The following is a 57,671-nucleotide window of genomic DNA, read 5'->3' on the forward strand; positions in this document are numbered from 1 at the left end:
CTTATCCCGGACCATCCCGTGGACGTGCGGGCGTATTCGGCTCTTTTCGCATCGGCAGGTGGAATGTATATCCCCTTATCTATAGATGGTGATAGGATCGGGAGATTTGTCATTCCGCTCGAAAACCCGACCTCCGAAGAAATGGTTAAAATGCTTGCGTTGCATGAGGGTATTCCAGGACATCACTTTCAAATTTCGATTCAATATGATCAACCAACCATTCCATTAATTCGCAAAATAATGATGACGTCTGGATACGTAGAGGGATGGGCGGTCTATATGGAAAGCTTATGCGCGGAGAAGGGCTTACTTGATCGGAACACGGTACTAAACCGTTTGCTGGGCAATTCTATAGGTACCGTGATAGATACGGGTATCCATGGGCTGAAGTGGACAAGAGAACAAGCTAATGAGTATATGGTGAGTGCCATCGGAACCGGGAACGATGCTTGGATTGACAGTGTCATTGCCTATCCAGGACTAAACGAAAGCTATGCGATCGGATCGGAGCAATTCCAATCCCTTCGAGAGAAGGCGGAAAGCGAACTCGGGGATCGCTTCGATATCAAGGCATTTCATTCCGTTCTTCTTCGAAGTGGTAATATGCCATTTCCGATATTGGAGCAGCAAGTGAATCAATACATCAAGTCCGTCAACTAAAAGAAGAGCAGAACCCGGTATGATTAAACACACTAGTACGAATGACGATATGGAACAGATGGAATAATCAATTAATGATCAATGAAAGATCAGTAATAAATTGGTTATCTAGGAGCAGAAGTGAGGAGAGGGGAGCCGCTATTTATTTCACACTGCATAAATCAATTTGGGAATTTATTAATAAATGATGGCGAAGAATTCCCAGCAATATGCCCATATGCATACGCTTATCTAAACTGGAGAAAAACAATTCTAAAATCAGAACCTTTTCACAGCAATATTAGATGAAGAGAAGAGCAATTTCAAGAATGAAGCCATTTACTCCATTACATGTTGCAATAAATCCCAATTGACATAAGAAACTATGTCAAGCCATACGTGAAAAATACGATTTTTAAATAAAAGAAAAAGAATCATTCTTTGATGATACTGTAGAAAGTTTATTCCGAAATCTTATAATTAGCCGCGTATGGGTAAACCATTGATCTAGAATTTCAGATCAATGGTTTTTTTATTGTCAAGGAAGAGAGCTGTCGTTACGGTAATCGGTACATGTTCTTGTCCTCTGGTGGTTAGCATACACCATCTACTGAAGAATCTAACATGAGCTATTAAACTACTTTAATTGAAGAAAAACATTGTAGGCTATTAGTGCCTGATGCGAAATTTCATGAGTTCATTTTCAATAGATTATGTAAAGGAGGCACCTCCGTTGTTTCCCTCATGAAATTAACTGCCTGCACAGCCCCATCCTTAAGGTAATACAGGGTCTCGCAAATATTTTGAATATCTTGGCTGTGTGTGATTATTATAATGATTTTGTTATGCTTTATCGTATCCAAATATTCCATAAATTTAATAGAGCTCTCTATATCAAGAGCAGATGTAGGTTCATCAAAAATCATAACCTCAGGGTTTTTATTCAATACGCGCAATATGGACATTTTTTGTTTTTCTCCACCAGATAGGTTAGTGTTGTTCTCATGTATAATCGTATCTAATCCTTCAGGTTGCCCATTTATATAGTCGCTTAAATTCAATATATCAATATATTTATGAAGTAGATCCTCGTCAGGTATAGGAGAACCCAAACAAAGATTATATCTTAATGTATCATTGATTAGTATCGGCTCTTGCTCGGATATCCCGATATGTTTCTGTCTCAGTTCATTTGTATTGATCTCACGGATATCTACATCATTATACGTAATCAATCCATTTCTTTCTTCTGAGTAAAGTCCCGCCAATAAATCAACCAATGTGCTCTTGCCTGAACCATTGGCTCCAATTATTCCATATATTCTACCTTTCTCAAAATGCACTGAAACATCTTCAAGAACCTTATCTCCTCCATAACCAAAACAAAGGCCTGCTGTATGTATGGAGTGGACTTGAGCAAGTGTGCCGTTGCTTTGTTTTTCATCCGGCTGATCTAGAATCTTCATTAAACGGTGATAAGATACAAGGTTTTCCTGGTACGTTTTGCCCAAATTAAAAAAGTATCTCGCGGATCCAAGCATCATATTAAAGTAAGCTGAGAAGATGGTGAACATACCAATAGTGAAGTTCCCTTTCATAATTAGAAAACTTCCGATTAAAAAGAGAAGGATTTGTGCGATCATGGACACGATTCCATCAGCACTAGAGAAGAAATACGATATTCTTTGGTTCTTAATTGCAGCAGAGAATAAGTTCTCAAAGCTGGAAGCTAATCTGTGTCGGAATTCTTTGTGAAAGGAGTGGAGTTTGATAAACCGGGTATATTGAAGCTGCTCTTGTAAACTGGAAAAAAAGGAGCCTTGAGTTTCTTTGAACAACATACTTACTGTAAAAAGGCTTTTCTTTGAGTACGAATAAATTAGTATATATAACATCATAAAGCTTATAAACATTAGAGAAATAACACTGTTCATTCTAAAGGAAATATAAAAAGTGGCTATGAGTGTTAATGCATTGGTCAAAACATTCTGTAAAAAAGTAATGCAGAAAATAACCACAGCATTGGCATCATTGTTGATGGTTTGGTTGAGATATGCAGTATTATTTCTATTTATAAATGAGAGCGACATATCCTGAACGTGAAACAAAACATTTTTATTTAATTCGTAACCTATTCTAACTTGCATCTTTACATACATCATAGAACTCACATAGCCAAGAATTAGCTTCGCCATCGTTATCGCCGCGAAAAACATGCAGTAACGATAGACGGATTCCATTGCTTCTTCAGATACAAGAGCATCTATAAAATTCCCAATCAAGTAAGGACTCAAAATGGAGATGCCGCCAATGATCAAAGTTATTATTATATAGGCAATTAAATACACTTTATATCTTTGAAGATATGGATTGCATAATTTGAAAATTTTAATGGGACTCACCACTTTACGTTAATATAACGCGTTAAAAGAACCGCAAAAGCAGTTTGAAGAATTCATCTCAAACTGCTTTTGGTTAATGCTATGTTAAACCCCTGCATATATTTTTCAGATTAAAACTGTGAGGCTATAAGTAAACTAATTCAAGTTTAAGTCTGACCGTACCCAACTTGCCCAGGACGACATATCATTAGAGTTAAGCAGTTGGATGAACATGGGTTTAAGGGAGAGCATAAGCTACTACCATAATAACAAGTACAACTAGACACTGTTAAAGGTGATAATTCACTACCGGTATTAATTCCTTCAATTAAGTACTCCATTTTTAAGCCTCCTTATTAATAAGTACAAATTGGTAATCTATATGCAAGGGTTCACATACAAAGTTTAAACTGCGGAAGGTTGATGCTGTGGACGAACTGGACTATTTTTAAGTCTTTTAGTAATCACGGTTAAATAATTCTCTAACATGAACTTGTAGATAGAGCACTTATCGTTATTATTCGCCAATCTTCGAAATGGACATCCCCCCATACACACAGGGAGAAGTTTGCATTTGGAGCAACTACCCGAATTCGTCGGATCATACATCATGTAATCCAATAGCGCTTTATTGGCAACACCCTGATTATCATTTATATTGCCGAAGCTCCGTTCCTCATCGCCAATATCGCACCAGCATTTATATAATGTGCCTTCTGCCCCAATAATAAAACTGCTCATACTATCCGCTCCGCAAAAGCATGATGCCAGAGAGGGATAACTATTCAGAATATCAACCTCATTTTGCAGGGATAAATGATGATTAAAATCCTCTTTTGAGAATTCATACATGGTAAGGCACTCTGAGCTCGTATAGCAATTATTATCATTTGATATTTTTCCTAGATAGGGCACTACTCTGTGCTCCATTTTGTGTTCCTTAAGATAGTCAAGGATGTTTTTTCCAGATTCCAAATTATTCTTATCAACGTTTATACGAAGAGAAACATGTGGAAGAATATCAATGTTTTCTTTTAAGTTATTCATAATGACGTTAAAGGTTGGTTCACCATTGGCTAACGGGCGCCGACGATCATGCATTTCGGCCATGCCATCCAAAGTTACTTGAAGCATAGAAATTTTGAATTCTTCGAACTTCTCGACTTTATCTCTTGTTAAAAAATAACCGTTAGTTACCATATTGGCGGAATATTCAATTTTATTCTCTTCGCAAATGGCAATGAAGGCCTTCGAAAGTCGCTCAATCGTATGGAATCCCATCAGCGGCTCACCGCCGTACCATGTTGTATTAAATGCGCTAATAGAGCTAGCTTTACTTTTAAGTAAATCGATAATTTTATCCTCTGTTTCAATGCTCATGTATTTAGGTTTAATTACATCTTTCTCATAACAATACGAGCATCGAAAGTTACAATCCGAGGTCGTAGCAATCGTAAAGGAAAGCGAAGTAGTGGAATATCGACTATTCAGCATGTTAAAGCGGATCAAATCAAGTTCATTCACATCGTCATCAAGTAAAAAGAGTCCTTTCCTGAGTGAAGCAATTAATTGGTCGTCCTCGATGTCTACTCCATTCTCGCAAAATTCCACGAGCATGTTATGTTTGTCTTTTTCAATAAGACCTAAAGCATTTGAACGTGAATTATAGGCAATCAATTTGCTGGTGTCTTCTTCATAGGGGAAAAAGAAATTGTAATTTGATGCTTTCATATTAATCTCTCCCGGATATATATTTTGCACTATATAAGCTGGTTTGAAGTTTGCTTTAAGATAGGATTTGAGAGTGGTTTATGAGAATAATAGCTGCTTGTTATAATCACCTCCGTGATGTTTTTATACGAGCTTTTTTTAGTGAAAGATATTGTGATTATAATCACAAATATAAATGAAGTGTTATCTGTTACCAATAATTATAGCAATAATGGATTAAAAATGTTAAATTATATGCGAAAAACATAAAAAGATATTCAAACATCTATATATTACTATTTTAAGATAAAAAAGGAGGAATATTATATTGTTCCATCTGGCTATTTGTAGTGAAGAAACGGAGATTCATTCACTGTTTACAGCATATCTTGATCAACTTTCATACAACACTTCATTTACATTCAAGATAACCAGTTTTCTTGGAGGAGAGGAGTTAATACAGACCTATAAAGAGCGTCAGGAATATTTATTTGATATCCTCATTATTGATATAGAGATGAAGGATGTGTCCGGAATCGATGTTGCTAACATCATTCGTAGAATACCGGATCGGAACGTACATATCATATTTCTGGCAGATCATGAAGGTTATATGAGAGAAAGTTTAGAGGTTTTAGCCTGTCAATATTTTTTGAAACCCGTCACCTATGCTTTATTTGAAACTAAGATGATCAAACTTTGCAAATATATCCTCTTGTGTATTCATCCAGCTTTAATGCTTAAAACTGAAAGTAAACAAATCGTACTGCGAAATTCTGATATTATTGCAATTCTTAAAATAAAGCACTCGCTTGTTCAAAATAAACTTAACGTAATTACAGAACAGGAAACTCATTTAATTTCAGGAACCCTTTTGGAGTATGCCAATCAATTAACATTCCCGTTTATTCCTATTCATCGTTCCATTATTGTAAATATGGAGCATATTCGACAGTTCAATTCAAATTTCGTACTAATGTCGAATGGAGAGTCTTATACTGTTGGACGAACTCACACTAAAGATTTCAAGAGAGCTTATAATACTTACTTTAATTATCCACATTAAAAATGTGATGGAGATTGTTCGCGAACCGCATATTTCTCACCCCACCAAGCCATGCTACAACTGACAGGTGTAGCATTACGATTTTTTCAGGAAAGGGTGGCGGGATGAAGCGACAATGGCTTCAAGTGCTGGCTGCTGTGTTTGGTTTGACAGCTGTGCTGGCAGGCTGCAGCGGGCATCAGATCCGCAAGGAAGCGGACAAGTACAGCATGAAAGCTTATGAGGACGGGGTGCAGCGCGCACAGTCACAGGGAAAAGGGCTTAACGGGCGTTTTCTGGGTGAAATGCGCCGCTCATTTGCTGGAGAAGGGATTAATTTGACGCACGAGATGTTTGCTGAAGATAGCAGGGGAAATGTCAGCTACCAGTATCTGATCGCCGGACAGCCCTCTCAGAATATTACGCTGCATGTATTCTCAGACTTGAATGAGCGGAAGCAGCGAATTCCGGCTTGGTATGGGAGCAATGATATTGCTGAAACACCAACGACAAAGACAGAGATTTATAGCAAATACAATGCCTCACTTGTCTATACATCGATGGGTAAGGAGAAGGCTAAATATTCTGAAAAAATTAAGGCTTTGTTTACCGGACTGTTGGAACGTTTGAATCTGTCGAAGGAAGAGCCGCCACAGCATCTTAAAAAGCTGCAAAATGGCAATCAGATCTACTACGGACCCACACCAACATCACGAAGCTGATGGGAAATGTGGTTTTAGGCAGGCGTGTCATTCACTAAGGATGATGCGTCTGCTTTTTGGTATGAATCTTGGCTGGGTGAGCAAGAGTTTCTACTGTGGCGTGCTATTATATGCTTGCGGCCTATAATTCTTTCAGTCATCTTGACAGAAAACAGGCGAAGCTCGTAGTTTAATAGCCATTGCTGTCCTATCTAACCCGAATATTATAGCTATGTACAATTAATATATTTTCTGGGGTGATAGGTGGCATGGCAAATGAATACAACCAGAATGAGACTGAGCAATACTCTACAGTAGAGGGAATCGATACAACTTCCAGTGGCATTGCATCGCATGTGGAAGGCTACCAGACCAATGCCACGTTTAACGCAGCTCATGCCGAAGGTAGCAGTACGACCTCAAGCGGGAGCGCCTCTCATGCAGAGGGATACCAGACGTTGGCCAGTGCAGATACAGCGCATGCCGAAGGAAATACAACCACAGCTAGCGGCAGTGCTTCCCATGCGGAAGGTTTTCAGAGTCAGGCTACTGCAGACACGGCTCATGCGGAGGGATCATCGACCATTGCCAGCGGCGTGGCCTCACATGCCGAAGGAACACTAACGACGGCTTCCGGATTATTTTCACACGCTGAAGGGGAAGGGAATACGGCCAGCGGCAGGGCTGCCCATGTGGAAGGCGGAGGCCTAGATCCGCAGTATACGCCCTCTCCGAATCTGGCGAGCGGAGCTAGCAGTCATGCCGAGGGTGTGGGGAGCATCGCCCTTGGGTTCGCTGCTCATGCGGAGGGAGGCACAATTAGTATAACTGGTTCGCCGGGTCCCCGAGCGATCGGAGATTTTTCCCACGCTGAGGGACAAAGCACGGTAGCGATTGGCTCACCGTCCCATGCGGAAGGGCTGAACAGCATCGCCAGCGGCCATGTGGGATCGCACGCTGAGGGGCAGAACACCATTGCCAGTGGAACTGCTTCTCATGCCGAAGGCTTCCATACCCAAGCTAGCGGGTCTTCTGCTCACGCTGAAGGTGCATATACATTGGCCGACGGTCTATTTTCACACGCCGAAGGTATTGGTAACCTAGCCGACGGGCCCTACGCCCATGCGGAAGGTGAGGACAATATCTCCAGTGGTGAAGCCTCCCACGCCGAAGGCCAGGGGAACATTGCTACGTTTGCTGCGTCTCATATTATGGGGCGCTTTGGTGACGCGGATGAAGCGTACTCCTGGTTTATCGGTAACGGTACCTCCAGTACGATTAGAGGATTGGGGGCCAAATGGAGCGGCTCCACCTTCGATATGTTCATTGACGGTATGTATTTGAGTCCGGGTGCTGACTATGCCGAAATGTTCGAGACCGCCGATGGCCTGCCATTAGATGTTGGTTACTTTGTCACCGTTCAGGAAGAGGACCGGATCCGTAGGGCTACATCTGCTGATAATTTTATTATTGGGATTACAAGTGCTACTCCCAGCTTTGTGAGCAACAGTGCAGGACTGCGCTGGCAGAACAAATATGTGACCGATGAGTGGGGGCGCAAACAGTACCATGAAGTGACTCTGCCAGCTAATCAGGACAATGATGGACAAGTGCTGATTCCTGAGCGCAAGGAAATGCAGCCACTCCTGAACCCTGCTTGGGACGCCAATAAGGAATATTTTCCCCGCCTAAAACGGCCGGAATGGGTAGCAGTAGGATTAGTTGGACAAATTCGAGTTCGGGATGATGGAACCTGTGTTACACATGGATATTGCCGACCGAATGACGAAGGGATCGCGACTGCCGCTGAGCACGGATTTTTTGTCCTGAAGCGGACAGGAGCCAATCAGATCGTGGTCCTCTTGAACACCGTTTCGGGGCAAGCGGGACGATGAGAACGACTTTTAACCGGAAGATACATCATTAAAGACCACGGAGAAGTTCATGCAACTGTCCCCATTTCGCCTAGGCACGTATGCTTTCTTCCTGAGACGTTTAATCGGATTGGGTAAGAATGAGGAGTAGCGGAGACTGTTCTTACAGGATTTTTGATAGTAGAATAGATTAGTACAGCGTGTATTGAAAAATAGAGTCCCATCCTATTGCGAAGTAAAAGCTATTATGACCAGTAGCTCGAAGCCGGGGATTATATGATTATAATTCGGAAGATACGAGAATGCTGGAAAGTAATTTCGTATCACTCATTGTACCAAGGAGGATAAAAGTGATAGCTTCCATTGAAAAAACAGAGGTAGGGTATACCGCTCGTTTTGACAGGCATTGGCCTTTTTCCGCAGAGGAAGTATGGTCTTGGTTGACAGAGAATGACAAGCTGCCCCAATGGTTCCCTGAACTGCGAGTGAAAGACCTTCGTAAGGGTGGGAGTCTCATGTTCGACATGCAGAACGGCTCATGTATATCGATGGAGATCACCGATTTTACACGATATGCAGTGTTGGAATTCACCTGGGGCGCTGATCTTGTGCGCTTTGAGCTGTCCCCTGAGACGGGCGGCTGCCATCTGGTATTGATTGAGAAGCTAGGCAAAGTTACAGGTCATACCCCCAAAGACCTTGCGGGATGGCATGTGTGCCTGGAGGTCATTGTATCCTTGCTGGAGGAGAATCCATTACAGTCTCGCGATGAGGAATGGAAGAAGTGGTATGGAGAATATGAGCGGTTGCTACATCCGTATGTAACTGCTGACTGAACTGGGAAAGGAGGACCCGGCCATATTCATGGCTTTAAGGGGACCTCCTTTTTTTGCGCGGCGGTGAACTCAGCCTTCAGGGCTGACCAAAGGCTGGTCAGCGCCTGGAACGTATCGGATTATCTTTTTTTGCGGCTACGAACGCTGGATACTGTGCACATTACATCTTTAACGGAATAAGAGTAGCAGTGTTTTGGAATCGGCACACAGTGATGACGTCTGATGACTTCTACGGGATGAATGACATTGACCACCTGTGGGTGATAGTAATCTTCATACACGAAAGACGGCGGGTCAGTTACAGTTTGTTCTGGACAGTTGGGGCAAAAAGTCATTTCAATTCAGCTCCTCTTCATTGGACTTATCGTATTATACGCACATAACAAAAGCCTGCTTGGTCTATTGTCTTGTAGGCTGTAAATTAGGTGAATGTCACCCCAATACCGAAGCTTTCTGAGCGGTTATCTTGGTTGAAAAGGGTTTTGCCTAAACTTTCGCTAAGCGTGAACAGCATCGGACTGGCTTGCATGGATATGACTTGTTGTAGTACACTCGCTACCATAACGAATTTTTCAGGGAGAGATGAAACATGGAACAGGCCATACCTGTGTATATATTGTCAGGCTTTTTGGGGAGCGGTAAAACAACGTTATTGCAGCGTCTCTTGGATCACTGGAAAGGCCAGGGCTTACGCCCGGCCGTTGTGATGAATGAACTGGGAGAGGTGAATCTGGATGGTCTCCTGGTGGAACAGTCCGTGCCCATGGCTGAATTACTTGGCGGCTGTATCTGCTGCTCAATCCGTGGCGATCTTAGCACTGAACTGGCGACGCTGATCAAGAAGGAATCGCCAGATGTTGTCGTGATTGAAGCAACCGGGGCGGCCAATCCGCTGGAGATCGTTGACGGGGTGACTGAAACCTCGTTGTATCTGAAGGTAGAGCTGAAGAGCCTGATCACCGTTGTGGATGCCGGACATCTTCTGGAGCTGCACCGCGCCCAGCAAGGGGCAACCTATCGTCTTATGCAGGAGCAGATTCGCTGTGCTTCGATACTTATTTTGAACAAGACGGATCGGGTGACGGAAGAAGAGAAGGAGGAAGTTCTGACTGTTCTGCGAAAATGGAATGCATACGCGGCAATAATGCCGGCGGTTCGCTGTGAGCTGGAGTCTGAGGAAGTGCTCAGTCAGGCCGGAGGCATTCGTCTTGAAGCCGAGGATTTAACAGAGGTATCCGAAGAGGATGACACCTTACACGAAGGTGATACAGAGAGCGATCATACTGCATCGGGGTCCACCCATGCGCTGCATGATCATGTCATGGCTTACACCCATTATTTCAAAAATCCGGTGAACAGTGAAGAATTCGAGCAATTTATCAAAGATTTACCGCGGGATGTCTATCGGGCTAAGGGAATTGTGGAGTTCAATGATACCTCTAGCCGATACCTGTTCCAATATGCCTACAGAGAAGCAGATTACATGAAAATCACGCCGCAAGGAGATGTCTCTAACGTGGCGGTATTTATTGGTGAACATTTCTCGTCAGGTGAGCTGCGCAATCAGCTGCTGCGACTGGAGAAACGCCTGCTCGTACGGCCAAATGCAATTAGACGGAGCTTGTAACTGTCTGTGAAGGGCCACAAGGTCTGGTTCGTTGCTTTTCTTGCAGGTTAATAGATAGGCATACCGAATCAATTTCATAATGCGGATTTCAATCCGAATAGGTACGATATCACTTATGGATTTATGAAATTGATTCATCCCCTATAAACAATCGCAGGAGGTTAAGGCTATGACCCGAATTCAGTATCAGGAGTGCATTGATGCTTGTATCAGAACCATGAACGCCTGTAATTACAGCTATGTCTCAAGCCTGAAAGAGTACCGCCTGGAGGAGCTTCGTGAGAGTATTCGGCTAGATCGGGAATGTGCGGATATTTGCTCCTTTGCCATCCAGGCCATGACGCGTCAAAGTCCATTTGTGGTTCAGATTCTGCGCCTGTGCGCAGAAATTTGCGAAGCCTGTGCCAATGAGAGCAGCAAGCATCTACATAGGCATTGCCGGAGTTGCATCCAGGCTTGCCGGGAATGTGCAGAAGCCTGCCGTATAATTAGCGAAACCGTTGAGGTGTATGCTTAAGAAGCTGCCCTGAATCTTTTACAATATTAAAACCAGACCTTAGGTTAGTGATAACTTGGGTCTGGTTTTATTTCGTTTTCTCTCCAAAAATTAGATTCATTAAGAGGAAAAAGGAATCCGTCCGGCGAATTACAAGGAGGGAGTAAGGGAGTGTGGGCCATGAATGATTCTATAGGAATTAGAACAGGAAACGGTATCGCTGAAAGTCCAGCCGAGGCCACCTGTACCGAACTTGAAGCTGTGAGCAAAAGTTATGCCGGACGCCTGGTGCTCCAAGAAGTGTCGATGAATATACGTCCTGGGACGATTACTGCCCTGATCGGCCGAAATGGTTCTGGTAAAAGTACGCTGTTGTCCATTCTCGCAGGTCTGGTTCAGGTTACATCGGGAGTCATCCACAGGAAAACTGACCTGCTGATCGGTTATGCGCCCGAGGCGTTTCCAGGGCTTAAGTTTACACCGGAGCAGTATTTACGCAGTATGGGGAAAATACGCGGGTTATCTGCCGGTGAGATTGAAGTACGCATGGCAGAATTACTGGAGCTGTTTCAGCTGGTACCTTTTCAGGGGCAGCCGATGATTAACTTTTCTAAAGGGATGTTGCAGAAAATAAATCTGATTCAAAGCTTGCTTGTAGAGCCAGAGTTGCTGCTTCTGGATGAACCAATGTCCGGTCTGGACCTTTCGGCGCAGAATACGCTTGTTCAGCTGTTGCGTGAGCGGAAGAAGAAGGGGACGGCTGTGATCTTCTCTGTTCATGAGCCGCAATGGGTGGAGGCTCTTGCTGACCAACTGCATATTCTGCAGGCTGGACGTACTGTACGAACATGGCAGGGAATGGACGAGTTGTCCGCACGTCCCTCAACATACATTGTATTCAAGCATTTACAGGAAGAAGAGCTTCTTGATTGGCGGGAACAGCCGGGGTTTCTTTCCATGCAAGCCGTGACTGAATTACCTGACCAGCCCTGTCTGGGACTGTGTGTTGATGCTGCAGTATCCGATAACTTTTTGCGACTTGTGCTGGAGCGGGGAGGATCTATTGTATCTGTGGAACTACGCGATGGCTGGGCAGATTTAGTGCAGTGGATGAATCCTAAAACCCCAGAAGGGGGCGAACGGTCATGACCTCGCTTGTTGTGTACATGCTGCGCAGTTATACTCTTTCCCAGCGTTATTTTGCCCCTTTTGCAAGCATCATTATTGCGGTTCTGGTGTTGTATTCCTATACACCCAATCCAGTTATGAACAGCTACGCGGCTACGGCCGTGATCCTGTTTACCGGCTGTGCCTGGCTGGGTCTGAGCTTTCTGAACCACGAACATCCGGTACAGAGACAACTGACGACCGTTCATTTACGCAGTATTAGAAAATACAACATGGGATCTCTCCTCACACTTGGGGTACTGATTTTGCTGCTGGACCTGCTAATCGTTGTATATCCGCTGGTGACAGGACGCTTTGATGAAAAAGCAGGACTATACCGGATCATGCTTGCTTTAGTCGGTCATGCGCTGCTTGGCATGTTGGGGATTGCGATCTCACTATTCCTGCAGTCGTCCATGATCAAGAAAGCCAGCCATGCTACCGGAATATTACTTGGTGTAATTATAGTATCCATTGGAGGTACGAAGATTACGGAGTTATTGCCAGGTTCTTTGACCTACCTGCGGCTGCTACTCCCACCAGTGTCTTCCGTCATGGATGCAATGATGAATGCTGACCAGATTCCTGGGGTGGATATGCTGATCCCTTTCCTTCACATATTCATCTATACAGCATTATTGATCGGATTCTATAGCTACATAGCGGGCAAGAGAGATATGAATAAAAATTAATGGCTCTATCTAATGATCAGAGATGTATTTAAAATCCAAAGATTAATGAACGGGAGGAACGATGAAGGATACCAGAATACCGGAGAGTGAACAATCGAAGGAACTGTTTGCCTATTTCGGCTTGGCAGTCTACTATTGCCAGGCGCTGGAACAGCAGCTCACGAATCTGCTTTTGCTGACCAAGCTTTCGCAAGGAAAGACGCCCACGGAAGCTGATCTTACGGATCTGTACCAGCGCAAACTCAGCAACTCACTCGGCCAACTCATCAAAGAAATCCAGCATCACTTTCCGTTCTCCGAAGAAGAAACGGCACAATTGCAAGAGGTCTGGAAACAGCGCAATCATATCGTCCACGATTATTTCAAGGAGCGCATTCAGGAGACTTTCACCCCGGCGGGAAGATCTCAAATGCTGCGTGAGCTGAAACGTTTCAAGAATAAAGCTAGCAGACTGGAGAAGACCCTGCAGGGGTATTGTACAGAGTTGTACGCGAAGCTGGGTCTGGAAGAGGAGCATTTGTTATGAACGAAATCTTCAAGCACGTCCCGCTATACCGTTATCTTAGCTATTGCAATGAAACAGGACTGGAACGTACGGTGCTAGATTGTGGTGCGGGAGGAGACAGCCCTTCTTTAGGGTTGTTTGCCCAACATGGATACACTACCCGCGGCATTGAATTTGATCCTGTAGCTATAGCACAAGCTCAGGCTTACGAACAGGAAAGAGGGCTTCAACTGAACATTGAGCGTGGGGATATGCGGAACTTACCTTTTGCCGATGAATCCTTCAGCTTCGTGTACTCCTATAATTCCATCTTTCATATGAGAAAAGCAGAGGTTTCGCAGTCCCTGCAAGAAATGATCCGGACCCTGAAGCCGGGAGGAATCATGTTCGTCAACTTCTTAACCGTTAATGATTTTCGTTGCGGGGAAGGCCCTCACCTTGGGGACCATCAGTATGAACAGTTTGATGACGATCAGCCGGTTATTCATTCCTACTACACAGCTTCGGAAGCAGATCCCTTATTCGGTAATATGGAAGTCTTGTTCAAAGAAGATCGTATCTTAGAGAGAATCTTTGAGGGCGAACGTATTCGCCAGGGTTTTGTCGATTACATCGTTAAGAAATAAGTAAGACAGCAGGTTTATAAGATGGATCCGACGGGTCTGTTTTATAAACCTTTTTTTGTGGTTCTTTCTCAAAATTAGTGCTGTTATTTTAATTTGAGGGAATCAAATTCAGAAATCAGATATGAATCGAACCACACCATAAATAAACTAAAGGTTGAAAACCATTTCAGACGCAAAGAACAGAATTTATCAATGGAGTTGGTGATAATTTCTTGGCGTTCAATGTGAATTTCCAGTATAACAAGCAGCGTTTAGATAAAGTGCAAACCAATGTGGAAAACTCGTGAATGAGTATGCCTACGATGTATGAGGAAATATTACCAGTCAAAAGGAGAAGACTTCCAACCCGTTTAAATACACTGGTGAGGTGTATGATGAGGAGAGCGGGCTGTACTCTCTTAGAGCAAGATATTATGATTCGAGTATCGGGCGGTTTTTAAATGAGGATGAGGGGTATACTACATGAAACATGTTCTTAAAGAAATCAAATCAACTTTTATGGCCAAGAAGATTTTTTTCATCGAAGAAGAGCAAGTGGTTAATTCGTAACAAAATACAAGCTACTGCCACATTTTAAGAGCGCTCCGCTGTTTTGTAGAATTGAAAGTAATAGCCTTCCTTCGGTTGTTCCCATGAGTGCATCGACTTCAAGTAATAAGCGATTCGGTTTAATTTGATAAATATTAAGAAGGTGCTATAATAATTTCCAAAGATTAAATTAATAACTCAACTTTCGCACCTAAAAAATCGGCGTAAACCCTTGAGGGTGTAAGGGGATTCAATTTTTTTACTCGTATTGACAAAAAAACACCTCGCTTGTTTGGTGTCATGGAAGTGTCGAATCAACCATGCCAGCCAAACAAAAAAGGTAACTTTATGTTACAATAACATTCCCTGTTTGAACAGTCTACAAACGCCGGATGGAATCCTTTTCCCGAAGTTTTTGAAAGCCTGGCCCCATCGAATGCCAAAGACATCAAAGGCGCTATATCAAGGGTTTGTTTGGCGATTTGAACTGCGAAAGTTAAGTTAATAAGAAAGAAGATTTGCATATGTCTACAAATATTCATCAAATCGAACAACAATTTGCTAACTTGGTTCGGGCCTATCGTAAACAGCATATTGGAAAAGGTCCTGAGAAAATAAAAGTATCATTTAGTGGTACTTGGGCTATTGCTCATATGATTGGAAGCCTCAGTCCAGTAGAAAAGTTTATTGCTCAAACTGAGGAAGGGCACACAATGATATGGCAAGCTAGGACACAGATGATTAAGCAATTATATAAAAAAATACGACCTTCAGGTCTGGAAGAATTAGTTGGTGCAAAATTATTAAAACTATATGCAGATATTAATGTAGAGGAAGATGAAGCTATTTCAATATTTGTATTTGACAAACCAATAGATAAACTGTAGGATTGAATCGTGGATTAGTCAATGGTACATGGTGCTAATTACTAACTGCGTGTCACAACTTGGTAAGTAAATTGCTTCGGATTGTATTCGACGATGATAGTACTTGTTGTCGGCAAAAATTTCAAATTTAGTTTATGGCGGATTGGCCTATGGTACGTATGTGCTAATAACTAACCACCATTTTGTAAGATCACATGATCTTAACAAAATGGTGGTTTTTCTGTATAAAGGGGTGTTATATGGGGAGTTTTGATAAACATGGGTCGTTCCTGTGACGTCGTACTCGTGGAATAGACCCTGAAGAAACAAAAAATATAATGAAAAGAAGTGAGATTAAAATAAAAATTGCGAATTTAATGAATAATACACCAATAAGAGATGAATATATTTTGTAGACAAAAATAAAGTCTCCCATCAAAGTTATCAGACAAATAAAAATAAATAAGTTCATTGGTGTAAATTCAAGTTTCTAATTTTTAAGGAAAGAAGGTTATCTCTACAGTTTTACAGAGGTAATCTTCTTGAAATCCCAATTGATACCTGAAGTTATATAAAGTCTATTTGGATGTGCTGGCAGTGTATCTGTTTGCCGTTAATGTCTTAATATAATGGCGGATTTATGGAGAATGCTTGATTACTACTCTACCATAAGAGAATGTGTCTTATGGTGGAGTTTTTTGTGCCATGAAATTTGAAGGGGTCATACCCTGAGTGAACAGACAGTAAAAATCAAGCTAAATGAAAATTAGTGGAGGTCGAAACCGGTTCAACCATATTGGAGGCCATTTACTGATATGGGATCGTCCATCCTCAAATATGTTAAATCCCATAAGTTGATCCTATTTAGACTTGCGATACTTGCATTGTGGAAGCGGATGGAAAGCTTGTTCGTTCCTGTTCCACAAAAGTTCTGGAGGGGATGCGTGTTCAATTGCCCTCTGATCAACAATCTTATGAGTACAGCAAGGGTTTTATCCGAAATGGACCCTGAGCTTACCAAAAAGCTGCTGGGCAGCGTGTCTTCCGGCATTGATGAAGCAAGCCCCGATCAAGGGGGCACGGTTATTCTCGGCGAAGTTGTTTACTGCCGTAACATCATGTGAACACTGATGACGGACTTACACGTGAAGGAGTTCATGCTATGAGATTAAACACCTTTATCATTAAAGGTTTCCAGATCATTTTGAACGGATCATTGATTATTTTCGGATTTTTGTTAACCATTTTTATGATCCGTCATCTGAGTCGGATCTTTGTATTCGCGATTTATCCTACTTCAAATGTACATGACATTTTACAAGAAATTTTGGATTTTTTCTTTTTCTTTGCTTTTATTTCAATTGTCGTCAAATATTTTAAGGAAAATTATCACTTTCCCATTCGGTATTTATTATATATCGGCATAACCGCAAGCATCCGTTTCATTATCGTTAACCAAGGAAATCCGAAAGACAATTTGTTTTTATCCGTTGTCATTCTTATTCTGTTGGTAAGCTTTTTGCTGGTGAGCAAATTTCATAAACAATCGGATGGGTTCAGACGGGATGTTTGAAATAAACCCGAATGCCTAAAGTAACGTAAAAAATATGGACGTGGGGAATATTGAATCCGGCCGAGTTTATGTGTAAGATTATCCGGTTCCATGATGGTACAAACTATTAAGTTAGGTCAGAAACTACCCTCTCTGTGGATGCCTGAGAGGGTAGTTTCTGTTTAAAAGAACAGTCTACGAATTTATATGTTCCTTTAGTAGTTGGAAATAGACATGTCTGTTAGCTTTAGAGTTAAAGAGATCGTGGGAGCTATCCCCAAAGATAATGCTCTGGTCAAAACTTGCGGTGTACGAGAGCATCATGACTTGATACGATCGACCTCGATAAGAATGAATACGATGAAGGTTGTATTTCATGAGCGAAAAGCAAACAAAGCAAGTAGATGAACTGGTAAAGCGGGACTCTTTGGCGTGAAGGGCAGATTAATAATCCGCTGTGATTCTCTACAACATTTGACGTTCTTCACAACTTCCTCTTTGAACTATCACAGGCTCACAGCGGCTTCATTACTCCACACTTCATCAGTCTGATGGCTACATAGTAATAACTACATTCCCTCTTTTATGTCCCTTTTCAACGTAAACATGAGCCTGAGAAATCTGTTCGAAGGAGTAGCATCGATCGATGACCGCTTTCAATTCTCCGGCTTCTACAAGTTTTGTGAGGAGGACTAAGTCCTCAAGATTTTCTTTGGCCAGACCGCCAGCTACCGAAATGTATTTGCCGTTTGGCGTCAATGCTTGTTTGCTACTCGACTTTGAGCTTTTGCCGACAGCATCAAAGATAAGGTCATAACGACGCTCTTTTTTCGAAAAATCCTCTTGGGTATAGTCAATGACATGATCTGCTCCGAGTAACTTCACCAGTTCAAAATTACGGCTGCTGCATACAGCGGTAACGTTAGCTCCAAAGTGCTTTGCCAACTGAATGGCGGAAGTGCCCACGGCTCCAGAAGCGCCAAAGATCAGCACGTTTTGACCTTTATGAATATTTCCTTTGCGGAGAAAGTGCAGGGCCGTCGTTCCCCCAAAAGCAATAGCTGCACCCTCCTCAAACGTCATGTTTTGCGGTTTTGTCGTGAGTACTGCATTCTCGGAGAGGACGATATATTCTGCATGAGCGCCAACCTTCATCCCGGTATAGGCGATAATGGACTCACCTTTCCTGAATTTGGTCACGTTCTTACCGATAGCCTCGATGGTTCCGGACAACTCACTTCCTAGAATATCTTTTCTTGGTTTCGTGAGACCGAAGAGGAGCCTCATAACCAGCATCTTGCTGTTACGCAAGACACAGTCACCAGAAGTTACAGTCGTTGCCTGTACTTTTATTAATACCTGGTCGTCTTGAACAGATGGTGCTTTGACTTCTTTAATCTGTATAACATCCGGTGTTCCGTATTTCGTACATATCGCAGCCTTCATATACTATATCCCTTCTTTCTCTGGTGATGTTGCTTGGCTACTGTCAGTTCCTTGTGGATGAAAAGAAAAAATCTCTTCCAGCGGCAGCTCAAACACTTGAGCAATCAGAAACGCCAATTCGAGCGAAGGGGAGTACTTCTCCTTTTCAATAGCAACGATGGTTTGCCTTGTCACGCCGACCCGATCGGCCAATTGTTGCTGAGTCATCTCATGATTCATAAATCGTAATTGCCGTATATTATTCTTGACCAAGTTTTTCTTCATTTCAAAATCCTCTCTGATAATAGAAGATGTAGGACAGATTCAAGACAAGTCCGGAAAGGAAGACGTCCACTGCCAGGATATTAAACATAACCGAGAGAGGTTGATGAATCGCTAGTGCGCCCATGGCGGCAAAAAAACCAAAGGAAAACATAAAGCAAAGTTTCTGACCGCTTTCAACTCAATCATTCGATCCCGTTCATCGGCAAAGGAAGGCTCTGCCTCTCGTGTAGTTAATCTGTTCAAAATATTGAAAACAATCAGAATCACCATCTTCGCTAAAACCTCGATTACGATCCATTTCAAAAAGAAGGCTCCCCAAAGCTGTGGCAGAGATTCGACTCCTGCAGAACTCGTCCCCTGGATATCGATAAAAAGATAGAGGAAGACAAGAAGGGAGGTGAGGATGGATACGATTGCTTTTTTGGGGTGATACGTCATGAGTCATCTCCTATGTGTATGTTTTATTTAACATGATGTAAAGAATTATATACATAAAATATAGTTAACTTCACTTCGTGTCAAATATTTTTTACATTGAAGAGTGTAGTGCTCTATTTAATTCCTATATAGGACGCATAAAAAACACAACGTAATCTCTCGCAAGTGGCTCCGATGTTTATACGGTGAATTTCTTGTGCTTATGGTCAAAGTGATCCCTTGGTCCATAAGGATTCCACTCCTTCAGGTGCCAAGTGCTCCCGAAAAACTCAACTTCACGCTATAGGGCGTTGTAATAACTGGAATGGCTTAGACTGTTGAGAAAGTAGTTGTTTTGAGAAAATCCATAATTAAACCTTTGATTTATGTACCTATCTCTAAATCAGTATTTGCTTCTTGCTCCATCTGGTAACGGACCTCAGATACGTTATTTCCTAACAACCGACCGTAGCAGAAAATAACGGACTCCAGAGACGGTATGAGCAGAAATCTTGTGTGAAATCCACTGTTTGGGAGGAAATAGCGGCACCTGAGTCCGTTACATGTTCCAGAAGCTGCTTGATGGGCAAATAACGACGTTAGGGTCCGTTAGCCCATCGTAAGCCCCCATGCATGAGTTTCAACCTTCTGAAGCAGTGGTTTTGGCAAGCGCTAATGATGAAATTGAGCCTGATTAATAGAGCTATTTTGATCAACAATCGTTGAGGATGTTGTCCTAGACTTAGGCGATTATTCCGGTGTAGAGTGGACGTAGAATCGCTGTGTGCTCTCCAAATTCCTATCTGTTAAACCGCTTCTATTCGCTGAACTTAAGAAAAAAAGCCCCCTCCGCCAAAAAGGCAAGGGGGGCATGAAGATTACATTTTCTTGAATGCTGGCAACCCGGCAGCAGAAGCCTGGTGTCCTGCACCTGCTGCAACTGGATTTGCGTTTTCGGCTGCGGCAGCACCAACCTGGAGCTGATACATGCGGAAGTATCTTCCGCCGAGTGCCATTAATTCATCATGATTACCGCGTTCCACGATCTCCCCGCGGTGCAGCACCAGGATCTGGTCTGCGGAGCGGATCGTCGAGAGACGGTGGGCGATGATGAAGGTGGTACGGCCTTTCTTCAGGACTTCCAGCGCTTCCTGGATAATGCTCTCCGTCTCGGTGTCGATGTTGGAGGTCGCTTCATCCAGAATCAGAATGGCCGGATCGAAGGACAGTGCCCGTGCAAAGGAAATCAGCTGACGCTGTCCGGCAGACAACGTACTGCCTTTTTCAACTACCGGTTCGTCGAAGCCTTGCGGAAGATGGGCCAGCAGTTTATCTGCGCCTACCTCACGCAAAGCACGTTCCACACGCTCTCGTGAGATGCGTTCATCTCCGAGACTGACGTTGGAAGCTATGGTGCCAGTGAAGAGATACGGATCTTGCAGAACGATCCCCATATGGTTACGGATCCACTGCTTCGGAAGACTTGTAACTTCCTGGCCATCAATCGTGATGGAACCTTTCTGCGGATCATAGAAACGGAACAGCAGGTTAATGATCGAGCTTTTACCGGAGCCTGTGTGTCCGACGAGGGCGACAGTCTCACCCGGACGAGCCTCGAAGGAAATATCGCGCAGGACAAAGTCTTTTTTGTAGGCAAAGGATACATTCTTGAAGGCCACATCGCCTTTGTAGCGAGGCATGGAGCCGTCGGTCACAGCTTCTCCCGGTTCATCCATCAGCGTGAATACACGACCGGCGGAGACCATGGAGCTGTCGAGGTTTGCCAACTGGTTGACCATACCTGTGATCGGCTGGAACATTCGGCCCAGCACATCGACGAAGGCGTACAGCACACCCAGCGAGACAAATGTCGAGCCATCCAGACTGCCAAAGCCAAAGTACCAGAGGACCAGTACAAAGGACAGACTGCGGATCGAGTTGACCAGATTGTGCGAGGTCAGCGCATTGAGGTTGAGCATTTTGTTCTGATACTTCAAGTAATCGTCGTTCAGCTTCTCGAACTCTTCGCTGCGCTCCTTCTGACGGCGGAAAATTCGGATGATCGACATCCCCTGAATGGATTCGTTGATAATGGCGTTGATCTCGCTCAGACGGGAGCGGATGATCGTGTTGTACTTAGTCGCCACCTTCCGGTAGATAACAATCCAAAGAATCAGTGCTGGAATAATGAAGAGACTGACCAGTCCAAGCCGGACATCCAGCAGGAACAGCGCGATATAGACACCAATAATGTTAATCACACCGGTACTGAAATTGGATAACACGGCGATAAACAGGTCCTTGATAGCTTCCGTATCGTTTGTGACCCGGGAAACGACCTTGCCCGCAGGTAGGTTGTCAAAAAAGTGGACCGGAAGGCGTTGAATATGCGCATAGACATCGGTCCGCAGCTTGCGGATGACCTGGTTGGCTGACGATTGCAGCCAGTAGGTTTTTCCGAATTCCGCCAAGATGGAGATCAAGAGGAACAGGGCATATAGCCCTACCAGCTCATAGATCCCCGGCAGTTCGGGTTTGTAGAAAGCAAACAGCTCATCTACAGAAAGCTTAACTGCCGGATAGGTAACCTCATTCCCGCCGCGTACGATATGAAGCTCGCCGTCACGGAAGGTACGTTCGCCATCGGGCTGCTCTACAGGACTATTGATAAAATAGAAGCTGCGCCCAGCCTGCAACAGACGGATTTCCTGGCCTTTGGCCTCGCCTGGCTGGAAGCGGTCGGCGCGTTTATAATACTCGTTATGATAGACCGCGGCTTCTTCCGAAGAAGTGGTTTTGAAATACGGCTTCTCAATCGCCAGCATATGATTGTCGATCATGCTCTTGGCGATGAAGGGGCCGGCAAGCTCGGCCGCAACGCCGATGGACAGCAGCAGCAAGGCTGCGATAAATGTTTTTTTGGCGGTTAATGCATATTGGAGCAGGCGTTTGCCTGTACTTTGTGTCAACGATGACACCTCCTGTTAGTTGGTCTGTAGCTCAGGCTGATTAATTGGATAGGTTATTTTCGATCTGTTGACGATCATATTGTTCACGGTACCAGCCGTTTAATTCAAGCAGCTCTTGGTGTGTTCCCCGTTCCGTAATATGTCCGTTGTCCAGCACGACAATTTGATCGGCGTGTTCGACGGCGGAGAGACGGTGGGTGGAGATCAGGGTTGTTTTACCGGCACGCTCTTGCCGGATGTTCTCGATAATCTGTGCTTCTGTCCGTGCATCCACAGCGGACAGAGCATCATCCAGAATCAGAATTTCAGGATTAGCGATGAATGCTCGGGACAGCGAGACACGCTGCTTCTGTCCACCGGAGAGGGATACCCCGCGTTCACCGACCAGCGTATCCAGCCCGTCGGACAAGGTGCCGAGGTCATTCTGGAACGCAGCAGCCGTGATGGCGTCCATAATCTTGTCATCGCCAGCATTCTCCAGTCCGAACTGGATGTTCTGGCGTACACTTTTGGAGAACAGGATTTGTTCCTGTGGAACATAGCCCATCCAGCTGTGCAATTGGTCCAGAGTGATCTTCTGAATCGGCACACCGGAGATCAGAATGTCTCCGCTACCGGTTGGATATTCATGCAGAAGCTGCTTCAGCAGTGTGGATTTACCGCTACCGGTCCGCCCTACAACGCCGAGCGTCTGTCCGCGTTCAAGCGACAGGTTGATCCCGACTAGATTATCAATGGTGGATGAAGGATAACGGAAGGTCACATTTTTCAATTCAATGCCGTTAGGTCCGGCTGCAACGTCTACAGGGTTCGGAAGATCAGTTACATCTGGCTTGGTTCCCGTGGTTTCGTCAATACGTTCCAGGGAGGCGCCGCCGCGTTGCATTATGTTGATCAATTCGCCAATGGCGAACATCGGCCAGACAATCATCCCGAGATACATATTGAAGGAGATCAGATCGCCGAGTGTGATCTGGTTGCGGAAGACCAGGTAGATACCGTAGGTGAGTCCAATAATATAACTCAAACCTACGCAGAAACGGATGGTGGGCTCAAAGAAGGCATCGACCCGGGCTACGGCCATATTTTTGCGGTATACATCTTCTGTGATGTCAGCAAAGCGCTTCTCATCTAGGCGTTCCTGAACATAAGCACGAATTACGCGTACACCGGAGACGGATTCCAGAACCTGGTCATTCATATCACCAAAAGCATCCTGGGCCAGACTATACCGGTCATGTATGGCTTTACCGTAGAAGACCATGGCTATTGCAATGAGTGGCAGCGGCAGTACGGCGGCTAGTGTAAGCTTCCAGCTGACCAGAAATCCCATCGCCAGCAAGACAACGGTAAGATATACAGTGGAATCTACAAGGGTCAGCATGCCGAATCCTACAGTGGCAGAGACAGCACGGATGTCATTGGTTGCCCGGGCCATAAGGTCGCCGGTGCGGTTGCGTTCGAAGAACGAGGGGGTCATGGTCATCAGATGATTCATGAACCGGGAACGCAGCAGACGCTCTACAAGGTTGGAGCCACCGAATAGTTTGTGCATCCATATGTACGTGATCCAATAGATAAACAGCAGCAAGGCGACGATCAGACCAATGTACTTGATTAGGGAGCTGGCCGTGACAGAACCGCGGACGATTTCGTCAATGGCATTGCCGAGCAGACGAGGTGGCAGAAGTTCCAGCACACCTACTGCGATAAGCAGGAAAAGGCCGATCATGTAGCGCCTTTTTTCCCGGCGGAAGAACCATCCGAGATTTTTAAGAACAGAGAACAAGGTAAATCCCTTCCTTTCGGGTTTGTAATAAAGTCGGCAATTGGGTACAGCGAATAGTGGAAAATCTCCAACAAAAAAGGTATATCATCCGACAACGGACGATATACCTGTGTAATTAGAGGCTATCATGCGCACGGTGCAAAGCAGCACCTGGCATGGAAAGATTTTCGTTACCTGAAGATATGCGATACACTTAATCCGCAAAGATTCAGGAGGGTTCCACCATTTGGGCTGCTTCGGTATTCGATTGTGTATGGTTGCCGACAATTGTAAAGTAATCGTACTGTACTTTGATAAACACCGCTCTCACCCTTTCGTTCGTTTTTTTTGGTAATAACTTGAAGACAATTCGTTATGTTCAGAGTTTATCACTCGGTTCAAGACGTTGTCAAACAAATTTTTTTATCTTTTTTTTCAAAAGCAGTTTGGAATCTTTGATTATTTTCAGTATGATTAAAGTTACACAAAGGAGTTGAGAGAGATGAGTATGGCAATCAGCCAAGCTGCGGCAGCGTGGTTCAAGAGAGAACTGGCGCTTAACAACGGAGACTCTATTCGTTTATTTCCCCGGTATAGCTCGGGAGGCGGCCTTCACCCTGGATTCTCACTAGGGCTAGCCACCGAAGCCCCTGTAACGCCGGGTGACCGGATTGAGCAGGAGGGCATTGTGTTCTTTATGGAGGAACAGGATTTGTGGTATATGGAGGGGTACGACCTCGCCATTGAATACCATGAGGCTGAGGATGATATCGAATACAACTATAAAGCAAAGAGCGCGTCCACTGAGCCTCAGAAGTAGTGCCAACGTAGACGTTAGAAGAAGACTGCTCTCAAGTAGAAACGGCTTTGCCGTCCTCTAAGGGGCGGTATCCGTTTCAGCGAGAAATATAAGGATGATTTATAGCGTAGAACATATAAATTCTTATATTTTCAAAAAGCCCCTGCCGAGGCAGGGGCTTTTCATATGGAATATGGAGATCAGTCCGAGAAGTTACCCTGGATCAATCAATGGGAGCTGCGGAAGGAATCTTCCTCCATGGCAAAATCAAAATCGTCAATATCGAACACCTGAACCGGGACGCCACCTTCGATAATCCGCTGGATTAGCTCGAACTGGTCTGTCAGAATAGGCACATTCTCCCGCTGAGAGGAGAGAAGCAGCTCCGTCTCAATCGGGTCGAACATCTCGCCGTATGGAGCGGTGTCCACGCTATTGATGATGGTAATCTGCGCTTGTTCGCCCAGAAGAATCCCGGAGCTTTTAGCCCAAGGTACTGCGAGGCACCGATTGATCTTCTTGGCATTGAGTGGTTCTTCAAAATATGCGATCAGCTCGCCGATCTTGCTCTTGACATGTTTGTCGTCATCCGCCCGGTTCATCAGCGGCTCATCGCTGTCCCGCAATTCATATAATTCTATCACTGAGGTGTAGGGAACTATGTATTCCACAGGGCTTCCCGGCACTAGAAGTTGACCGTAAATCGCCATCATGACGGCTTCCGTCACAAATTGTCTAGACATCATTATCCTCCTGAATTTCGGGTGCTGCTTATCCTACGATTGGACATAGCCTTATAAAAACATTGTAGAGAGCAAAAGTCAACATCACCATGCAAACACTAGCTAGAGAGAAAGGACACCCCCAACTGTGAAGTACTGGAAATCTTATTATACCTTTGTACGTCCATATATGAAATGGATCATTCTCACGCTTATCATAGGGATGATCAAATTCAGCATTCCGCTGACACTTCCTATTATTCTAAAATACGTCGTGGATGATCTTTTGATGAATCCGCTGATGACCGTTAACGAAAGAGTGTCACAATTAATGATGATCCTGGGCGGCGCCTTTGTCTTGTTCGTTATCGTCCGCGGTCCGGTGGAATATTACCGTCAGTATTTTGCCCAGTTAATTACCAGTAAAGTGCTGTTCGATATGCGTAACAAGCTGTATGCCCATCTGCAGCGACTGTCACTACGTTACTATCAGAACACCAAAGTAGGCGAGGCCATCTCCAGATTTATCAATGATGTGGAGCAGACGAAGAATCTGGTGGAGGTCGGCATGATGAATGTCTGGCTGGACATGTTCACGCTGATCTTCGCTCTGGCGTTCATGTTCTACTTGAATCCGGTGCTGGCCCTGGTCTCCATTGCGATTCTGCCTCTGTATGGTATTGCTGTGAATACACTATACAAGCGGCTCAAGATCCTGACCAAAGACCGCTCGCAGGCTCTGGCTGGCATTCAAGGCTATCTGCACGAGCGCATTCAGGGGATCTCCGTGATCCGCAGTTTTACGATGGAGCGAGTGGACCAGAAGAAATTCGAAGGCATCAATGCCAATTTTCTGAACAAAGCGCTGGCCCAGACGCGCTGGAACGCGTTCACTTTTGCCATCATCAATACCTTAACCGATATTGCACCATTGCTTGTGATTGGGTACGGAGGCTATCAGGTTATTCAGGGCCATCTAACGCTCGGCACCTTTGTTGCTTTCTTCGGTTATCTGGACCGGATGTATGCACCGCTTCGGCGTCTGATTAATTCCTCCACGGTTCTGACCCAGGCCTCGGCTTCATTAGAGCGGGTGCTGGAGCTGCTTGAGGAGCCTTATGATATCGTCGATGAGCCGGGTGCTAGAGATCTGGCTGAAGGATCGGGTGCGATCGATTTCCGTAATGTCTGGTTCAAGTACAGCCCGGTAGGCGATTGGGTGTTAAAAGATATTGATCTGTCCATTAAGCCAGGGCAGACGGTGGCCTTCGTCGGTATGAGTGGTGGCGGCAAGTCATCGCTGATTAGCTTGATTCCGCGTTTCTATGACGTCACAGAAGGGAGCCTTCGCGTTGACGATCAAGATATTCGGAGCTTGACACAGGAGAGCCTGCGCGGCGCTGTCGGCATGGTTCTTCAAGACAACTTCCTGTTCAGTGGTTCGGTCCGTGAAAATATTCTATTCGGCAATCCGCAGGCATCTGAAGAGAGCATTATCGCGGCAGCGCAGGCAGCCAATGCTCATGATTTCATCATACAGCTGCCACAGGGATATGACACGGAAGTGGGCGAGCGGGGCGTGAAGCTGTCCGGCGGACAGAAGCAGCGGATTGCGATTGCTCGTGTTTTCCTTAAAAATCCCAAGGTGCTCATTCTGGATGAAGCCACATCGGCATTGGATCTGGAGTCGGAACATCTGATTCAGCAATCGCTTCAGTCGCTGGCTTACCAGCGGACGACTTTGATTGTCGCCCACCGGCTGTCTACGATTACCCATGCCGATCAGATTGTTGTGCTGGAGAACGGAGCAATTACGGAAAGAGGCACACATGAGCAGTTGATGGCATTGGACGGAAGTTATGCCCGGCTCTTTAATGTTCAGCGATTGGACGTTTAATTCAGGCAGCAATGATCTGATCAGATTGCGTAGAAGAGAGTGGCGGTGGTCTCGGAAGAGACACCGCTTTTTCTTTTTCAGATAGCATCAGAAAAAGTTTTTTGAGTCCTTGCGTCTTTTTGGGAGGGCTACACGTCTAATTGGTGTACACGTTAAGAAAGGAAGTGAGCAGCATGAACGTTGAAGTACTGGCTGAGCGGGCAATTGCCGGCGATGAAGACAGCTTCACCACCCTGATCGAGGGCATGCAGGAGCGGATTTACAGAATGGCATTTTCTTATGTCAGGAACAAGGATGAGGCGCTGGAGATTGTCCAGGAGACAGTCTATAAAGCCTATATTTCCATTCATAAATTGCAGCAGCCGCAATATTTTGCAACCTGGCTCACCAGGATTGCCGTGAATTGTGCACTCGATCATATCCGTAAATCCCAGAAAATCATCTACATGGAGAAAGAACCCGAAGGCAGCTATGTTCCCGGACAGAAGGAAGAAATCATTGACTTGCACGAAGCGCTAGACGGGCTGGATGAAAAGTCGCGGATGGTGATCGTGATGAGGTATTTTGAGGACTTGCCGCTGAAGGATATTGCGGAAATCCTGGAACAGCCCCTGAGTTCGGTTAAATCGGTCCTCTACAGAGGACTAGAGAAATTAAAAATCAATCTGGAGGAGAGTGAGCATCTTGGATAAGCAACTGGAAGTGATGCAGCAGGCATATAACGATATTGAAATTCCCCAAGAGCTATCGGCCGCTGTCCATAAGGGGATCGAAAGAGGCAAGCAGCAGCGGCGCAAAAGCAGTGTGGTACGGCGGAGCCTGAAGTGGGGCGGTTCAGCAGCGGCGGCGGTGCTGATTTCTTTTACTATAAGTGTGAATACAATGCCAGCCTTTGCAGGAAGTCTGGAGCAAGTGCCTGTGCTTGGCAAGCTGGTGGAGGTGTTGCAGTTTACCCACGGAAGCGCGGGTGGCGGCACGATCCAGGACGGGGTGGATGTGGACTTTATTGCCTTGAAGACACAGGGCGAGCGTGAACAATTGATCATGAATTTTGCCAGCCCGGATGAAGAGCAGACACTGGCGAGTTCGTATAACGTTAAGTTTACAGAATATCCTTACACGATGACCATTTCGGTCAGCGGCGCGAGAAAATTCTCGGCTGCCAAAGACTTGGAGACGCTGAAGAAGAGCCGTTTTGTAGAGGATGCCTATCCGCTCATCACGCTCGATGACTCCGCCATTCGGTTTAATGTAACTTTCAAAGAGCCGGTCGCCTACGAGGTCAAAGAATACAAAGATCCTGCGCAAGTGGTGATTACATTGAAGCAGGGAGTAGCAGAGAAAGAGGCGCCTGTGTATTCGCTGCGGACACCTTCCCAGCCTGTTGGAGAGACGCTTGGGATTGCCGAAGAAATGCTGTTTGGGGTAGAGGGATTGCGGATGCTGAAGGATCAGAAAGGACTGTTCCTGGTGGAAGCAGGGTATTACCCGACGGAGGAAGCTGCGCAGGAAGCCATGAAGCAGATTCAGACAGAGCATGGCTATGCAGAACCGCTGATTGTGGAGAAAAGAATGGCAGGCGAGCTACCGCATTCGATTTCTGCTGATCAGTAAACTGTGTTGCTCAGCTAATCTGGGCAATGCCAGCTTAAGCTGGCAAATGCATTTGCAAATTTACCGAGACACTGCAGAAAGAATCCATATATAGATATAAGTTTCGGAGAGATGCACAAACATATAATTTCACGAGTTTGGAATGAAGATATAACAAGAAGCTGCTAAACACAAAACAAAAGAAATTATACAAAATATGAATTGAAGGTCTACATGAGCCTTTGATTCATATTTTTTTATCTCTATAGACTGAATAAGCATAACTAAACTCAAGTTTAAAGTTATTAAACCCAGGAAATACCTTTCAAATGGATTAATAAAAATACAGACGGTAAATACGATTATTCCCAAAGAAAAAAAGCGCCTTATCAATTTCAAATTTCTTTTTGTCAATAAACTCAACGCACACCCCTCCGTTTAGCCTATTTCGAATCATAGAATAATTGGCTAGAAGTAATAGATTATATATAATGAACTTAAGAATCCAACGTAAAGGCTCGGCGCTACTAGGGTGAAGTTTAGTCATCGAGAGGTTTTCTTTCTTCGTACTGCCGGAAATTCCAGAATGCCCTGCTTTTTGCTGCCAGACTAGGTTCCAATCGTGGTACATAACTTATTTTACGCCATCTTTTTTCCAAGATGTAATTAACGGCATTTTTGTACCTTAAATAGCTTGCAATAAAGGATTTGTGGGAATTAAGTGCAATTTTGTACCTTAATTCCTCCCATAAAGGGCTTTTCAGCTTACTTTTTCGAAAATAAGGTACGATAATGCTCTTATTTTACTTATTTACCCTTAATTGATGAAAATAAGGTGCAATAATGCACTTATTTTCCTTGTATACCTCTGCTCTACGAAAATAAGGTATAATAACCACTCATTTTCCCTGTATATCTCTACTCAACCAATATAAGGTGCAAAATGCTATAAGCAGAGGAAGGAGAGTCATTTTCATGGCTAAGAGTGGTACAGGGGATGGGGAATTGGCTACTTAAAGCCCTAACTTCATCTCCCTCTGTATTAAGTTTTTTCTTGCAAATGCTCGCACATCCGCAGGATATTTCTCGGCTGAATAGCGACCGATCCCTCGGTATGGTCTTCAGTATGGTCTTCAGTATGGTCTTCAGTATGGTCTTCAGTATGGTCTCAGTATAGTCGTCGGTATAGTGTTCAGTATGGTCTTTTTCATGGCCTCTGTACAGTTCTCTATTTGATCCTCTGCATGCTCTTCTGTTTGAATCTTAATATCACTTAATCATACAGATCATTTCTAACCAACCGATAAAAGTCCGCTCTCTATAAAGCTTTTGCCAATAAACGCAAAAAACTGCTTCAACTACTGAAGCAGTTTTTTTGTGCGTTCATGAAAAGCAGATGAAATAAACGAATTTAAAAGCCGTCTAATGGACGAATTCCCGCTCGTTCCGTGTAAACTACATTTTGCCGATCAGCAGCGACAGAATTCCCGCAGCGATCAGTGGGCCGACCGGTACGCCTTTGAAGACTGCCACTCCGATGACCGTCCCGATCAGGAGACCGGCGACAACGGTAGGCTGGTTACCCATCAAGGTGGCGCCGCGTCCGCCAAGGTAGGCCACAAGGATGCCGATACCGATGGCAGCGAGCGACTTCCAATGCAGGAAGGACTGGCCGACTGTCTGCAGAGAGATTTTTCCACTGGCCAGTGGTGTCATGACGCCGATTGTTAGGATGATAATCCCGATGGTGAGTCCGTTTTTCTCCAGCCAGGGGAAGGCCTGATGCAGCCCAAGTACCCTTATTAGCAGTAAAACGACCATCGCAATGGTGACAGGCGAATTATTGCTGACAATACCCAGTGCAGCCAGTCCCAGCAGCAGCAAAGAGGTCATGTCCATCGAAGCTTCAACTCCTTGTCTGATTACCTTGACTTTGAAAGGATATGATCTACGATCAGCTTGCCATGTCCTCGTCCAGTCTCAATGAAGACTTCATTGGCATTGCGCCCGGAGGCAATCACTCCTGCTACGTAGATTCCAGGCACCGTGGATTCCATAGTATCAGGGTTGTATACAGGTTTATCCAGATCGTCATTCATAGCTGCACCTGCCGAAGAGAGCAGGGCCCGGCTTGGTTTAAAACCGGTTAGCGCCAGGACAAAATCATTGTCGATGACATTAGTCTCGCCATTATGACCTGTAATCAATACTGAATCTGGCTTGATTTCTGTAACACGGGACTGAAGATGCAGCCGAATCTTTCCTTTTTGCACCATACCTTCGAAGATCGGCCGAACCCATGACTTAATATTGTCCGAAATGCTGTCTCCGCGATAGACCATATCTACGGAGGCGCCCACACGCATCAGCTCAAGGGCCGCATCTACAGCCGAGTTACTGCCACCTATGACGGTAACCTTCATCCCGGTGTAAGGATGTGCTTCTCCGAAGTAGTGAGTAACCTTGGGCAGCTCCTCGCCAGGAATACCAATCATATTGGGTTGGTCAAAATAGCCGGTCGCAATGACAACATGCGCTGCTTTATGACTGTGCTGCTCGCCGCGCATATTGGAAGTATGTACGACAAACGTTCCATCTTGAAGTGTTTCAATCGACAGCGCTTCTTCATAAGCGGCGATTTCCACGCCATACTGCTCAGCGGCCCGGCGATAGTAGACAAGCGCCTCATGGCGATAAGGCTTATCGTTCGGCGAGGTGAACGGTACATCACCAATTTCCAGAAGCTCTGCCGTACTGAAAAATTGCATATTGGTGGGATACAAATAAATAGAATGGACAATGAAGTTCTTTTCAATAATGAGGCTGGACAGACCCTGACGCTGGCATTCAATAGCTGTCGAAAGCCCGCAGGGACCGGCCCCGATGATGATAACATCTTTCATGTAGCTGGTAACCTCCCGTGAAATCCTATCTTTTTATACTGCATAACGAACCTGGCAAAAAGCCGGACCTCTAAATCCTACTCCAAATTCAAGTTTTTTTCCATAAGGACAAAAAGTAAGCGCTTTTATGTTGCTTGTATATTATAGAATGGTGTATAATTAGATATATATCTAAAGTAATTTCAATCTTGCCACCAGGATCTAAATGTCATAAGGAGTGTATCTCGTGCAGCTGGACAAAATCGTTAATTATCATAAGGCTTTGGCCGACCCTACCCGCCTTCGCATGTTGCTCTTGTTATCACAAGGAGAAATGCACGGACATGCGCTGGCTGAGAAGCTGAATCTATCCCAGCCGACGGTTACCCATCATGCCGCCAAATTGCGTGAAGCTGCGCTGATCAAAGAGCGGCGCGACAAGAATACAGTATTTTTCAAGCTGAATCCTGAGTTTATCAGGGAGAATGCGGAAGCTTCTTTGGAGTTTATTTTTGCAAAAGGAGCAAGAGCTATGGAAGAGCAGTCACCTGAGAACAGCCTCAAAGAGTCGGTTATCCGCAATTTTTTCGCCAAAGACGGCCGCTTGCGGCAAATTCCGGCCCAGTACAAGAAGAAGCTGATTGCGTTGCAGTATATTGTGGAGAAGCTGGAGCCTGGTGTGGTGTACACCGAGAAAGAGATCAATGAGTTCATCAAGACATTTCATGATGATTTTGCTACCATCCGCCGAGAGTTCATCATGCATCAGTTTATGTACCGGGAGAATGATAAGTACGAGCTGAATCCGCCGGAGATGTGGACACATTGGGAATATGTCAAATAAATGTCTCCAAATGATAAGATTATGTGAAACTTGGACATAAAACGATTTAAAGGCTTGGGAATTGCATAAAATGGAATTGTAAGCGTTATCTATTACATGCATTGAAAGGAGACTTTCGGTATGATATTTAAACGCGCCAAAAAAGCATCCCCGACCATCGTTGTAACTCTGCCGCAGATCAAGCAGGCTGTGCGGCAGTTTGAAGCCGATATGCCGGACCCGATCAATCGCACTGTTCTGATCAATGATGACAAAAGCATTGACACGAGCCGGCTCAAACGCTATTTGGGCGGTGTTCCGGAGCAGCAGTTCTTTATGTCTCGTGAAACCTTTGAGATTTTTGAGGAAAAAGACAAGCTAATTCCTTATTATTTGGACATGGTTCAATCCGCAGTGGACAATTATATTAGCGATACCGGCAAGTTGCCACTACTTGAAGATGCCTGGCTGCCTGAGGTCCACTACCGGCTGCTGTCAACGGAAAGGTATCTTAAGGAAACCCCACCTTTTCCACTGTATATCACGGAAGAGGAAATGATGCTTACCCACAGAGCGGAGCATTTCAAGTAAGGGGGGGTGAAGGGGTGAGCAGGGGGTTAGAAAATGAAGACTGTCTTGGATGAAGGGAAACTAACACCCTTTTCCAAGACAGTCTTTTTGTGCGAAGATATGGATCTGTTGATAAGGGCAGGTTACGCCGCTTTGCAGATCAAATAAAGAAGGGAAGCAGGAACAGGTCGCTGACACCGAAAAAAGGAATCCGCCGTGAAATAAAGCGTCTTCTTGGGAAGAATCCAGGACGGAAGCCGAATTGTCTGTAATTAGAGCCTTGTGCAGGCATTCCGTTGGCCTGATTCATGATTTCGCCCGTCGGTATTGCCAGTGTAATATAATCCTGATCAACGTGAGCAATAAATCCGTCATGGGATTGACCGTCTGTCGTCACGATCCCAACATATTTATTCACACAGTTCCAGCTGATTTGTTGAATGTTTTGCGTTTCCATAATAATTACCCTCCCTAAGAAATACCCATCTGGATTTGAACTCCTGACATTAGTCTATGGACTGTAACCCAGAACGACCACGGTATTCGCCTATAGGATAATAATTATTAACGATGCTGTGTATATTGATTGGCCTTGCTAACCGTCCGCAGTGCATTCAGTGTCTCCTCAGAGAGCTGTGGGCTTCCGGCGGCCGATACATTCTGCAATAACTGTTCCTGACTACTCGCCCCTGGAATGATCGTTGCTACAGAAGGGTGGGCCAAAGGATAACGCAGTGCCGTTTGAGTCAAAAGGGAGCCATCACCGCTCTGCTGTGTCAGCTTGTCATGAAGTGCGAGTAATGTCTCCCGGTCATAGTCCAAATAGTTCTTGTCTGCTTTGGCCCGGCCTCTCGCAGTCAGAATTCCCCCGGCCAGCGGCCCTCGGGCGATTAGACTTATATTATGCTGGGCTAGCAGTGGAAGAATCTCCTCCTCCGGGCGCCGGTCCAAGATGCTGTATTGACTCATAACACTGACAATATTGGAGCGTTTTACATATTCTCTGATCACATTGGGACGGATAGAGGAGATGCCATAGTAACGGATTAAGCCCTCCTGCTTCAGCTCCTCGAATGCCTCTATCGTTTCATCGATAGGGTCCTCGATTGTTCCGCCGTGCAGCTGATACAGATCGATGTAGTCTGTCTGCAATCTCCGCAGACTGTCTTTAACTGCTGATTTGATATAGGCCTTGGAAGGGTCCCAATCCCAGCCTTCCTGACCTGGCTTCCTACGGTTGCCCACCTTGGTGGCAATAATTACGTCTCCGCGGCGGTGGCGAACGGCCTGGCCTACGATTTCCTCGTTTCGGCCTGCATCGTACAGATCGGCGGTATCCAGGAAGTTGATGCCCTTCTCCAGAGCTTCATGAATGAGATAGACGCCTTTGGCTTCCTCTGTTCCGAGGGACATGCAGCCGAGTCCAATTTCGCTAATATATAATTCTGATGTTCCAAGCTGATGTTTGTTCATCCTAGGTTTCCTTTCTGTTGACAGATTGACCTTTATTATATCGCCTTCAAGTCTAGTCGGACAAATCCAAGAAGTGTTTTGTTATCGGTTGATGAGACCCTATTCTTTTCAGAAAAGGATAAGGCGTGATATAGTTTTAGCTGTGAACCTATAAACAGGTTGCTTGTACGAGAACACAAAATCTAGTGAATTGGTGAGCTTATGACAAAAATACAAGGCTTGTTGTTTGATCTTGATAATACACTTATGGACCGTGATCATACGTTTCGCAGCTTCAGCACCCAGTTTGTGCGACATTTTCTGGGCCATTTATCCCCAGAAGAGATGGACAATGTGATTCGGGATATAATCATAAGGGATGCTGACGGTTACAGGGACAAGGATGGTTTTTTTGCCGAACTGAGCGAGGTACTGCCTTGGGAGACGCCCGTTTCTGCCGCCCACATTCGCACTTATTATGATGAAAGCTACAGTCACCATGGGGCGCTGATGAAGCATGCCCTGGAGATTTTGGAGCATTGCCAGAGTCGTGGTTATGTGCTAGGACTGGTGACCAATGGGAAAAAGCATATTCAGGATGGTAAAATCGACAAGCTGAATCTGCGCAGCTTCTTCAAAACGATCGTGATTTCAGGAGAGGTCGGAATCAAGAAGCCCGATCCAGCTATTTATCAGCTGGCGCTGGAACGTTTGGGAACAGGTGCTGATGAGACGCTGTTTATCGGGGATCATCCGGTCAATGATATTTGGGGTGCTGGTAAGGCAGGGATCGGGAGTATCTGGCTGCGCCGCAATCACCCTTGGGATGATGGTCTTGAAGGTGGTCCGTGGAAAATCATTGACGAGCTTGATGAGCTGAAGCAGATTTTGTAAAATAAAAATGCATTATAGGTTGACAATTGGGATATAATGCGTTTATGATAACAACAGATTATTTCGGAAGGAGACGATGAATATGACAGCATACACAAATGTTTCGACGGTTGTAATTGTTGTAGATACGTGTCTTCCGGGAACAGGTGCTGTTCAGTAAATTCTGATACAGCTTAGCGGGTAAGCTCTTCTAATGCTTATTAGCGCCGTCGGGGACCGTATTGGTTCCGGCGGCTTTTTTGCGTGCAAATATACTGAACCCTGACTCTTATTAAGAGTGTGGTTTATTCTGTATTTGTAATTGTACAGCCAGACTCTGCGCTTAAGCGGGGGATTCTGTACCAGACGCCGCCGGAACCTTGGTTTCGGCGGTTTTTTATGTTCCCGGAAAACGCACAGGATAATAAAAATATGGATACAGAATCTAGGAGGCAATACATGAATATTGAACAATATGGTTGGAATGAAAGCTGGATGAACAAGTGGAATCAAGAATGGAATACACAGGAAGATGGTAAAAGCTATGTACCCGGGCGGATTGTGGGCGACTTCGGCAGCAAATACCGGGTACTTGCGGAGACTGGCGAGACCTGGGGGGAACTGGCGGGGAAGTTCCGGCATTCTCTTTCTGAGAAGGGGGAGTTTCCGGCCGTTGGCGACTGGGTGGTCCTGGCTATGCAAGATGATGGTGCCCATGCAGTCATCCACGGTGTTCTTCCTCGGCATAGCGTGATTTCACGCAATGTAGCTGGCAGCACCCAGGATGAGCAAATCGTTGCGTCTAATGTCAATACCTTATTCCTGGTCAGCGCGTTAAACAACGATTTTAATGTCCGGCGGATGGAGCGGTATCTTATTATGGCCTGGAACAGCGGAGCCAACCCGGTAATCCTGCTGACCAAAGCAGATTTGTGTGAAAACGCGGAAGAGCAAATCGCCGATATGGAAAGGGCGGCGCCGGGCGTTCCCGTGTATGCCGTCAGTGCCTTGCTGGATCAGGGGCGTGAGAAGCTGCTTCCGTATATCGGCAGCGGTCAGACGGTTGCGCTTACCGGCTCGTCGGGCTGTGGAAAGTCGACGATGGTTAACTGGCTTAGCGGAAAGAATCTTCAATTGACGCAAGGTGTTCGCGAAGACGATAGTCGTGGCCGGCATACTACAACGCACCGGGAAATGTTCGTACTGCCAGATGGCGGTATTATCATCGATACTCCGGGAATGCGGGAACTGAAGCTGTGGGATGATGAAGGTGGATTAGATCTCGCCTTTGGGGATATCAGCGAATGGGCTGCATCTTGCCGATTCAGCAATTGTAGCCATGAGCGGGAAGAGGGCTGCGCGGTACTGGAAGCAGTCCACAGTGGACAGCTGGATGAGAAGCGGCTGCTCAACTACCGCAAGACTCAGCGCGAGCTGCAATTCCAGAACTCGAAGGAAGCTAAAGCCAAACGAAAGGTAGCATCAGGGACAGGAAACTCCAAAACAAGCCAGTCGCGGACCAGAGGCTACGGATGGCGCAAAGAATTAGACGAATATTGAGTGTTATATAAGCAGAATTTAAGAATCATCATATTTCACGAATCGACCAACTCCCTGTCCTGGCGGGGAGTAGTCGGTTGATAGCTAAAGATTCGTAAGTTCACTCTACATAACGACAAAACCTCCCGTTTCCAAAAGGAACGGGAGGTTTTGTCTAACCTATATATAAATAAAGGTCCGGTTAACGTGATTTTAGATCGTTGTTGATTCTAGTTGTTCTAATCGTAGCGGCAAATGTTATAACCAGACCTTTAGAACGATAGCTTAGAACGAAGCAGCTACAGTTTTTGCAGTTTCCAGACCTTTAGCAATAATCTCAGCGGCTTGCCCAGGAAGCTGGCTGTGACCTTCAACGATAACTTGAGTGATATCTTGGATACCCCAGAAACCAAGGTTGTTAACGATGAAGTTAACGGCCATTTCAGCACCTGCAGCAGGACCTTCGGAATAAATTCCACCTCTGGCATTCAACACAACTGCTTTTTTGCCACCCAGAAGACCTTTAGGACCTTCAGCAGTGTATTGGAATGTTTTACCTGCTTGGTTCACGTAATCGATGTATGTGTGAAGTACAGCGGGTACAGTCATATTCCATAGTGGGAAAGCGAATACGACTTTGTCAGCTGCGATAAATTGATCCAGGTATTTGTTTACCAAAGCTGCACCAGCAGCTTCTTCAGGCGTAGCTTCATAGCCTTGGTTGGCTTTGTAAACGCCAGTGATCAAAGTATTGTCGTAGTAAGGGAGCTGTTCAGCGAACAGGTCAAGTTCAGTAATTTCATCTTGTGGATGATTTTGCTTGTAGCTCTCCAGGAATTCGTTGTACAGCTGGACGCTGACCGCTTGGTCGGCAGGACGGTTGTTTGCTTTGATGAATAGGACATTAGACATGATGATTGCTCCTTAAATGTATGTTGGATACTTACTGAATATAATATAGCACTTGTAATTAAGTTTGTAAACATTAATATATATAAAATAAATTTAGTGTCTGAACAGCGAATACATGCGTTTAGGAATATGTAGAGAGGGTATATAGGAGTACGAAGGGGAAAAGGAATAAAATTCCTGACACGAGAAGAGTCTGATAAACAAGAAATGAATAAAAGGAGCGATTGACATGTCCATTGACCGTTTTATTATTAAGAAATTGGACAGCTGTCACGAAGAACACACACGTCTAAATCTAGTCGAGCTGTTCAAGCTTCGTATACAAAAGGCCGAAAAGGCGGAAGAAACAAAGTACAAAACCAGCTAAACCGTTCTATTCAATAGTTAAAAGGTAGTCGGTTGTTTCAGCAATAGACAGGCATATCCCTTCAGGCGAAGAGGCGTATGCCTCTTTGAGTTGTCTGGATAATAAAAAAACTATCCCTCTATTAATAGAGGGATAGCGCCAATGAATCATTTTCACTGTAACTGTGCAATATAGCTTCGGAGCCTTTAATTTCAATACTGATCAGAGAATTCAAGCATTTCTGGAGGGCACTTTTGCCTTTTTGAATTTTGAGATCCAAGGTGCTGTTGAGTAACCGGAGCACTTTTTGAGTCGGCTGTTTATTTTCTGTTGTGAAATACACAGGTACAAGTTTGTTCTGAAATGTTATAACCATTCTCATTTGGAATCCACCTCGCTACAAGTATTTCATAGTAATGATAATACTGGGTGTTTCTTAATTTTACCTTAAAATTAGCTTATGATAACATAAAGATTACTAGTTTTATTTCTTTATGTAGTGTTTTTTGATTTAATTATGATCAGTGGAGTAATAAAGGAAGGATATAATGATGTGAATGAAAAGGAAAGAGTGATCCTGGCCCGTTTTCTGTTTCCAGAGCAGGCGATGAGTGGTGATATTGAGAAGATATTGAACAAGGCAGCTGCAGGATCTCGGCTGTGCCGGCTGCAGTACGTCGAAGCGGGTCTTAAAAGAGATGTTTGCTTGCTGGTTCATAGGGATACTACATGGATTTTTTGTCTGAGAACACCTGGATTGTCAAGCTGGGAGTTAAGAGAGCCTGCAGCGGTGCGTCAGGCCTGTATCGATTTACTAAATGGTTGCGGAGATTCTGAAAGTGATAGCCAGACGGCGCCCGCTATGTTGCTGTCCAGGAAGAGATTCGAGGAGATCAGGGAAGAGGCGGCAACCCTTCCGGGACATATCCTGTCAAATTTACTGGAGGAAGCAAGCGGTGATGTCATGAACGCGACCCGATTAGCCAGAATCATGAAAAAGTACACGTCCAAGGGTGAATTGCGGCTTTGCATGCATTATCCCGGCGGCTGGAAGACCCAGTATGCTTCCTATATCGCCGATCCATCCGGCGCATTTGTGCTGCGTATCGGACGTGGAACTGAAGATTGGATGATTGCTGCTCCAACGACCAAAGCGGAATTCTGCAACGCTATCACACAATGGGTTCTGAAGGCGGCGCCAATCTGACGCTGCGACCAGCACGGGAACTATGAAGCCCGGAGCCCGCATCAAACCTTAGCCAAAATACGCGTAAGCAAATACAGTGACACACATCAGGCAGGGCCGATACTTTGGTTCCGGCCATTTTGGCGTTTTCTCATGAATCTCAAAGTCTCTCAAACATAGTTTCCATGTTTTTCAAAAAAATGAGTATCCGCCAATGTACCTATTTTTACTAGGTTTAGTACCTGTGCTCCGGAGCATCGTGGTCTTCTTAACCATTCTTTAGGCACCCGCATATGCTGCAAGCAAGGGCGAAAGACCCGGTAAGAAAGGAGAATGAAGGATGAATAGAAGAAATAAACACTCGTTGTTGTTCTTGATCATCGCTCTGTGTTTGTCCGTACTTGCCGGCTGCGGGGGCGACCCGGCGTCGGTGAAGGTGAAGATCGGCGAGGTGACCCGTTCGGTGTTCTATGCGCCTGAGTATGTCGCGCTGTCACAGAATTTTTTCAAGGATGAGGGTCTGGAAGTGGAGCTGCAGACCATTCCTGGCGGAGACAAGACAATGACGGCTCTGCTCTCGGGAGCGATTGATGTGGCGCTTGTTGGCTCCGAAACTTCAATTTATGTATCCCAACAGGGAGCCGATGATCCGGTGATCAACTTTGCACAACTTACTCAGCGGGACGGAACCTTTCTCTTTGCTCGCAAAGCTTCAGGGCAGTTCAAGTGGGATGATGTGAAGGGATCTGTTTTTCTCGGTCAACGAAAAGGTGGCATGCCGCAAATGGCCGGCGAATTTACGCTGAAGCAGAAAGGTATCGATTCCGCCAAAGATGTGAAGCTGATTCAAAATATTGATTTTGCCAACATTACCGGTGCCTTTGCTTCTGGAACGGGGGACTATGTACAACTGTTCGAGCCGCAGGCTTCTATCTTTGAGCGTGAAGGACGGGGTTCTGTTGTAGCTTCATTCGGGGTGGAGAGTGGTTACTTGCCGTACACAGTCTTCATGTCCAAGAAGAGTTATATCAGCAAAAATAGCGACACGGTCCAAAAGTTCACCAATGCGATCCAGCGGGCTCAAACTTGGGTGAAGGAGCATAGCCCGGAGCAGATTGCGGATGCGGTACTGCCGTTTTTTGACAAGATAGATCGGGATATCGTGATCTCGTCGATTAAGCGCTACAAAGAGCAGGATACGTATGCGACAGATCCCATCATTGACAATAAAGAGTGGAATAACCTGCTGGATGTTATGGAAAATGCCGGTGAGTTGAAGGAACGTGTACCCTTAGACAAAATTGTGAATAACCGATTTGCTAAAAAATCCCGGGACAGTCTCGCAGGTCAATCCGGTAAATAAAGATGGGCTGGAAAGGAGAAGGTGGATATGCTGCCGGTAGTGGAATTAAAAGGAGTCACACATGCTTACTTGGGCGAACGGGAAGCTTCTCTGGCTGTTGAAGACCTGAACCTCAGTATCGTTAGTGGAGAATTCGTCAGTCTGGTTGGACCTAGTGGCTGTGGTAAAACAACGCTCCTCTCGATTATTGCCGGATTATTGCAGCCATCTGAAGGAGAGGTCTCCGTCTATGGCCGTCCCATCCATAGCCCTTCCCCTGACATCGGCTACATGCTCCAGCAGGACTATCTGTTTCCCTGGCGCAGTATTCTTGACAATGCCCTGTTAGGGCTAGAATTGACCGGTAATCTTAATGAGGAGAACCGCAGAAAGACCATGGAGCTGCTGGGAGACATGGGGCTAGCGGGAAAAGAGAACGCTTATCCATCAGAGCTCTCCGGCGGCATGCGGCAGCGCGTAGCGCTCGTGCGTACCCTGGCCACAGACCCCGGTTTGCTTCTACTGGATGAACCGTTCTCGGCGCTCGATTACCAAATCAAGCTGCAGCTTGAAGATCTGGTGTCGGAGACGCTGCGCCGCCGCGGGACGACAGCGATCCTGGTTACTCACGATCTCTCTGAAGCGATTGCGGTCAGCAACCGGGTGATTCTGCTGGAACCAAATCCGGGAAGAATCCGCAAGGTGTTCACCGTACCGGAGTCTATCCGTGAGGTTCCGCCTTTGTATGCACGGGATCAGCCGGGCTTTGCAGAGCTTTTTCATGAGGTGTGGAAAGAAATAGAGCAGGCGGGGAGCAAGTCAATTTAGGGATGTAACGCTGAACGTAAGGAGGGAACGCTTGTGGAGCAATCGGAAATATCCGGGATCGCAGCTTCCCGCGAATCATGGCTGCGGCAGATGCACAGCGTATTTAGGCAAGAGAAACGACGAGAGAAAAATCGGGTTTTCGCGGTCCGCACCAGCCTGCTGCTGGTGTTCTTTGCCCTCTGGGAAGTCAGTGCACGGCTGGGCTGGGTCGATCAACTATTGTTCAGCTATCCGAGCAAGGTGTTCCGGCAAATCTGGGGCGATATGGTTAGCGGTAGTCTCTGGCCGCATTTGGGAATCACGGTTGGAGAGACTGCGGCAGGCTTCGTGCTAGGAACGCTGCTCGGTACACTGCTTGCGGTTGTGATCTGGTGGTCGCCTTTTTTATCCGCTGTACTGGATCCGTATATGGTCGTATTCAACAGTATGCCAAAAGTAGCGCTTGGTCCAATCTTTATTGTGATGTTTGGTGCCGGGTTCACAGCGATAGTAATGACTACGTTGTCCATCACGATCATTGTAACTACACTTGTTGTCTATAATAGCTTCTGCAGTGTCGATCCCAATCTGGTCAGGGTAGTGCGGTCATTCGGCGGCACACGGGTGCAGGTCTTCTTCAAGGTTATTCTGCCTGCTTCGTTCCCTGCTATTGTATCTACGCTGAAAGTGAATGTTGGCATGTCTTGGGTAGGAGTCATTGTAGGTGAATTTCTGGTCGCAAAATCAGGTCTTGGTTATCTCATTATCTACGGCTTTCAAGTCTTCAACTTTACGCTGGTGATGTCGAGTCTGCTCATCATTGCAGCGGTCGCAACGGCTATGTATCAACTGGTTGTTTATGTGGAGAAGCTACTGTTAAATCGGCGTTAAAAAGGCGATGACAAGTTGTGCCCTTCAGGAAAATCTTGTACCATGACTATATTATCTGTACTTTAATTAAGAAGCGAAAGTAGTTAAGGAGAGTATTGTTCATGGGATTTCGTGTTATCAAAACCGCGGCGGCCACACTGCTGTCTATTCTGCTGGCAGCCGCTGTAGGCATACCAAATGCGCAAAGCGCAGGTCTGCTGGCTATTTTAGGGGTGGAAGTGACCCGCAAAAGGAGTCTCCGAACGATATCGGCGCGCTTTTTCGCCTCGCTCGTGGGACTCTTTTTGGGTTGTATTTTATTCTGGGCTCTGGGCTTTCATTACTGGGTACTCGGACTCTATGTGCTGTTTGGCTTTCCGCTAATTGTGCGAGCAGGCTTTAAGGAAGGAATCGTCACCAGCTCTGTTATCGTTTTTCGGGTTTTTGGACAAGCCGAAATCACCTTACACGTCCTGTTCCAGCAGATTGAGCTGCTCGTAATCGGACTTGGGTCGGCAGGATTGGTGAATTTGATCTATATGCCGCATGCAGGTGGGGCAATTTCAGCCATTCGCAAGGAAGTGGATGGTTATTTCTCTGTGATCTTCACCCAGATGGCTCGCACATTGCGTGACCCTGCCTATGTCTGGGATGGTAAGGAACTGATCGGAGCTAACGCAGCCGTCCAGCGAGGACTGACAGCTGCGACGCGGGAGATGGAGAATCATGTGATTCATCCCGATGAAGCGTGGAATGTCTATTTTTATATGCGAAAAGAGCAGTTAGAATCCATCCAGAACATGGTTCAACTACTCTCCCAGGTCTACCGGCAATTGCCGCATGGTGAAATGATGGCTGAGCTCTTCGATCAACTGAGCAGCGATGTGAAGGCTGAAGAATATACAGGTCGAACGGAGCACTTGCTGCAGGAGGTAGAGCAGGAATTCAAGCGTATGGAGCTCCCGGCTTCCCGGGAGGAATTCGAAGTGCGTTCAGCGATTCTTCAACTGTGTCGTGAACTGACTCTGTACCTGAAAATTGCCAAACAACATAAGAATCCAGTCGGACATGAGGTAGTTCGTCCTTCACGGAATTCTGCCCGTAAAAGCTGAGATTAGGCCTCGAAGCCCGGGACAGGTATTAACAAACAATAGTAAAATAACGATAAGTATAATTAAGCAATAAAATAGTACCCCAGGAGATACATTGTGAACAGTAACAGTGAGGATTCAAATACAGCAGGAAATTCCGTAGTCTCGGGTTTTCTGCTCTGGCAGGTGAGAGCATGAATAGTAGCAACGAGGAGTATATCGGGAAGCAACTGGTTACCAACTTGTTCAACAGCAAGGGCGTCTTTGTATTGCCTGCGATGACCTTGTTAAGCGCCGAACATATCCGATTGATCAGTCAGCACAAGATTACGCTGGAGGAGAAGGACGTTATTCATTTGGATGGCGCGGCCTTTTTCCAGATCGCTGTCGACGACTGTACGACTGCAATGGAAAGTATTTTTGAACAGATCCGTTATAATAAAAGCAAGCGCATTCCCATGATTGAGCTCCGAAATGAAGTCATTCCTTTCATCCATCAGGTTACGGAGAAGAATGATTTCTATGGTATATTGGCTGCGTTGCAGTCAAAGGACGATTATACATACAGGCACAATGTTGCAGTAGGGATTCTCTCAACGCTGCTGGGCAAGTGGCTCAAGATGAAGCCGGAGGATCTCAGCCAGCTGACCATTGCGGCCACCCTGCATGATATCGGAAAGATTATGGTGCCGGCTGAGATTCTAACCAAGCCAGGACCGCTGAGCGAAGAAGAGTTTCAGATAATGAAAAAGCATACTACGTATGGCTACGAAATGGTGCGGGACACGGTGGGCACGAATCACAATCAGGCGCTTGTAGCTCTTCAGCATCATGAGCGAATGGATGGCAGCGGCTATCCGTTCGGGGTGCTTGGACACCGGATTACGGATTTTAGCAAAATCGTAGCGATCTGCGATATTTTCCATGCCATGACTTCAGACCGTTTCTATCGAAAGGCGTCTCCGCTTTACGAGGTTCTGACACAGATGGAGGAGAGTGTGTACGGGAAGCTTGATCCTTATATTTGCCGAGTCTTTATTGATAAACTGATGCAGTCCATGATAGGGAACGAGGTGGAGCTGACCGATGGGCGGGCAGGAAGAATTGTGATGATCCTCTCGCATGACCCTCTTCGTCCGCTCGTGAACATCGGGGAGGACTTCGTGGACCTGAGCAAGCAGAGAAACCTTGGTATTGTAAGGGTAATTCCACAATAAAATGTACTCATACCATCGTATCTAATGAAATAAAATGTACTATAACCCTCGCGGCCGGGTCCGGGAGGGCTTACTCAAATTTATTTATAGTCTAACAATCAACAAATGCCTAGAACCTGCATACACTTGATAGTGAATGATTGTATGGAGGAGGTTCAAAGATGTCATTAGGCCATAAACGTCAAACAAGGGAGATCATTACGAAGGCAATTTGCGGCAAAGGTCGTAAGTTCTCTACCGCAACTCATACCGTGACTCCGCCACATCATCCGACAAGTATTCTGGGGGCATGGATTATCAACCACCAATACGAAGCGGTTGCCGCCGGTAACGGAATCGAAGTAATCGGTACTTATGATGTGAACATCTGGTACTCGTACGACAAGAATAAGCAGACCGAGGTAGCTAAAGAAACGGTCTCTTATGTGGAAGTTATTCCTCTGTCGTACCTGGACCCGAGACACCGCGCATCTACAGTAGAGGTCTCTGCGGAGGCAACGCAGGAACCAAACTGTGTAGAAGCGGGCGTATCGCCGGGAGGCGGAAGCGTCACCCTTCGCGTGGAGCGGGAGTTTGAAGCGGAATTGGTGGCTGAGACCAAAGTCCGCGTGTTTGTAAGTGATCAAATCGATGATCTGGAAGACAAGGATTATGATTTTGACGGCGAAACCTTCGATTATGAAGATTTAGACCCTGACGCCCTGGATGATGAGTTGTAAGAAGGATGCGCCGCCGCTTGCCTTAAGATGAATGAGATATGGTTCATTATATGTTGGGAGGGCGGCGGCGAAGAGGGCGAATGCCCTCCTTTTTTTGAAAAATTTTTTGGCTCGATCTAAAAATCAGAGGTTGTAATTAGTTCCACAAAAGTTTAATCTCTATGGCAAAAACGGTGTCTTCCGTATGACGGGAAGCCGTTTTTTGCTATTTGCGCATGAACCTCGGGAACGTTTGCCAAAGCCAGCTCTGCTGAGGGTTCTTGCTGCATGGGAGAATCAGGTTGTGGACCACATCACTATCAGCCCGAAGGAGGGCGGGAAGATGATCAATGAAGGGATAGCAGTCTACAGGTCTCTTTCGCCGGAGCAGAGGGAGCAGCGCCTGCAGCGCAGTGGACTGGAAGCAGCACTCACTATGAACGGTAAGAGGAAACTGCTCATCGATGAACTGGGGGACAACGCCAGAGTAGGTAGGGAGCGTAGTCCTGTCTGGGAGATGGGGAACTCCGCTGACAATACATACAAGGCAGTTAACCACAGGGGAAGATATCGGCAACGCTACGCCATTTCTATTTATAATCTTGCGGTGCTGGACATTGCCCCCCTTGGAGCAGGATCGGGAATGAAGGTGGCTATCCATAGTTCCTTTGGACCACCGGGAGGCTTTCGAGCGGATCAACGCCCCGGGAGACTTGCGACCGAAAACCAGGATGCTGAATGGGCAAACTGGCTGACAAGCGGGGAAAGTTCCCAGGCGTATGCGATAGATCGGTTAAATGATTCGATGGGTGCAGGTAGTGGTAGTGATGCAGAAAGAAACGTGAATGGCCGAATATGGAGGGGAAACGGAGCCGCTTCGGGTGAGAGCAGAAGCTTCCGGCGGCACGTGGACGCTTTGGCCATCCGCGCATTGTATAGCCTGGGTCTGGACAGCGGGGAAGTGCTGCTGACCGCCATGGGCGGGCGCCGGTATGTGGTGGAGGCTGTGACACCACTGGCAATGGCTCCGGGCAAGTCGCTCCCGGAGCCTCACGTTGCGGCTGCGCAGGCATTGGCGCGCAGCCTGGCGAGTGAGCAGCCCGGGCGCCCGGGGCTGCTCATGGGAATGGACCCGGAGTTTCTATTACTCCGGGTGGACACGGGCCGCGTCGTGCCTGCGTCGCGGTACCTGCCCATGGCAGGCGTCGCGGGCTGCGACGCCGGGCCCCCGGGAACGCGTGGCGCGTTCCCGGTAGCCGAGCTGCGCCCTAAGCCGCGCGGGGAACCGCGCGCGCTGCTGGCGCAGCTCATGTCCGCCGCGGCTACGGCGGACCGGCTCATCGCCGACCGCACGCTGGCGTGGCGGGCGGGAGGCATGCCGCTGGCGGGCTGGGCCCTCGGCGGCCATCTTCACTTCAGCGGCGTGACGCTGACCGCGCCGCTCCTGCGCGCGCTCGACAACTATCTCGCGCTGCCCATTACGCTGCTGGAGGACGCCAGAGCGTCCTCGCGGCGTCCGCGTTATGGTGTGCTCGGCGATTTTCGGTACCAGCCGCATGGCGGCTTCGAGTACCGCACCTTGCCGAGCTTCTTGGTCTCCCCGGTCATCGCCAAAGGCGTGGTCCATCTGGCTCACCTGATCGTGAGCCATTATGAAGACCTGCCGCTCCGCCCGCTCGACCGGGAAGATCTGCATGCCGCCTACTACAGCGGCGACAGAACCCCCTTGCGGGCCGCCTTCGTTCCCTTGGCGGCCCACATTAGAGCCTTGGGCGGCTACGAGAAGGCCGCCCCACATATTGAGCCCCTGCTTCGCTATATCTCCGCAGGGCGAACCTGGGATGAATCCCGTGATATTCGCAGGTTATGGCAGGTGGGAAAGCCCGATGAGATTATTCCCGCTATACAATCCTAATCCCCCATTAAGAATCGGGCTGTCCTTATAGGGATGCTCTAAGGATGAGGCAGTCCTGTTTTTTTAAAGAGCTGTAAAAAGACGGTAGAGCAGCGATTTTCCCGTTAGAGGAGGATCGCTGCTCTATTTTTTTGTTATTGCTGGCTTGCTTCAACAAATGGTGGGCTAGTGGAAGCCAACCAGTAATCTCCAGTTAGCTTTCTCATACGAAATCGTTTATTTTGGGATTGTCGTGAGAAATTTGTCATGAGCATTTTGCTCCTAGCCATTTATTCGATTCATCCAATATTTGTGCAGCTTGAACTTAAAATTAAATAGAAGTAGCCGTAACTTGGGGAAATTCGGATCTCTATAGCAGTAGCCAGCAGTACAACTTACCAAGGGTAACTTTGAGAGCGAACTTTCTGTTATAATAGAGGTTAGCATGAAAAAGGCTTGGAGGTAGACCATGGCAAAATATACGCCGATGATAGAGCAGTACCTACGTGTGAAAGAAGGAGCGAAGGATGCATTCCTCTTTTTTCGATTAGGTGATTTTTATGAGATGTTCTTCGAGGATGCCGTGCTGGCGTCAAAGGAACTGGAAATAACATTAACCGGACGCGAGGGTGGGGGCGACGAGAAGATTCCGATGTGCGGAGTCCCATACCATGCTGCTGAGGGTTACATACAGCGTTTGATCGAAAAAGGTTACAAGGTCGCTATCTGCGAACAACTGGATGATCCTGCTGTAACGAAGGGGATGGTGCGCAGAGATATTGTGCGCGTCGTGACACCGGGAACGGTAATGGATGGCAAAATCATTTCTGACAAGAACAATAATTATTTGGTCTGTGTCACTGAGTTGGAAGGAATGATGGCACTGGCTGCCTGTGATTTGACCACAGGTGAGCTATATGTAACTTCCGTGCTGTCCGGCGCAGAGTGGTTGCGAGACGAGATCGGCATTTATGAGCCCGCCGAGATCATCGGTGATGCAGTCCTGCTGGAGACCCTGCGGAGCGAAGCTTCGCTGCTGGCCAAGCCAGTCGTATACACCCCGTGGGAGAAACGGGACGAGGAATTGGCTCGTCGCCAGTTCGGTGAGTCGGCTTGGGTACGGCTGGAACGGGAGCGGGGCCATTGTCTTTCGCTGCTGATCTCCTACCTGAGTGAGACACAGCGGCGGTCGCTGGGACAACTGAGCCAGATTTCGCCTTACGAACCGGGCAATTATATGATTCTTGATCCATTCACCCGCAGAAATCTGGAGCTGACCGAGACGGTACGTGAGCGTTCTAAAAAAGGCTCGCTGCTCTGGCTGCTGGACCGTACCGAGACGTCGATGGGTGCACGTCTGTTGCGCCGTCGTATCGACAAGCCGCTGCTCCAGCGGGCCCCGATTGAACGTCGGCTGGAAGCGGTCGATTATCTATATAATCAATTCATCGTTCGCGAAGATTTGCGCCAGGCACTCAAGGAAATATATGATCTGGAGCGTCTGGTTGGCCGAATAGCCTTCGGGAGCGCCAATGGCCGGGATATGAATGCGCTGAAGCTTTCTCTGGAGCAGATTCCGGCACTGAAAGAATTGTGTGGAACGTCAGGCTCTGTCACCTTGCAGGAGATCGGGGCAGCGATGGATGATTGCGTAGAGCTGCGTGAGGACATTGCGCGGGCAATTGTTGACGATCCGCCTGTATCTGTACGTGATGGGGGAATTATTCGTCAGGGGTACCATGAACGTCTGGACGAGCTGCGGGAAGCGAGCAGTAGTGGTAAGCAATGGATTGCGGAGCTTGAGGCCAAAGAGCGTGTGGCTACTGGTATCAAGTCGCTTAAAATCGGCTATAACAAAATATTTGGCTATTTTATAGAGATTACCCGTGCTAATCTGTCCGCATTGCCAGAAGGGCGCTATGAGCGCAAACAGACACTGGCGAATGCAGAGCGCTTTGTGACTCCTGAACTGAAAGAGAAAGAGGCGCTGATTCTGGAAGCCCAGGATAAAATGACGGATCTGGAGTACAGCCTCTTCACAGAGCTGCGTGATAGAATAGCAGCCCAGGTTCCGCGACTGCAGAATCTGGCCGAGAAGGTCGCTGAGATTGACGTATACCAGAGCCTTGCGGCTGTTAGCGCAGAGCAGCGGTTCGTGAAGCCAAAGCTTTCCGACGGATACGATCTCCGGCTGGAAGGCGGACGGCATCCGGTCGTGGAAGCGGTGTTGAAGGATGCAGCGTTTATCGCTAATGGAAGCAGTCTCACCAAAGCGGAGGGCAATATTCTGCTAATTACAGGTCCGAACATGGCGGGTAAAAGTACCTACATGCGTCAGGTTGCCCTGATCTGCATCATGGCCCAAATCGGCTGCTTCGTCCCTGCTTCCCATGCAGAGGTGCCACTGATCGACCGGATTTTCACCCGGATCGGAGCCGCTGATGACTTGATTGGCGGTCAGAGTACGTTCATGGTGGAGATGGCCGATATTCAGGTCATGACGGAAAAAGCCACCGCACGCAGTTTGATTATCATTGACGAACTGGGCCGGGGAACTTCGACGAGCGAGGGCATGGCCATTGCTCAAGCTGTCATTGAATACGTGCATGACACCATTGCCTGTAAGGCACTCGTCTCGACTCACTTTCATGAGTTGGCTCACCTGGAGCAGAGTCTTGGTGGTCTGCGCAACTATTCGATGGCGGTGCAGGAGAGCGGTGACAAGGTTAACTTCTTGCGCAAGCTTGTACCGGGGGCGGCAGACAGCAGCTACGGTATTTATTGCGCACGGCTGGCTGGACTGCCGGGAGGAATTATTGACCGCGCCTACGGGCTGCTCCAGAGTATTGAGCAGGCAGCTGCGCCAGGCGGAAATGCGCCCCATTACGGGGGCTCCGAGCAACGTCGTTCCAGTGCGGAGGGACCCGCTTCGGTTCAGGAGTCTGCTGCAAGCCTGACGGAAGTGCCAACAGATCATGTGTCCACCCAAGCGGGTACGGCCTATGCTGAAGCCGCTGTTTCGATCGCAGCTTCGGAGGCTGCCGTGCCGCTCAATGCTCCTGATTCTACTGTATCGCTCTCGGCACCTGAAGCCGAGGGGGAAGTGGTGCAGCTCTCTATCTTTGGTGAGGAAGAGCCGCGCAAGTCCCGCAAAGGCGGGGCAGGAGCTTCTGTGCCTGCTGAGGGACAATATCATCCGGGTCTCAAAGACTTTATCGCAGCCGTTCAAGGGGCCGATCTCATGAACATGACGCCGCTGCAAGCGATGAGTCTGTTGAATGACCTGAAAATGAAAGCCAAGGATCTCTAATAGACATGTACAGCTTAACAATATAGATAGCCTATAGCGGGGTGAATAATATGGCGAAAATTCATGTGTTGGACGAGCATATTGCCAACCAGATCGCCGCGGGGGAAGTGGTTGAACGACCGGCCTCCGTGGTGAAGGAGCTTGTAGAGAATGCCATTGATGCGGGAAGCACAGTGATCGAGGTATCGGTGGAGGAAGGTGGACTTCAGAGCATCCGTGTCAAGGATAACGGCTCAGGCATCGAGCCGGATGATTGCGAGACAGCGTTCTACCGGCATGCGACGAGCAAGATTGTGACCGGACGTGATCTGTTCCAGATCACGAGCCTCGGCTTCCGGGGCGAGGCACTGCCCAGTATCGCGGCGGTATCCAAGGTGTCACTGCTCACAGCGAGCAAGGACGACGGTGTAGGCCGCAAGATTGAGATCGAGGGCGGCAATTTGCGGATCAATGAAGATTCTCCTTCCGGACAAGGGACAGATTTTGCTGTTCGGGAATTATTTTTCAATACCCCGGCCAGGCTGAAATACATGAAGAGCATTCAGACTGAACTCGGACATATCTCCGACACGATGTACCGGACGGCGCTTGCTCATCCCGGGATTTCCTTCACGCTTCATCATAATGGCAATCAACTGCTGCGCACATTGGGCAATGGTGACCTGCTGCAGGTCATTGCTGCCATCTATGGAACGTCAGCGGCCAAGGCGATGCTACCTGTCTCTGCAGAAGATCCTGACTTCAAGATCACCGGCTTTGTCAGCCGTCCGGAATGGACGCGATCCAACCGCAATGCGGTGACTACGATTGTTGGAGGACGCCATATTCGCAGTAATGGCCTGAATGCAGCCATTATGCGGGCTTATCATACACTGCTTCCGATTAATCGTTACCCGCTGCTGGTGCTTAAGTTCGATATGCATCCCTCGCTGGTGGATGTCAATGTGCATCCCGCCAAGCTGGAGGTGCGTTTCAGCAAGGAGAATGAGCTGTACAAGTTCGTCGAGGAGGAGATTCGCAAGGTCCTAATGGGACAAAGCTTGATTCCTCGCCCTAGTAAAGAACCGATCGGTTCCAAGAATAGCGGTGCCTTTATTCAGGAACAGTTCGCATTTGGTAGAGGGGCGTCTCGCCCGCCAGCTGAAGGTGAAATTACAGCAGCTCCCAATGTGTCCTCAGGTGAGCAGCAGCATCCGGTGGCTCCGAGCGATGCAACCCGTCCGCAAGAGTTGAATTCCGACCTGGCGGCAGCGGGTTTGGGCCGTTCATATGAGGGTAGTAATCCTTCTGCGAATTCAGAGGTATTTCAGTCACGGGAATCGACTGCCTCCTATGGCAGAGGTAATCCGTTGTCTTCTCCTCCGCTAGGCGGAGGAATGTCTAGTGACGGCTACCGTAATTCATCTGCTGGAGCCAGTGGGAATTATTCAGGGAATGGCAGCCGGCAGTCGGTGGGAGGTGCTGGTGGCAGCAATGCCAGCGGTGGATATCGTCCATCACCTACAGCCCTGTCCGCCAGAGGCCAATTCCCGTTGAACGAAGAATTATGGGCGCCTGCAGCCAGCGAGGAATCGGGATTACCCGCTTTTCCAGAGCTGAATTATATCGGCCAGCATCATGGGACCTACATTATTGCCCAGAATGACAGCGGCCTGTATCTAATAGATCAGCATGCAGCACATGAACGAATTAACTATGAGTATTATTATGAAAAGTTTGGCCGTCCGGAAGATGCCTCACAGGAACTGTTGCTGCCCATTACGCTGGAATTCACACCGTCAGAGAGCCGCCAGCTTAGCGAACGGCTGCATTGGTTCCAGCAAGCCGGTGTGTACCTGGAGCATTTTGGTGGACAGACCTTTTTAGTGCGTTCTCTGCCGTATTGGTTCCCAGAGGGGGACGAGAAGGCGGTTATTGAAGAAATGGCAGAATGGGTGCTGAGCGAACGGGCGATTGACTTGGCCAAGCTGCGTGAGAAATCTTCCATTCTATGCTCCTGCAAAGCTTCTATTAAAGCAAATCAGAAGCTGACTGAACAGGAAGTAGAGACCCTCATTTCCCGGCTCGCGGCTTGCCGCCAGCCATACACCTGCCCACATGGGCGCCCGATTGTCATTTCTTTTTCGGCCTATGACCTGGAGAAGTTGTTCAAACGGGTAATGTGAAGTTTTGAAATAAGATTGATCTATAAAAGATTTATTGTATAGAGCCGAACAGGAGGCACAATGATTATAACGACGGGTAATGACCCGATACCGGAAATTGTACAGCGGGCACAGCGCCTGGCAGAACGTACGGGGTGCAAATATGTGCCGCGTGGCAAGTATTCTTTCCCCAAACTTGTGAAGCAATATGGGGAGGAAGAGGTACTGGTAGTACTGCAGGAAGCAGTTCGGCTGATCCGGCCCGAAATGCCGCCTATGGAGTTCCATCCCAGCATGGGATATGTACGAGCCAAGCGGATTCTTAGGGGCGAACCAGATCCCTTGCTCGCTGCTGCGGACATGATTCCCGGTGACAGTGTGCTGGATTGCACTGCTGGCCTTGGTACGGACTCGCTGCTCTTCTCGGTATATGGTGGAGAGTCATCCCAGGTAACAGCACTGGAAAGCTCCCTCCCCCTATATGCACTGCTAATTGAAGGGATGAGCCATTACAGCACTGGGAAGGAACGGGTAAATGAGGCTTTACGCCGAATCCAGGTCGTGAATAGTGACCATTTGGACTATTTGCGGGGACAGCCGGACCGCAGTGTAGATATTGTTTACTTCGATCCTATGTTCCGCGTGCCATTAACGGCGTCGGACTCCATTTCTCCGCTACGTCAGTATGCCAACGGAGCAGCGCTGTCACTAGAGAGTGTGGCTGAAGCTAAGAGAGTAGCCCGAAAAACTGTGCTGTTGAAGGAAAAAGCTCTAAGCGACGAATTTGCACGGCTGGGCTTCTCAGAGCTGCTGCGCGGCAGCTCCAAAATATCGTACGGGGTGATTAAGATTGACAACTGAAGAAAGGCGCAAGGTTCTGGTGCTGCTAGGACCGACCGCTGTCGGCAAGACCAAGCTAAGTCTTGCTATCGCTAAGGCTTACGGAGCTGAGATCATCTCCGGTGATTCTATGCAGGTATATACTGGCATGGATATCGGAACAGCCAAAATCTCACAAGAGGAGATGGAGGGTATCCCTCATCACCTGATTGATATACATGATCCTAAGGATGCCTATTCCGCTGCGGAGTTTCAGGAGCAGGGTCGCAGGCTGATTGAAGAGATCAGCAGTCGAGGCAAACTACCATTTATAGTAGGGGGCACGGGGCTATACATCGAATCTCTTTGCTACGGCTTCCGCTTCTCGGAAGCGGTGGCAGATGAGGCTTTCCGCAAGGAGCAGGAGGATTACGCGGATGAGCACGGAGCGCTTGCTCTGCATGCGAGGCTGGCTGCTGTAGACCCTGTTAGCGCTGAGCGGCTGCATCCCAATGACCGTCGCCGTATCATCCGTGCGCTGGAGGTCTTTCATCAGACGAATATAACGCAATCGGACTCCCTTGCTGGGCAAAAGAAGGAATCGCCTTATGAATTGTGTCTAGTCGGTCTGACTATGGACCGGAAAATTCTTTATAAACGGATCGAAGATCGAATTGACGCCATGCTCGCTGACGGGTTGATTTCCGAGGTCCAGGGATTATTAGACCAGGGGTACGACCGGAGTCTCGTCTCGATGCAGGGTCTTGGCTATAAAGAGATTGCTGCTTATCTTGCGGGTGAGCTGACTATGGACGAAGCCGTAACGCTCTTAAAACGGGATACCCGTCGGTTTGCCAAAAGACAGATGTCATGGTTCCGTCACATGAAGGATATCCAGTGGATTGATGTTGACGCGGAGCCAAGCCTCGATGAGCATGTTGAGAGATTCCGCGAGTTCATAACAAATAGTTTCTCTAAAGACCTATAAATATTTGCGTCATACGATAGCATAGAGGATGCTCCCGAAGTGGATTTTCACTTTTAGGGAGCATCTTTTTTTCGTCTAAGAGGGAGTGTTGAACGACAGTGCATATACGCTTGACAGTCGATATGAATAAGGTATAGATTAATAACAAACACTTTTGTATACGTTTGTATACAATATGAGGGGGATTTAGAATGCGTGAAGGAAGGGATCGATCGAAAGGACCTCGTGGTCACCGGGGATCTGGTGAACAGGGCTGCGATTCTGGCGAAGGCCACAAGGAGCGTATCCAAAGTGCGCAGACTTTTCGCAGAGGGCGTGCCATCGCCTTTCTGGAAAGACTGGATATCAAGCGTTCCACGTTGATGCAACAGCTGAACCAGCCTGAATACGATTCGATTAAGCAAGTTTTAAGTGGTGAATTAAAAGCCACTGATGCCATCATGCAAGAATTTATTCATGCTTTTGAGCTGCGGGAAGTGATGCTGGAGCAGGATGGAAAACGGGAAAAAGAAGAGGTCAAGGATGAGAGTAACAGCAACAGTAACTGATGATAGAATTGTCAGCCACAATGACCTTAGAACAAGAGTTTCAGAAATCAGGTGAAAAAATGTCAAAGCTAAAGAGCTTTTTGAAGCCTTACTGGCTGTGGTGTGTACTGGCACCCCTTCTGATGGTGGTTGAAGTGTTCATGGATTTGCTTCAACCTACGCTGATGGCAAGTATTGTGGACAAAGGCATAATGAAAAATGATTTGATGCATATTGTTTCGACCGGTCTGACTATGCTTGGCGTTGCCTTTATTGGTCTGCTTGGAGGCGTGGGGTGTACTATATTTTCGAGTATAGCGTCGCAAAATTTCGGCAACGACCTGCGGATTCGGCTATTTGAGCATGTACAGACTTTTTCAAATCGAAATCTGGATAAATTGAAGACCGGATCGCTGATTACCCGTCTAACGAACGATGTGGTGCAGCTACAGACGTTTGTTCAGATTATTCTGCGATCACTGGTTCGTTCACCGCTGCTACTTATCGGCAGTTTGGTTATGGCGATTCGCATCAGTCCTTCCTTAACGCTAATCCTGCTCGTCTCGGTTCCGCTGTTGTTTGTACTGCTTTATGGACTAATCCGGCTTTCCTTCCCGCTGTTTGGCAAAATGCAGAACAAGCTGGATGGGGTCAACACGGTGCTGCAGGAAAATCTATCAGGAATGCGGGTTATTAAGGCCTTTGTTCGCGGTGAACATGAGCAGAAACGCTTTAACGAGGCGAATAAGGATTTTACCGAGACGGCGATCAAGGTTACACGGCTGATGTCACTCAATTTACCGCTCATGATGTTGGTGCTGAATGTCAGCATTGTCGCGGTTCTTTGGTTTGGGGGACTAGCAAACTGGAATCACGGATTACCTATCGGCGATTTGATTGCTTTTATCAACTATGTGACCCAGCTTCTGATGTCGATGCTGATGCTAAGCAGTATGCTTACATTCATCTCGCGGGCAAAAGTGTCCGGGGATCGTGTAAGCGAAGTGCTCGCTACAACAAATGAAATTACAAATTCTCATGACAGACTTACTAATGCTGTTCATGCTGGTCAAATTGAGTTTGACAGAGTCTCATTTGCTTATAATTCGGAAGATGAGAATCTTGTGTTGGAGGATATTTCTTTTACCGCTAAGCCTGGTGAAACGGTCGCTATCCTTGGCGGCACTGGAGCGGGGAAATCAACACTGGTCAGCCTCATGTCGCGGATCTATGAGGTGTCATCAGGTTCAATTACGATCGACGGTACAGACATTCGAAAAATTGACTTAGAGCACTTACGCAGAAGCATCGGATTTGTTATGCAGCAAACGATTTTGTTCAGCGGGACGATCCGCGACAATATCCGCTACGGGCGACCTGATGCTACAAATGAGGAGATTGAGCAAGCGGCCATTGCCGCAGAAGCGGATGGATTTATTAAGGGGCTTCCTGAAGGCTACGATACTGTGCTTGGTCAGCGTGGAATTAATCTGTCCGGAGGACAGAAGCAGCGGCTGTCCATTGCACGGGCACTGCTCATTCAGCCAACTATTCTGATCATGGACGACAGCACCAGTGCGCTGGATGCGGTAACTGAATCACGAATTCGGAGGCGCCTCAGTCAGCAGATAGGGAGCAGCACCAACATTCTGATTACGCAACGTGTCTCGTCTGTCGTTGATGCGGATCGTATTCTAATTCTGGAGAACGGTGTAATCGCTGCTCAGGGTACACACGAAGAACTGCTGCGAACCTCAAAGGTTTACCGGGAGATACGACAGTCGCAGCTCAAGGAAGAGGAGGCATCGTAATGTCCAGTACTCATAATCGTACATCTGCACAGGTTCCCGGACCGCAGGGTGCCTTCGGCAGAGGGCCTGGAGGGGGTGGGCCTGCCATACCTATCGTTCGCGCCAAGAACCGGAGTGCCACCATTAGACGCATCTGGGCTTATTTGAATCGTCAACGGGGCGGGTTGATCGTAGTGTACATTTTCACTGTGCTGAATGCAGTATTGTCGCTTGTTGCACCGTTTCTACTTGGCAAGGCGATAGACATCGCCGTTATTCCACGCGAATACAATTTGCTGGTTCGGTTTAGCCTTCTCCTACTTGGGATCTATGCGCTGTCCAGTCTGGTTGCCTGGGTTCAGGCTTATGTGATGACAGCAGTATCACAAAATACGGTGCTTGAGCTTCGGCGTGATTTATTCGCCAAGTATCAGGAACTGTCGGTACAATTTTTCGATACACATGCTCGTG

At 47.0% G+C, this 57,671-nt stretch carries 52 protein-coding genes and 2 pseudogenes (2 of these 54 cut by a window edge); 40 read left to right on the forward strand and 14 right to left on the reverse strand.

Features of this window, described 5'->3' with window-relative positions; genetic code table 11:
• Positions 1–660, forward strand: the end of a protein-coding gene (locus AC3Y23_RS06885; protein ID WP_379196956.1) for a DUF885 domain-containing protein. 1,086 nt of this gene lie to the left of the window's left edge; 660 of the gene's 1,746 nt are visible here — the last part of the coding sequence; its start codon lies beyond the left edge, outside the window; it ends in the stop codon at positions 658–660.
• 668 nt (positions 661–1,328) lie between these two features.
• Here the strand turns inward: AC3Y23_RS06885 and AC3Y23_RS06890 are convergent.
• Together AC3Y23_RS06890 and AC3Y23_RS06895 are read right to left on the reverse strand one after the other, a co-directional pair.
• Positions 1,329–3,044 (reverse strand): ABC transporter ATP-binding protein, encoded by a 1,716-nt coding sequence (locus tag AC3Y23_RS06890; protein WP_379196958.1) that lies wholly within the window; start codon positions 3,042–3,044, stop codon positions 1,329–1,331.
• A gap of 381 nt (positions 3,045–3,425) precedes the next feature.
• A complete protein-coding gene (locus AC3Y23_RS06895; RefSeq protein ID WP_379196960.1) occupies positions 3,426–4,751 on the reverse strand; it encodes a radical SAM protein in 1,326 nt (441 codons plus the stop codon).
• 307 nt (positions 4,752–5,058) lie between these two features.
• Here AC3Y23_RS06895 and AC3Y23_RS06900 point away from each other — a divergent pair, with 307 nt between their 5' ends.
• The 15 genes and pseudogenes from AC3Y23_RS06900 to AC3Y23_RS06970 all read left to right on the forward strand — a co-directional run bounded on the left by AC3Y23_RS06900 (position 5,059) and on the right by AC3Y23_RS06970 (position 17,266).
• Positions 5,059–5,796, forward strand: coding sequence for a LytR/AlgR family response regulator transcription factor (locus tag AC3Y23_RS06900; protein WP_379196962.1), 738 nt, complete (start codon positions 5,059–5,061; stop codon positions 5,794–5,796).
• A 104-nt stretch (positions 5,797–5,900) separates the two neighbouring features.
• On the forward strand, positions 5,901–6,497 hold the full coding sequence (locus AC3Y23_RS06905) for a hypothetical protein (protein WP_379196964.1): 597 nt from the start codon (positions 5,901–5,903) through the stop codon (positions 6,495–6,497).
• A 248-nt stretch (positions 6,498–6,745) separates the two neighbouring features.
• Complete coding sequence (locus AC3Y23_RS06910; protein ID WP_379196966.1) at positions 6,746–8,371, forward strand: peptidase G2 autoproteolytic cleavage domain-containing protein; 1,626 nt, start codon at positions 6,746–6,748, stop codon at positions 8,369–8,371.
• A 329-nt stretch (positions 8,372–8,700) separates the two neighbouring features.
• Positions 8,701–9,186 (forward strand): SRPBCC family protein, encoded by a 486-nt coding sequence (locus tag AC3Y23_RS06915; RefSeq protein WP_379196968.1) that lies wholly within the window; start codon positions 8,701–8,703, stop codon positions 9,184–9,186.
• Between the two features lie 589 nt (positions 9,187–9,775).
• Complete coding sequence (locus tag AC3Y23_RS06920) at positions 9,776–10,813, forward strand: CobW family GTP-binding protein (RefSeq protein WP_379196970.1); 1,038 nt, start codon at positions 9,776–9,778, stop codon at positions 10,811–10,813.
• A 169-nt stretch (positions 10,814–10,982) separates the two neighbouring features.
• On the forward strand, positions 10,983–11,330 hold the full coding sequence (locus AC3Y23_RS06925) for a four-helix bundle copper-binding protein (protein ID WP_379196972.1): 348 nt from the start codon (positions 10,983–10,985) through the stop codon (positions 11,328–11,330).
• 159 nt (positions 11,331–11,489) lie between these two features.
• Positions 11,490–12,458: an ATP-binding cassette domain-containing protein gene (locus AC3Y23_RS06930; RefSeq protein WP_379196974.1), complete on the forward strand. Its 969-nt coding sequence runs from the start codon at positions 11,490–11,492 to the stop codon at positions 12,456–12,458.
• Positions 12,455–13,168, forward strand: coding sequence for a hypothetical protein (locus AC3Y23_RS06935; protein ID WP_379196976.1), 714 nt, complete (start codon positions 12,455–12,457; stop codon positions 13,166–13,168). The genes AC3Y23_RS06930 and AC3Y23_RS06935 overlap by 4 nt, the downstream gene beginning before the upstream one ends.
• Before the next feature lie 61 nt (positions 13,169–13,229).
• On the forward strand, positions 13,230–13,694 hold the full coding sequence (locus AC3Y23_RS06940) for a hypothetical protein (RefSeq protein WP_379196978.1): 465 nt from the start codon (positions 13,230–13,232) through the stop codon (positions 13,692–13,694).
• Positions 13,691–14,299 (forward strand): class I SAM-dependent methyltransferase, encoded by a 609-nt coding sequence (locus AC3Y23_RS06945; protein WP_379196980.1) that lies wholly within the window; start codon positions 13,691–13,693, stop codon positions 14,297–14,299. The genes AC3Y23_RS06940 and AC3Y23_RS06945 overlap by 4 nt, the downstream gene beginning before the upstream one ends.
• Positions 14,300–14,615: 316 nt before the next feature.
• Complete coding sequence (locus AC3Y23_RS06950) at positions 14,616–14,765, forward strand: RHS repeat-associated core domain-containing protein (protein WP_379197164.1); 150 nt, start codon at positions 14,616–14,618, stop codon at positions 14,763–14,765.
• A 586-nt stretch (positions 14,766–15,351) separates the two neighbouring features.
• Positions 15,352–15,714: a Na-translocating system protein MpsC family protein gene (locus AC3Y23_RS06955; protein ID WP_379196982.1), complete on the forward strand. Its 363-nt coding sequence runs from the start codon at positions 15,352–15,354 to the stop codon at positions 15,712–15,714.
• Between the two features lie 862 nt (positions 15,715–16,576).
• Positions 16,577–16,633, forward strand: a pseudogene (locus tag AC3Y23_RS06960) (hypothetical protein); the annotation flags it as partial.
• Positions 16,634–16,652: 19 nt separating this feature from the next.
• A pseudogene (locus tag AC3Y23_RS06965) lies at positions 16,653–16,757 on the forward strand (helical membrane plugin domain-containing protein); the annotation flags it as partial.
• A gap of 98 nt (positions 16,758–16,855) precedes the next feature.
• Positions 16,856–17,266: a phosphate-starvation-inducible protein PsiE gene (locus tag AC3Y23_RS06970; RefSeq protein WP_379196984.1), complete on the forward strand. Its 411-nt coding sequence runs from the start codon at positions 16,856–16,858 to the stop codon at positions 17,264–17,266.
• Positions 17,267–17,800: 534 nt separating this feature from the next.
• Here AC3Y23_RS06970 and AC3Y23_RS06975 read toward each other — a convergent pair.
• The 5 genes from AC3Y23_RS06975 to AC3Y23_RS06995 all read right to left on the reverse strand — a co-directional run bounded on the left by AC3Y23_RS06975 (position 17,801) and on the right by AC3Y23_RS06995 (position 24,130).
• Positions 17,801–18,691 carry an NAD(P)-dependent alcohol dehydrogenase gene (locus AC3Y23_RS06975; protein ID WP_379196986.1) on the reverse strand — a complete coding sequence of 297 codons (891 nt, stop codon included), beginning with the start codon at positions 18,689–18,691 and terminating at the stop codon, positions 17,801–17,803.
• 3 nt (positions 18,692–18,694) lie between these two features.
• Positions 18,695–18,955: a helix-turn-helix transcriptional regulator gene (locus tag AC3Y23_RS06980; RefSeq protein ID WP_379196988.1), complete on the reverse strand. Its 261-nt coding sequence runs from the start codon at positions 18,953–18,955 to the stop codon at positions 18,695–18,697.
• A gap of 111 nt (positions 18,956–19,066) precedes the next feature.
• Entirely contained in the window at positions 19,067–19,393 is a 327-nt protein-coding gene (locus tag AC3Y23_RS06985) for a hypothetical protein (RefSeq protein WP_379196990.1), read from the reverse strand.
• Between the two features lie 857 nt (positions 19,394–20,250).
• Positions 20,251–22,341 carry an ABC transporter ATP-binding protein gene (locus tag AC3Y23_RS06990; protein WP_379196992.1) on the reverse strand — a complete coding sequence of 697 codons (2,091 nt, stop codon included), beginning with the start codon at positions 22,339–22,341 and terminating at the stop codon, positions 20,251–20,253.
• 40 nt (positions 22,342–22,381) lie between these two features.
• Positions 22,382–24,130: an ABC transporter ATP-binding protein gene (locus AC3Y23_RS06995; RefSeq protein ID WP_379196994.1), complete on the reverse strand. Its 1,749-nt coding sequence runs from the start codon at positions 24,128–24,130 to the stop codon at positions 22,382–22,384.
• Positions 24,131–24,611: 481 nt separating this feature from the next.
• On the opposite strand from AC3Y23_RS06995, the gene AC3Y23_RS07000 reads away from it, so the two are divergent.
• The gene (locus tag AC3Y23_RS07000; RefSeq protein ID WP_379196996.1) at positions 24,612–24,929 is read left to right on the forward strand and encodes a HesB/YadR/YfhF family protein; all 318 of its coding nucleotides are present in this window, start codon (positions 24,612–24,614) and stop codon (positions 24,927–24,929) included.
• Positions 24,930–25,135: 206 nt separating this feature from the next.
• Here AC3Y23_RS07000 and AC3Y23_RS07005 read toward each other — a convergent pair whose 3' ends face one another.
• Positions 25,136–25,651, reverse strand: coding sequence for an ADP-heptose synthase (locus AC3Y23_RS07005; RefSeq protein ID WP_379196998.1), 516 nt, complete (start codon positions 25,649–25,651; stop codon positions 25,136–25,138).
• Positions 25,652–25,778: 127 nt separating this feature from the next.
• Between AC3Y23_RS07005 and AC3Y23_RS07010 the strand changes: the two genes are divergently transcribed.
• The 3 genes from AC3Y23_RS07010 to AC3Y23_RS07020 all read left to right on the forward strand — a co-directional run bounded on the left by AC3Y23_RS07010 (position 25,779) and on the right by AC3Y23_RS07020 (position 29,141).
• Positions 25,779–27,527 (forward strand): ABC transporter ATP-binding protein, encoded by a 1,749-nt coding sequence (locus AC3Y23_RS07010; protein WP_379197000.1) that lies wholly within the window; start codon positions 25,779–25,781, stop codon positions 27,525–27,527.
• Positions 27,528–27,700: 173 nt separating this feature from the next.
• Positions 27,701–28,219 carry a sigma-70 family RNA polymerase sigma factor gene (locus tag AC3Y23_RS07015; protein ID WP_379197002.1) on the forward strand — a complete coding sequence of 173 codons (519 nt, stop codon included), beginning with the start codon at positions 27,701–27,703 and terminating at the stop codon, positions 28,217–28,219.
• Positions 28,212–29,141: a DUF4179 domain-containing protein gene (locus AC3Y23_RS07020; protein ID WP_379197004.1), complete on the forward strand. Its 930-nt coding sequence runs from the start codon at positions 28,212–28,214 to the stop codon at positions 29,139–29,141. The genes AC3Y23_RS07015 and AC3Y23_RS07020 overlap by 8 nt, the downstream gene beginning before the upstream one ends.
• Before the next feature lie 1,434 nt (positions 29,142–30,575).
• On the opposite strand, the gene AC3Y23_RS07025 is transcribed toward AC3Y23_RS07020, so the two are convergent.
• Together AC3Y23_RS07025 and AC3Y23_RS07030 are read right to left on the reverse strand one after the other, a co-directional pair.
• Entirely contained in the window at positions 30,576–31,019 is a 444-nt protein-coding gene (locus tag AC3Y23_RS07025) for a DUF441 domain-containing protein (RefSeq protein ID WP_379197006.1), read from the reverse strand.
• A 23-nt stretch (positions 31,020–31,042) separates the two neighbouring features.
• Positions 31,043–32,023, reverse strand: coding sequence for a YpdA family putative bacillithiol disulfide reductase (locus AC3Y23_RS07030; protein ID WP_379197008.1), 981 nt, complete (start codon positions 32,021–32,023; stop codon positions 31,043–31,045).
• 226 nt (positions 32,024–32,249) lie between these two features.
• Between AC3Y23_RS07030 and AC3Y23_RS07035 the strand changes: the two genes are divergently transcribed.
• Both AC3Y23_RS07035 and AC3Y23_RS07040 read left to right on the forward strand, forming a co-directional pair.
• The gene (locus tag AC3Y23_RS07035; protein WP_379197010.1) at positions 32,250–32,846 is read left to right on the forward strand and encodes a DUF2087 domain-containing protein; all 597 of its coding nucleotides are present in this window, start codon (positions 32,250–32,252) and stop codon (positions 32,844–32,846) included.
• Positions 32,847–32,966: 120 nt separating this feature from the next.
• Positions 32,967–33,416 carry a DUF3939 domain-containing protein gene (locus tag AC3Y23_RS07040; protein ID WP_379197012.1) on the forward strand — a complete coding sequence of 150 codons (450 nt, stop codon included), beginning with the start codon at positions 32,967–32,969 and terminating at the stop codon, positions 33,414–33,416.
• Between the two features lie 139 nt (positions 33,417–33,555).
• Here AC3Y23_RS07040 and AC3Y23_RS07045 read toward each other — a convergent pair whose 3' ends face one another.
• The gene (locus tag AC3Y23_RS07045; protein ID WP_379197014.1) at positions 33,556–33,852 is read right to left on the reverse strand and encodes a phosphatidylinositol kinase; all 297 of its coding nucleotides are present in this window, start codon (positions 33,850–33,852) and stop codon (positions 33,556–33,558) included.
• Positions 33,853–33,959: 107 nt separating this feature from the next.
• Entirely contained in the window at positions 33,960–34,868 is a 909-nt protein-coding gene (locus AC3Y23_RS07050; protein ID WP_379197016.1) for an aldo/keto reductase, read from the reverse strand.
• 201 nt (positions 34,869–35,069) lie between these two features.
• Here AC3Y23_RS07050 and AC3Y23_RS07055 point away from each other — a divergent pair, with 201 nt between their 5' ends.
• Entirely contained in the window at positions 35,070–35,741 is a 672-nt protein-coding gene (locus AC3Y23_RS07055) for an HAD family hydrolase (RefSeq protein WP_379197018.1), read from the forward strand.
• Positions 35,742–36,179: 438 nt separating this feature from the next.
• Positions 36,180–37,280, forward strand: coding sequence for a ribosome small subunit-dependent GTPase A (gene rsgA, locus AC3Y23_RS07060; protein ID WP_379197020.1), 1,101 nt, complete (start codon positions 36,180–36,182; stop codon positions 37,278–37,280).
• Between the two features lie 264 nt (positions 37,281–37,544).
• On the opposite strand, the gene AC3Y23_RS07065 is transcribed toward rsgA, so the two are convergent.
• Positions 37,545–38,171 (reverse strand): FMN-dependent NADH-azoreductase, encoded by a 627-nt coding sequence (locus AC3Y23_RS07065; RefSeq protein ID WP_379197022.1) that lies wholly within the window; start codon positions 38,169–38,171, stop codon positions 37,545–37,547.
• Between the two features lie 229 nt (positions 38,172–38,400).
• Here AC3Y23_RS07065 and AC3Y23_RS07070 point away from each other — a divergent pair, with 229 nt between their 5' ends.
• Positions 38,401–38,538 carry a hypothetical protein gene (locus AC3Y23_RS07070; protein WP_379197024.1) on the forward strand — a complete coding sequence of 46 codons (138 nt, stop codon included), beginning with the start codon at positions 38,401–38,403 and terminating at the stop codon, positions 38,536–38,538.
• A gap of 121 nt (positions 38,539–38,659) precedes the next feature.
• Here the strand turns inward: AC3Y23_RS07070 and AC3Y23_RS07075 are convergent, their stop codons facing one another.
• On the reverse strand, positions 38,660–38,899 hold the full coding sequence (locus AC3Y23_RS07075; protein WP_379197026.1) for a hypothetical protein: 240 nt from the start codon (positions 38,897–38,899) through the stop codon (positions 38,660–38,662).
• Between the two features lie 171 nt (positions 38,900–39,070).
• Between AC3Y23_RS07075 and AC3Y23_RS07080 the strand changes: the two genes are divergently transcribed.
• The 15 genes from AC3Y23_RS07080 to AC3Y23_RS07150 all read left to right on the forward strand — a co-directional run.
• Positions 39,071–39,724: a hypothetical protein gene (locus AC3Y23_RS07080; protein WP_379197028.1), complete on the forward strand. Its 654-nt coding sequence runs from the start codon at positions 39,071–39,073 to the stop codon at positions 39,722–39,724.
• Positions 39,725–40,043: 319 nt separating this feature from the next.
• Entirely contained in the window at positions 40,044–41,066 is a 1,023-nt protein-coding gene (locus AC3Y23_RS07085; protein WP_379197030.1) for an ABC transporter substrate-binding protein, read from the forward strand.
• Between the two features lie 27 nt (positions 41,067–41,093).
• Complete coding sequence (locus tag AC3Y23_RS07090) at positions 41,094–41,873, forward strand: ABC transporter ATP-binding protein (RefSeq protein ID WP_379197032.1); 780 nt, start codon at positions 41,094–41,096, stop codon at positions 41,871–41,873.
• Positions 41,874–41,963: 90 nt separating this feature from the next.
• Positions 41,964–42,743: an ABC transporter permease gene (locus AC3Y23_RS07095; RefSeq protein ID WP_379197166.1), complete on the forward strand. Its 780-nt coding sequence runs from the start codon at positions 41,964–41,966 to the stop codon at positions 42,741–42,743.
• A gap of 101 nt (positions 42,744–42,844) precedes the next feature.
• A complete protein-coding gene (locus tag AC3Y23_RS07100) occupies positions 42,845–43,834 on the forward strand; it encodes an aromatic acid exporter family protein (RefSeq protein ID WP_379197034.1) in 990 nt (329 codons plus the stop codon).
• A 173-nt stretch (positions 43,835–44,007) separates the two neighbouring features.
• The gene (locus tag AC3Y23_RS07105; RefSeq protein WP_379197036.1) at positions 44,008–45,030 is read left to right on the forward strand and encodes an HD-GYP domain-containing protein; all 1,023 of its coding nucleotides are present in this window, start codon (positions 44,008–44,010) and stop codon (positions 45,028–45,030) included.
• Positions 45,031–45,191: 161 nt separating this feature from the next.
• Positions 45,192–45,749, forward strand: a complete 558-nt coding sequence (locus AC3Y23_RS07110) for an outer spore coat protein CotE (RefSeq protein ID WP_379197038.1) — start codon at positions 45,192–45,194, stop codon at positions 45,747–45,749.
• Positions 45,750–46,071: 322 nt separating this feature from the next.
• Positions 46,072–47,643: a putative amidoligase domain-containing protein gene (locus AC3Y23_RS07115; RefSeq protein ID WP_379197040.1), complete on the forward strand. Its 1,572-nt coding sequence runs from the start codon at positions 46,072–46,074 to the stop codon at positions 47,641–47,643.
• A 448-nt stretch (positions 47,644–48,091) separates the two neighbouring features.
• The gene (mutS, locus tag AC3Y23_RS07120; RefSeq protein WP_379197042.1) at positions 48,092–50,932 is read left to right on the forward strand and encodes a DNA mismatch repair protein MutS; all 2,841 of its coding nucleotides are present in this window, start codon (positions 48,092–48,094) and stop codon (positions 50,930–50,932) included.
• Positions 50,933–50,982: 50 nt separating this feature from the next.
• A complete protein-coding gene (gene mutL, locus AC3Y23_RS07125; protein ID WP_379197044.1) occupies positions 50,983–53,097 on the forward strand; it encodes a DNA mismatch repair endonuclease MutL in 2,115 nt (704 codons plus the stop codon).
• 60 nt (positions 53,098–53,157) lie between these two features.
• Complete coding sequence (locus AC3Y23_RS07130) at positions 53,158–53,937, forward strand: class I SAM-dependent methyltransferase (RefSeq protein WP_379197046.1); 780 nt, start codon at positions 53,158–53,160, stop codon at positions 53,935–53,937.
• Entirely contained in the window at positions 53,927–54,883 is a 957-nt protein-coding gene (gene miaA, locus AC3Y23_RS07135; protein WP_379197048.1) for a tRNA (adenosine(37)-N6)-dimethylallyltransferase MiaA, read from the forward strand. The genes AC3Y23_RS07130 and miaA overlap by 11 nt, the downstream gene beginning before the upstream one ends.
• A gap of 191 nt (positions 54,884–55,074) precedes the next feature.
• On the forward strand, positions 55,075–55,431 hold the full coding sequence (locus AC3Y23_RS07140) for a hypothetical protein (protein WP_379197050.1): 357 nt from the start codon (positions 55,075–55,077) through the stop codon (positions 55,429–55,431).
• A 59-nt stretch (positions 55,432–55,490) separates the two neighbouring features.
• A complete protein-coding gene (locus AC3Y23_RS07145) occupies positions 55,491–57,221 on the forward strand; it encodes an ABC transporter ATP-binding protein (RefSeq protein ID WP_379197052.1) in 1,731 nt (576 codons plus the stop codon).
• Positions 57,221–57,671 carry the 5' portion of an ABC transporter ATP-binding protein gene (locus AC3Y23_RS07150; protein ID WP_379197054.1) on the forward strand. 1,394 nt of this gene lie beyond the right edge of the window, so only the first 451 of its 1,845 coding nucleotides appear in the window; the start codon lies at positions 57,221–57,223; its stop codon lies beyond the right edge, outside the window. The genes AC3Y23_RS07145 and AC3Y23_RS07150 overlap by 1 nt, the downstream gene beginning before the upstream one ends.

The organism is Paenibacillus sp. MAHUQ-45 (assembly GCF_058133325.1).

Excerpts from the sequence above, each read along its gene's own strand:
- mutS (WP_379197042.1), top strand. The coding sequence starts at position 48,092 with ATGGCAAAATATACGCCGATGATAGAGCAGTACCTACGTGTGAAAGAA.
- AC3Y23_RS06935 (WP_379196976.1), top strand. The coding sequence starts at position 12,455 with ATGACCTCGCTTGTTGTGTACATGCTGCGCAGTTATACTCTTTCCCAG.
- AC3Y23_RS07055 (WP_379197018.1), top strand. The coding sequence starts at position 35,070 with ATGACAAAAATACAAGGCTTGTTGTTTGATCTTGATAATACACTTATG.
- AC3Y23_RS07105 (WP_379197036.1), top strand. The coding sequence starts at position 44,008 with ATGAATAGTAGCAACGAGGAGTATATCGGGAAGCAACTGGTTACCAAC.
- AC3Y23_RS06945 (WP_379196980.1), top strand. The coding sequence starts at position 13,691 with ATGAACGAAATCTTCAAGCACGTCCCGCTATACCGTTATCTTAGCTAT.
- mutL (WP_379197044.1), top strand. The coding sequence starts at position 50,983 with ATGGCGAAAATTCATGTGTTGGACGAGCATATTGCCAACCAGATCGCC.
- AC3Y23_RS06985 (WP_379196990.1), bottom strand. The coding sequence starts at position 19,393 with ATGACGTATCACCCCAAAAAAGCAATCGTATCCATCCTCACCTCCCTT.
- AC3Y23_RS06895 (WP_379196960.1), bottom strand. The coding sequence starts at position 4,751 with ATGAAAGCATCAAATTACAATTTCTTTTTCCCCTATGAAGAAGACACC.
- AC3Y23_RS07070 (WP_379197024.1), top strand. The coding sequence starts at position 38,401 with ATGTCCATTGACCGTTTTATTATTAAGAAATTGGACAGCTGTCACGAA.
- AC3Y23_RS07045 (WP_379197014.1), bottom strand. The coding sequence starts at position 33,852 with ATGGAAACGCAAAACATTCAACAAATCAGCTGGAACTGTGTGAATAAA.
- AC3Y23_RS07000 (WP_379196996.1), top strand. The coding sequence starts at position 24,612 with ATGAGTATGGCAATCAGCCAAGCTGCGGCAGCGTGGTTCAAGAGAGAA.
- AC3Y23_RS06905 (WP_379196964.1), top strand. The coding sequence starts at position 5,901 with ATGAAGCGACAATGGCTTCAAGTGCTGGCTGCTGTGTTTGGTTTGACA.
- AC3Y23_RS07110 (WP_379197038.1), top strand. The coding sequence starts at position 45,192 with ATGTCATTAGGCCATAAACGTCAAACAAGGGAGATCATTACGAAGGCA.
- AC3Y23_RS06955 (WP_379196982.1), top strand. The coding sequence starts at position 15,352 with ATGTCTACAAATATTCATCAAATCGAACAACAATTTGCTAACTTGGTT.
- AC3Y23_RS07005 (WP_379196998.1), bottom strand. The coding sequence starts at position 25,651 with ATGTCTAGACAATTTGTGACGGAAGCCGTCATGATGGCGATTTACGGT.
- AC3Y23_RS06910 (WP_379196966.1), top strand. The coding sequence starts at position 6,746 with ATGGCAAATGAATACAACCAGAATGAGACTGAGCAATACTCTACAGTA.
- AC3Y23_RS07025 (WP_379197006.1), bottom strand. The coding sequence starts at position 31,019 with ATGGACATGACCTCTTTGCTGCTGCTGGGACTGGCTGCACTGGGTATT.
- AC3Y23_RS06975 (WP_379196986.1), bottom strand. The coding sequence starts at position 18,691 with ATGAAGGCTGCGATATGTACGAAATACGGAACACCGGATGTTATACAG.
- AC3Y23_RS07130 (WP_379197046.1), top strand. The coding sequence starts at position 53,158 with ATGATTATAACGACGGGTAATGACCCGATACCGGAAATTGTACAGCGG.
- AC3Y23_RS07050 (WP_379197016.1), bottom strand. The coding sequence starts at position 34,868 with ATGAACAAACATCAGCTTGGAACATCAGAATTATATATTAGCGAAATT.
- AC3Y23_RS07145 (WP_379197052.1), top strand. The coding sequence starts at position 55,491 with ATGTCAAAGCTAAAGAGCTTTTTGAAGCCTTACTGGCTGTGGTGTGTA.
- AC3Y23_RS06920 (WP_379196970.1), top strand. The coding sequence starts at position 9,776 with ATGGAACAGGCCATACCTGTGTATATATTGTCAGGCTTTTTGGGGAGC.
- AC3Y23_RS07065 (WP_379197022.1), bottom strand. The coding sequence starts at position 38,171 with ATGTCTAATGTCCTATTCATCAAAGCAAACAACCGTCCTGCCGACCAA.
- AC3Y23_RS07090 (WP_379197032.1), top strand. The coding sequence starts at position 41,094 with ATGCTGCCGGTAGTGGAATTAAAAGGAGTCACACATGCTTACTTGGGC.
- AC3Y23_RS07115 (WP_379197040.1), top strand. The coding sequence starts at position 46,072 with ATGATCAATGAAGGGATAGCAGTCTACAGGTCTCTTTCGCCGGAGCAG.
- AC3Y23_RS07040 (WP_379197012.1), top strand. The coding sequence starts at position 32,967 with ATGATATTTAAACGCGCCAAAAAAGCATCCCCGACCATCGTTGTAACT.
- rsgA (WP_379197020.1), top strand. The coding sequence starts at position 36,180 with ATGAATATTGAACAATATGGTTGGAATGAAAGCTGGATGAACAAGTGG.
- AC3Y23_RS07140 (WP_379197050.1), top strand. The coding sequence starts at position 55,075 with ATGCGTGAAGGAAGGGATCGATCGAAAGGACCTCGTGGTCACCGGGGA.
- AC3Y23_RS06930 (WP_379196974.1), top strand. The coding sequence starts at position 11,490 with ATGAATGATTCTATAGGAATTAGAACAGGAAACGGTATCGCTGAAAGT.
- AC3Y23_RS07075 (WP_379197026.1), bottom strand. The coding sequence starts at position 38,899 with ATGAGAATGGTTATAACATTTCAGAACAAACTTGTACCTGTGTATTTC.
- AC3Y23_RS06940 (WP_379196978.1), top strand. The coding sequence starts at position 13,230 with ATGAAGGATACCAGAATACCGGAGAGTGAACAATCGAAGGAACTGTTT.
- AC3Y23_RS07015 (WP_379197002.1), top strand. The coding sequence starts at position 27,701 with ATGAACGTTGAAGTACTGGCTGAGCGGGCAATTGCCGGCGATGAAGAC.
- AC3Y23_RS07100 (WP_379197034.1), top strand. The coding sequence starts at position 42,845 with ATGGGATTTCGTGTTATCAAAACCGCGGCGGCCACACTGCTGTCTATT.
- AC3Y23_RS07030 (WP_379197008.1), bottom strand. The coding sequence starts at position 32,023 with ATGAAAGATGTTATCATCATCGGGGCCGGTCCCTGCGGGCTTTCGACA.
- AC3Y23_RS06980 (WP_379196988.1), bottom strand. The coding sequence starts at position 18,955 with ATGAAGAAAAACTTGGTCAAGAATAATATACGGCAATTACGATTTATG.
- AC3Y23_RS06925 (WP_379196972.1), top strand. The coding sequence starts at position 10,983 with ATGACCCGAATTCAGTATCAGGAGTGCATTGATGCTTGTATCAGAACC.
- AC3Y23_RS07095 (WP_379197166.1), top strand. The coding sequence starts at position 41,964 with ATGCACAGCGTATTTAGGCAAGAGAAACGACGAGAGAAAAATCGGGTT.
- AC3Y23_RS06970 (WP_379196984.1), top strand. The coding sequence starts at position 16,856 with ATGAGATTAAACACCTTTATCATTAAAGGTTTCCAGATCATTTTGAAC.
- AC3Y23_RS07085 (WP_379197030.1), top strand. The coding sequence starts at position 40,044 with ATGAATAGAAGAAATAAACACTCGTTGTTGTTCTTGATCATCGCTCTG.